Origin of the sequence: Streptomyces spirodelae (assembly GCF_017676385.1) — a bacterium.
GTDB lineage: Bacteria > Actinomycetota > Actinomycetes > Streptomycetales > Streptomycetaceae > Streptomyces > Streptomyces spirodelae.
Genome location: NZ_JAFFZN010000017.1, coordinates 57672 through 115342 on the forward strand (window position 1 = coordinate 57672; position 57671 = coordinate 115342).

General features: G+C 69.3%; 39 protein-coding genes and 5 pseudogenes (2 of these 44 cut by a window edge). 23 read left to right on the top strand and 21 right to left on the bottom strand.

The genetic code is table 11. From position 1 onward, the window contains the following. Positions 1 to 276 carry the 3' portion of a hypothetical protein gene (locus JW592_RS18945; protein ID WP_209266330.1) on the top strand. 36 nt of this gene lie to the left of the window's left edge, so the window shows 276 of its 312 coding nt (coding positions 37-312); its start codon lies off the left edge, out of view; the stop codon is at positions 274 to 276. Continuing rightward, on the top strand, positions 276 to 1991 hold the full coding sequence (locus tag JW592_RS18950) for a hypothetical protein (RefSeq protein WP_209266331.1): 1716 nt from the start codon (positions 276 to 278) through the stop codon (positions 1989 to 1991). Before JW592_RS18945 ends, JW592_RS18950 begins: the two co-directional genes overlap by 1 nt. A gap of 355 nt (positions 1992 to 2346) precedes the next feature. Here the strand turns inward: JW592_RS18950 and JW592_RS18955 are convergent, their stop codons facing one another. Then, entirely contained in the window at positions 2347 to 3300 is a 954-nt protein-coding gene (locus tag JW592_RS18955; RefSeq protein WP_209266332.1) for a TerC family protein, read from the bottom strand. Positions 3301 to 3930: 630 nt separating this feature from the next. On the opposite strand from JW592_RS18955, the gene JW592_RS18960 reads away from it, so the two are divergent. Next, positions 3931 to 4752 carry a DUF4397 domain-containing protein gene (locus JW592_RS18960; RefSeq protein ID WP_209266333.1) on the top strand — a complete coding sequence of 274 codons (822 nt, stop codon included), beginning with the start codon at positions 3931 to 3933 and terminating at the stop codon, positions 4750 to 4752. A gap of 218 nt (positions 4753 to 4970) precedes the next feature. Next, on the top strand, positions 4971 to 5411 hold the full coding sequence (locus JW592_RS18965; RefSeq protein ID WP_307805463.1) for a class F sortase: 441 nt from the start codon (positions 4971 to 4973) through the stop codon (positions 5409 to 5411). 277 nt (positions 5412 to 5688) lie between these two features. On the opposite strand, the gene JW592_RS18970 is transcribed toward JW592_RS18965, so the two are convergent. The 6 genes from JW592_RS18970 to JW592_RS18995 all read right to left on the bottom strand — a co-directional run bounded on the left by JW592_RS18970 (position 5689) and on the right by JW592_RS18995 (position 14198). Next, on the bottom strand, positions 5689 to 8373 hold the full coding sequence (locus JW592_RS18970; RefSeq protein ID WP_209266334.1) for a trypsin-like peptidase domain-containing protein: 2685 nt from the start codon (positions 8371 to 8373) through the stop codon (positions 5689 to 5691). Between the two features lie 74 nt (positions 8374 to 8447). After that, on the bottom strand, positions 8448 to 8786 hold the full coding sequence (locus JW592_RS18975; protein ID WP_209266335.1) for a trypco2 family protein: 339 nt from the start codon (positions 8784 to 8786) through the stop codon (positions 8448 to 8450). 278 nt (positions 8787 to 9064) lie between these two features. Continuing rightward, positions 9065 to 10372, bottom strand: a complete 1308-nt coding sequence (locus tag JW592_RS18980; protein ID WP_209266336.1) for an MFS transporter — start codon at positions 10370 to 10372, stop codon at positions 9065 to 9067. Between the two features lie 258 nt (positions 10373 to 10630). Continuing rightward, on the bottom strand, positions 10631 to 11845 hold the full coding sequence (locus JW592_RS33400) for a PucR family transcriptional regulator (protein ID WP_209266337.1): 1215 nt from the start codon (positions 11843 to 11845) through the stop codon (positions 10631 to 10633). A 110-nt stretch (positions 11846 to 11955) separates the two neighbouring features. Next, positions 11956 to 12948 carry an ornithine cyclodeaminase family protein gene (locus JW592_RS18990; protein ID WP_209266338.1) on the bottom strand — a complete coding sequence of 331 codons (993 nt, stop codon included), beginning with the start codon at positions 12946 to 12948 and terminating at the stop codon, positions 11956 to 11958. A gap of 299 nt (positions 12949 to 13247) precedes the next feature. Further along, entirely contained in the window at positions 13248 to 14198 is a 951-nt protein-coding gene (locus tag JW592_RS18995) for a GlxA family transcriptional regulator (protein ID WP_209266339.1), read from the bottom strand. A gap of 200 nt (positions 14199 to 14398) precedes the next feature. Here JW592_RS18995 and JW592_RS19000 point away from each other — a divergent pair, with 200 nt between their 5' ends. Continuing rightward, the gene (locus tag JW592_RS19000) at positions 14399 to 15130 is read left to right on the top strand and encodes a DJ-1/PfpI family protein (RefSeq protein ID WP_209266340.1); all 732 of its coding nucleotides are present in this window, start codon (positions 14399 to 14401) and stop codon (positions 15128 to 15130) included. A 286-nt stretch (positions 15131 to 15416) separates the two neighbouring features. Here the strand turns inward: JW592_RS19000 and JW592_RS19005 are convergent, their stop codons facing one another. Further along, the gene (locus JW592_RS19005) at positions 15417 to 16166 is read right to left on the bottom strand and encodes a CAP domain-containing protein (protein WP_209266341.1); all 750 of its coding nucleotides are present in this window, start codon (positions 16164 to 16166) and stop codon (positions 15417 to 15419) included. Positions 16167 to 16938: 772 nt separating this feature from the next. On the opposite strand from JW592_RS19005, the gene JW592_RS19010 reads away from it, so the two are divergent. Further along, the gene (locus JW592_RS19010) at positions 16939 to 17790 is read left to right on the top strand and encodes a DUF4132 domain-containing protein (protein WP_229376381.1); all 852 of its coding nucleotides are present in this window, start codon (positions 16939 to 16941) and stop codon (positions 17788 to 17790) included. Beyond that, positions 17780 to 21478, top strand: a complete 3699-nt coding sequence (locus JW592_RS19015; RefSeq protein ID WP_209266342.1) for a hypothetical protein — start codon at positions 17780 to 17782, stop codon at positions 21476 to 21478. The genes JW592_RS19010 and JW592_RS19015 overlap by 11 nt, the downstream gene beginning before the upstream one ends. A gap of 1514 nt (positions 21479 to 22992) precedes the next feature. Here the strand turns inward: JW592_RS19015 and JW592_RS19025 are convergent. From JW592_RS19025 to JW592_RS19035, 3 genes are all read right to left on the bottom strand, one after another. Further along, entirely contained in the window at positions 22993 to 24147 is a 1155-nt protein-coding gene (locus tag JW592_RS19025; protein WP_209266343.1) for a hypothetical protein, read from the bottom strand. 268 nt (positions 24148 to 24415) lie between these two features. Then, on the bottom strand, positions 24416 to 26893 hold the full coding sequence (locus JW592_RS19030; protein WP_209266344.1) for an ATP-dependent Clp protease ATP-binding subunit: 2478 nt from the start codon (positions 26891 to 26893) through the stop codon (positions 24416 to 24418). Between the two features lie 307 nt (positions 26894 to 27200). Next, on the bottom strand, positions 27201 to 29147 hold the full coding sequence (locus JW592_RS19035; protein ID WP_209266345.1) for an MFS transporter: 1947 nt from the start codon (positions 29145 to 29147) through the stop codon (positions 27201 to 27203). Positions 29148 to 30163: 1016 nt separating this feature from the next. Here JW592_RS19035 and JW592_RS33605 point away from each other — a divergent pair. From JW592_RS33605 to JW592_RS33610, 3 genes and pseudogenes are all read left to right on the top strand, one after another. Next, positions 30164 to 30316, top strand: a pseudogene (locus JW592_RS33605) (transposase); the annotation flags it as partial. A 473-nt stretch (positions 30317 to 30789) separates the two neighbouring features. After that, the gene (locus JW592_RS19045) at positions 30790 to 31440 is read left to right on the top strand and encodes a helix-turn-helix domain-containing protein (protein ID WP_209266347.1); all 651 of its coding nucleotides are present in this window, start codon (positions 30790 to 30792) and stop codon (positions 31438 to 31440) included. A 77-nt stretch (positions 31441 to 31517) separates the two neighbouring features. Further along, positions 31518 to 31760, top strand: a complete 243-nt coding sequence (locus tag JW592_RS33610; RefSeq protein WP_209266348.1) for a DUF6126 family protein — start codon at positions 31518 to 31520, stop codon at positions 31758 to 31760. A gap of 18 nt (positions 31761 to 31778) precedes the next feature. On the opposite strand, the pseudogene JW592_RS33615 reads toward JW592_RS33610, so the two are convergent. Further along, positions 31779 to 31982 (bottom strand): annotated as a pseudogene (locus JW592_RS33615) (ATP-binding protein); the annotation flags it as partial. Between the two features lie 106 nt (positions 31983 to 32088). Here JW592_RS33615 and JW592_RS32855 point away from each other — a divergent pair. Further along, a pseudogene (locus tag JW592_RS32855) lies at positions 32089 to 32296 on the top strand (transposase family protein); the annotation flags it as partial. A gap of 70 nt (positions 32297 to 32366) precedes the next feature. Here JW592_RS32855 and JW592_RS19055 read toward each other — a convergent pair. The 4 genes and pseudogenes from JW592_RS19055 to ychF all read right to left on the bottom strand — a co-directional run bounded on the left by JW592_RS19055 (position 32367) and on the right by ychF (position 39632). Further along, positions 32367 to 33787 (bottom strand): annotated as a pseudogene (locus JW592_RS19055) (NF041680 family putative transposase). A 1541-nt stretch (positions 33788 to 35328) separates the two neighbouring features. Next, positions 35329 to 37347, bottom strand: a complete 2019-nt coding sequence (locus tag JW592_RS19060) for a hypothetical protein (RefSeq protein ID WP_209266349.1) — start codon at positions 37345 to 37347, stop codon at positions 35329 to 35331. Positions 37348 to 37522: 175 nt separating this feature from the next. Then, positions 37523 to 37909: pseudogene (locus tag JW592_RS19065) on the bottom strand (transposase family protein); the annotation flags it as partial. Between the two features lie 634 nt (positions 37910 to 38543). Continuing rightward, positions 38544 to 39632: a redox-regulated ATPase YchF gene (ychF, locus tag JW592_RS19070; RefSeq protein ID WP_209266350.1), complete on the bottom strand. Its 1089-nt coding sequence runs from the start codon at positions 39630 to 39632 to the stop codon at positions 38544 to 38546. A gap of 301 nt (positions 39633 to 39933) precedes the next feature. On the opposite strand from ychF, the gene JW592_RS19075 reads away from it, so the two are divergent. Beyond that, positions 39934 to 40728 (top strand): DUF6542 domain-containing protein, encoded by a 795-nt coding sequence (locus JW592_RS19075; RefSeq protein WP_209266351.1) that lies wholly within the window; start codon positions 39934 to 39936, stop codon positions 40726 to 40728. A gap of 117 nt (positions 40729 to 40845) precedes the next feature. Here the strand turns inward: JW592_RS19075 and JW592_RS19080 are convergent, their stop codons facing one another. After that, the gene (locus JW592_RS19080; RefSeq protein ID WP_209266352.1) at positions 40846 to 41883 is read right to left on the bottom strand and encodes a 4-hydroxy-3-methylbut-2-enyl diphosphate reductase; all 1038 of its coding nucleotides are present in this window, start codon (positions 41881 to 41883) and stop codon (positions 40846 to 40848) included. Positions 41884 to 42065: 182 nt separating this feature from the next. On the opposite strand from JW592_RS19080, the gene JW592_RS19085 reads away from it, so the two are divergent. The 4 genes from JW592_RS19085 (at position 42066) to JW592_RS19100 (ending at position 45944) form a co-directional block, all read left to right on the top strand. Next, a complete protein-coding gene (locus JW592_RS19085; protein ID WP_209266353.1) occupies positions 42066 to 43574 on the top strand; it encodes an APC family permease in 1509 nt (502 codons plus the stop codon). A gap of 90 nt (positions 43575 to 43664) precedes the next feature. After that, the gene (gene xseA, locus JW592_RS19090; RefSeq protein WP_209266354.1) at positions 43665 to 44879 is read left to right on the top strand and encodes an exodeoxyribonuclease VII large subunit; all 1215 of its coding nucleotides are present in this window, start codon (positions 43665 to 43667) and stop codon (positions 44877 to 44879) included. A 10-nt stretch (positions 44880 to 44889) separates the two neighbouring features. Then, the gene (locus tag JW592_RS19095) at positions 44890 to 45216 is read left to right on the top strand and encodes an exodeoxyribonuclease VII small subunit (protein WP_209266355.1); all 327 of its coding nucleotides are present in this window, start codon (positions 44890 to 44892) and stop codon (positions 45214 to 45216) included. Positions 45217 to 45350: 134 nt separating this feature from the next. Then, on the top strand, positions 45351 to 45944 hold the full coding sequence (locus JW592_RS19100; RefSeq protein WP_209266356.1) for a malonic semialdehyde reductase: 594 nt from the start codon (positions 45351 to 45353) through the stop codon (positions 45942 to 45944). Positions 45945 to 46122: 178 nt separating this feature from the next. Here the strand turns inward: JW592_RS19100 and JW592_RS19105 are convergent, their stop codons facing one another. Next, complete coding sequence (locus tag JW592_RS19105; protein ID WP_307805464.1) at positions 46123 to 46698, bottom strand: DUF4245 domain-containing protein; 576 nt, start codon at positions 46696 to 46698, stop codon at positions 46123 to 46125. 191 nt (positions 46699 to 46889) lie between these two features. Between JW592_RS19105 and glpX the strand changes: the two genes are divergently transcribed. Then, positions 46890 to 47924: a class II fructose-bisphosphatase gene (glpX, locus tag JW592_RS19110; RefSeq protein ID WP_209266358.1), complete on the top strand. Its 1035-nt coding sequence runs from the start codon at positions 46890 to 46892 to the stop codon at positions 47922 to 47924. Between the two features lie 224 nt (positions 47925 to 48148). Here the strand turns inward: glpX and JW592_RS19115 are convergent, their stop codons facing one another. Both JW592_RS19115 and JW592_RS19120 read right to left on the bottom strand, forming a co-directional pair. After that, positions 48149 to 48523, bottom strand: a complete 375-nt coding sequence (locus tag JW592_RS19115; protein WP_209266359.1) for a WhiB family transcriptional regulator — start codon at positions 48521 to 48523, stop codon at positions 48149 to 48151. Between the two features lie 234 nt (positions 48524 to 48757). Further along, on the bottom strand, positions 48758 to 49537 hold the full coding sequence (locus JW592_RS19120; RefSeq protein WP_209266360.1) for a DUF1707 SHOCT-like domain-containing protein: 780 nt from the start codon (positions 49535 to 49537) through the stop codon (positions 48758 to 48760). 157 nt (positions 49538 to 49694) lie between these two features. Between JW592_RS19120 and JW592_RS19125 the strand changes: the two genes are divergently transcribed. The 6 genes from JW592_RS19125 to JW592_RS19150 all read left to right on the top strand — a co-directional run bounded on the left by JW592_RS19125 (position 49695) and on the right by JW592_RS19150 (position 57201). Continuing rightward, on the top strand, positions 49695 to 51395 hold the full coding sequence (locus JW592_RS19125; protein ID WP_209266361.1) for a fumarate hydratase: 1701 nt from the start codon (positions 49695 to 49697) through the stop codon (positions 51393 to 51395). Positions 51396 to 51490: 95 nt separating this feature from the next. Next, positions 51491 to 51733 carry a hypothetical protein gene (locus JW592_RS19130; RefSeq protein ID WP_209266362.1) on the top strand — a complete coding sequence of 81 codons (243 nt, stop codon included), beginning with the start codon at positions 51491 to 51493 and terminating at the stop codon, positions 51731 to 51733. A gap of 116 nt (positions 51734 to 51849) precedes the next feature. Beyond that, entirely contained in the window at positions 51850 to 53277 is a 1428-nt protein-coding gene (locus tag JW592_RS19135) for a class II fumarate hydratase (RefSeq protein WP_209266363.1), read from the top strand. 147 nt (positions 53278 to 53424) lie between these two features. Next, complete coding sequence (fomD, locus tag JW592_RS19140; RefSeq protein WP_209266364.1) at positions 53425 to 54153, top strand: cytidylyl-2-hydroxypropylphosphonate hydrolase; 729 nt, start codon at positions 53425 to 53427, stop codon at positions 54151 to 54153. A 104-nt stretch (positions 54154 to 54257) separates the two neighbouring features. Continuing rightward, positions 54258 to 54968: a class I SAM-dependent methyltransferase gene (locus JW592_RS19145; RefSeq protein ID WP_209266365.1), complete on the top strand. Its 711-nt coding sequence runs from the start codon at positions 54258 to 54260 to the stop codon at positions 54966 to 54968. A gap of 49 nt (positions 54969 to 55017) precedes the next feature. Continuing rightward, entirely contained in the window at positions 55018 to 57201 is a 2184-nt protein-coding gene (locus JW592_RS19150) for an ATP-binding SpoIIE family protein phosphatase (protein WP_209266366.1), read from the top strand. Between the two features lie 66 nt (positions 57202 to 57267). Here the strand turns inward: JW592_RS19150 and JW592_RS19155 are convergent, their stop codons facing one another. Further along, positions 57268 to 57671 carry the 3' portion of an alkyl hydroperoxide reductase gene (locus JW592_RS19155; protein WP_209266367.1) on the bottom strand. 127 nt of this gene lie beyond the right edge of the window, so 404 of the gene's 531 nt are visible here — the last part of the coding sequence; the start codon falls outside the window, past its right edge — the gene reads right to left on this strand; its stop codon occupies positions 57268 to 57270.

Here is a 57671-nt window from a genome sequence, read left to right on the forward strand (position 1 = left end):
GCGCGGGCGCGGGCGGAACGCCTGCGGCAGCACGCGGCGCAGGCCCGCAGCGTGGCGGGGTCGCTGGGTTCCACGCTGGATACGGGGGTGGCCAAGGCGACCGCCGACGGGGTGTGGCTGGGCCCGTACGCGGAGCGCGTCTCAGGGGAACTGCGCAAGCAGCAGCTCGCGCTGGAGGGCTTGGCGAACGGAGTGCGCGCCACTGCCCAGCGCTGGGACCACGAGGCCGAACTGCTCGACAAGGAGGCTGCGGCAGTTCCGACGGGAGGCAACTGATGGGTGATTTCCAGGGCTTCGACCTGGTCCGGGTACGGGAGCTCGCGGGGCATCTGGACTCGGTGGCGGGCTCCATCGTGCCGATGCACCGGCGGCTGTCCCAGATCCTGGAGGCAGCAGCCGCCGACATGGCGCCGCAGAAGGCGAGTACGAGCCCGGAACTGCAACCGCTGGTGGACCACCCCGGAGTGCCGGTGGCCACAGGCGGAATTCCGATCTCAAGGACGTACGGCATCCCGACGGGATACCTTCCGGGGCCCAGGACGCAGGGCGAGGCGCTCGCCGGCGGGCCGCTGCCGGGCTCCGTCGATCCGTTCCTGCGCCGGACCGCGGCCGACATCCTGGCCCGGTGCGACCGCCTGGAGCAGGTCCGGAAGGCAGCTCCCCCCTCCGTCGAGCTGGACGCCGGCGCCCTGCTGGCCGCCGACCCGGTCAACCTCAACGCCGTACCGAAGCCGAACGCGGGCGAGCAGGCGGTCTCCACGTGGTGGGCCGGGCTGGCGCCCGCGCAGCGCGAGCAGTATCTGTATCTCAAGCCCGAAGCGCTGCAGACGCTCAGGGGTCTGCCCACGGACGTGCTGCAGCGGGCCACACAGCTTGCCTACTTCAAGGTGGTGCCCTACAAGACCTCCAGCCACGAGAGTTCGGGCGGCGGCAAACTCTCGATCTTCTTCGCCGAGCTCGGTCAGGGTTTCGCCCTGCGTACCGAGCAGATGAACGACGGCACCTACCGCGTGACCATGATCTCCAACGCCCAGGAGGGGCTCAAGCTCGACGAGAAGCTGAAGCTCGGCGGCGCGATGAAGTTCGAAATCGGCGACACCTGGTCGTTCAAGAGCAAGGCGGAAGCCGAAAAGCTGCAAAAGGACCTCTCCGAGGCGTTCAGGCTGCATACGGCGCAATATCTGAGCCCAGCCGGCTGGCTCTGGGCCAAGGCACGGCTCCCGCAGGTGCTGGAGCGGATCGGTCAGCCGAAGATCAAGACGAGAACGGTGAACGCCGAGGCGAACGCGGCGGCCAACATCACAGGCGTGACCCCCGGGATCAAGTTCAGCAGCAACCTCTCGGCCATTACCAGCACCATGGACCCGCTGCGGCCCACAGAAACGTTGAGCAGGGAATTCACCGTGGAGCCCTCGCTCGCCAGGGGGAAAGTGCTGCAGATCGAGGGAAGCAAGGTCCTCGGCGGCGCGATCCAGGTGGTCCGGGACAAGAACAACCCCGACCCGAACACCAACATCACCACCGTCCGCCTCATCCAGACCGTGGAAGGAAAGCTCGGCGGATCGTTCAGTGGCGAACTCGGGGACAAGAAGGCAGGTCTCTCCGGCTCGTACCGGGAAGGAGGTAACGACACCCACGTGGTGACGGTCAACGTCCCGATCAGCACCACGCCCGAGGAGCAGACCGCTGCCCGGAAGTGGCTGAAGACCCCGATGACTTCGATGCTGAGCCGCCCCGCCGTCCCTTCCGACCCGCCGGCTCCCACCGGAGATCTCTTCTCGCGACTGGCACACACCCGTGGGCAGGTCAGCGCTGTCTCCTACAAAGGGCACGCCTCCGAGCTGAAGCTGGGCGGAAAACTCACGATCGAGGGCATCCCCATCGGCCTGGAAGGCACGGTGACAGGAAAGCACGACCGGATCACCGACCAGCGGTACCTCGGCGCCCCCGACCCCGTCACCGGAAGACGCACCTTCGTCCCCGTCAACTGACTCCTGTCGGAGAGCGGGCGCGAGTTGAGCTGATGTGTCGGCTCGATCGCGGTGAGCGTCCGGCTGAACGCAAGTCCGCCTGGCTTCGACCGCCCCCACCCCACCGACCTGCGCCGTGTCCCGGTGCGCCCAGCGCTCCGGCACCTGTCGTGACGTTCGGCGACTGGGGGCCGGGGTCGGCAACCCGGCGATGAGGGCTCGGCGGCCGACCCGGATATCTCTCGCGCCACCTTCTTTCAGCGCTGTCGCCGTGTTTCCCGGTGATCACCTCCCTGGACTGGCGACGCCGAAGAAGCTCACTGGACGAGCAGTGATGAGGAAGTCGACGCCTCACCACCGACCGTGCACGAACTCGTCAGCCCACCGTGCTGTCGGTTTCCCGACCTCGAGTGGCAAGGAGAGACCAGACGATGGAAACGGCGATGGTGGCGGCGATGACACCGAGAGTGAGCGGGATGGGTAGTTTACCGACGGGCGTCTCGGACAGGATGAGCTTGACGCCGGCGAAGGCGAGCAGGACCGCGAGTCCGTAATGCAGGTAGGCGAAGCGGCGCAAAAGCCCGGCGAGACAGAAGTACAGGCTCCGCAGGCCCAGGACGGCGAATGCGTTGGCGGTCCATACCAGAAACGTGTCGGTGGTGATGGCCAATACTGCGGCGACGGAGTCCACGGCAAAGACCAGGTCCGTGGCCTCGATCGCGACCAGGGCCACGAACAGCAATGTCGCCACTCTGCGGCCGTTGACGCGCACGAAGAACGCACCGCCGTGGAAACGGGGGTCGGTCGGAATGATCTTCTTGACCAGGCGAACGACCGGGTTGCGGTCCGGGTGGACCTCCTGGTCCTTGGAGACTGCCATCTTCCAGCCCGTCCAGATCAGGAAAGCACCGAACAGATAAGCGGTCCAGAAGAAGATCTGGAGCAGTTCCGCGCCGACGAAAATGAACACCAGTCGGGCCGCCAGCGCCCCGAGGACCCCCCAGAACAGCACCTTGTGCTGATAAGCGTCCGGCACCGCGAAGAATGAGAACACCAGTGCGAACACAAAGACGTTGTCGATCGACAGGGCCTTCTCGATCAGGTAGCCGGCGTAGTAGGTGGAAGCGGTCTCGCCACCCTGCCACACCCAGAGGATCAGGCCGAAACCCAGGCCGATGGCGATCCAAAGAGCACTCCACAGCACGGCCTCCCGGAATCCGATGACGTGCTCTTCTCGGTGGGCGATCAGATCGACGACGAGCATCACGCCGATGACGCCGGTGACGACGGCCCACCCCCACAGCGGGACAGCGAACGACAGCTCATTCACGGTTGGTCGGCTTCCTCTCACGGACACCGGGGCGTAGAAGGAAAAGGGACGGGTTCGGGGCGCAGGGAGTACGGGCAGTCCGCGCCGGACCGCGGGTGCGATTCACCCGGGCGCTCGCCTCCCAGGGGCCTCGGCTCGGCGAGAAGCCGAGTCTTCCTGGCCGGCTGCCCGACTCATCCCGGCACCGCCACAGCCTCCGCCGTCCACTTTTCCCGCACCCTCACATCCCTGGCCGGCGCACAGTCCGTCACCTCCCTCAATGAAGCATCCGACCAGGCCGGACACCAACGGCCTGGGGGTAACTCATGCTGTTTCCAGCAGCCACTCACTCGAACGGCTCATTGTTTTGCAATGACAGCGGTGCTCCGTACAGGGCCGGTATTCCGCGATTCCCGGGTGCCTCGATACGGCGGAACGCCTCTGCTGCGTTGGTGCGACGCCGGGCAGGGCTCGAACGTTGGAGTGACGGCTTCGGGCGCCGATGTCGATGCTCGGCAAGCGCGCCGGCCCGATTCCGAGGTCAGGCAAAACCTCTCAGCGGGCCGGTACCTCCCTTGACAGCGCAGGTCCCCATCGCGGTCCCCGTCGTAGCGGTCGCCCAGTCACATATCTGCGAGGAAGGACATCGCTATGGTCAGGAGAATTCTCCGCATCACCAGTGCACTCACCGTCTCGGGTGCTCTCGGACTGGCGTTCACCCCCACAGGAGCAGCTGCGGCAGACGGAGGCACCGCGACAGTCACCGTGTTCCACGGCATACCTGACACGCCCGTGGATGTCTGGGCGAACGGCAAGGAGTTGATCTCCGACTTCCAGCCGGGTTCACTCACCGACCCACAGCAACTGCCCGCAGGTTCCTACGACATCAAGGTCTACCCGGCGGGCACGTCCCCTTCCTCCGGGAGCCCGGTGGTCGCCAAGCAGGTTGACGTGGCCGCCGGGGCCAACGCCACAGTGGTCGCGAACCTCACAGAAGGTGGTCAGCCTGCGCTGAACGCCTACAAGAACGATGTGTCACCTGCCCCCGGCGGCAAGTCCAGGCTGACCGTGCGCCACGTCGCAGCGGCTCCCGCCGTGGACGTCCGCGCCGACGGCCAGGCCGTCTTCAAAGACCTGAAGAACCCCCGAGAAGCCTCTGCTGAGGTGCCGGCGGGAACTGTCAACGCCGACGTCACCCTCGCCGGCACCGACAAGGTGGTCATCGGCCCCGCGAAACTCGACCTCGCCGATGGCGCCTCAACCGTCGTCTACGCCTGGGGCAGCGCCAAGGACAACAACCTCGCGCTGAAGACCCAGACACTCTCCACCGGCGGCAAGGCTCCGGGGCCGCCCGCGGCAGGCGTATCCGGCGCGGCGGCCTCCAACGACGACACGGCGCTGTACGCGCTGGCAGCCGGCGCCGCGTTCGTGGTCCTCGTCGCCGGCGCGCAACTGGCGCACCGGCGGCGGTGACCCCTCGACGAAGGCCGGTGCGGCCGAGCCACGGTCGCACCGGCCACCCCCGCACATGGTGGGCCCTGCTGGTGGCTGCGCTGCTCACCTCGGTCACAGCGCTGCTCCTGACCAGCCTCTCACCCGACGCGCCGACAGATTTCGGCCCCGCTCTCGGGAAGCGCCCTCCAAGAGGAACCCCTCAGGCGGAGCCTGGCAGCCGCAAAGCGGGTGTGCCTGTGCGCCTTGCCCTGCCGGCCCAGGGCGTACGAGCCGACATCGTGCCGGTCGGCACCACCCGTACCCACGATCTCGCCGTACCCTCAGACCCCGACGACGTCGGCTGGTATCGCTTCGGTGCCCGACCGGGAGCCTCATCCGGCGCCGCGGTCCTCGTCGGTCACGTCGACTCCCGCTCAGGAGCCCTGGGGGCGCTGGCCTCGCTCAGCTCCGCCCAGCGAGGGGACAGGGTCACCGTGAGCGGAGCAAACGGCGGACAGGTCCACTATCGCATAGTGGGGCGCCGTTCCGTGGCCAAGGCAGCCTTTCCCTCCCACCTGTTCCGTACCTCAGGACCTCCAGCTCTGGTCCTGATCACCTGCGCTGCCCCCTTCGACCCCGACCACGGCGGGTACCAACGCCTTCTGATCGTCACCGCGGTCCCAGCCGGGCGAGGGTGAGCGCTACCCCGCGTGTCGCCTGCCAGCAGCCGTGACCACGGTGACCTTGCTGCGCGGCCACGATCTGACCCACGCCTTCGACCACGCGTCCCGCACCTACGACGGGCTCACGGCCCTGCACCCGGTTCCCGCGCTGTCTTCCGGTCCGGTTCTGCGCCGAGGGGGCGTCATCACCGGTGGCGACGTCGATGAACAAGGCGTGGCCCGGTCGCGTCGAGGCCGGCGAAGATGGCAGTCGCCGGGCTCGACGCGCTGCTCCGGCCGCCGTGCAGCTGGGTCATCGAAGTCCCGCCAGCGGGTCCCTGGCCCCCAGGCGCCCGCAGCGGTTCTGGATCTCGAGCCCTCTCGCAAACGCCACCCACCCCTCTCTGTCCTTGCCCAGGTGGTCTTCGAGCATGATGCCCCGGTCGATCAGGACGCGGGCCAGGCTGGATGCGTAGGCCCGGTTGGCCCGTGCCAGGCGGAGATAGCCGTCGACAGCTGCTCGGCTCGCGACTTCGGCCTCGCTGTAACGCTCAAGTCTTCGCAGGACGACGGACAGGCGGAAGTGGGCCTGGGCGAGGTAGGACTCGTCGGCCGACCGGTTGGTGCGCACGCACTGTTGTTCCACGGCAACCGCCTCTTCCGCGACGGTCAGGGCCTCGTCGTAGCGGTCCGCCTCACAGAGCAACTGCCCCCAGTTGTACAGGGCCGTACCCAGGCCGCGTTCGGCCTCGGCGTTGTCGTGTGCCCGTATCAGGCGTCGCTCCAGGACGACGGCCTGCTCGATGACCGTGAGCGCCTCTTCCCTCCGGCCCACGTCGCTGAGGCGGACGGCCAGTTCGTTGAGTGCCAGGGCGTAGGCGGTCGCGTTGCCCGCGGGGTCCGTTGCGGCCGGTTCGCGGTAGGCGGCGGCGAGGCGGTAGTGGAGAAGCAGATCGAGCGGAGCGAGCGGCTTCGGCGGCGGGTAGGGAAACGCCGCTGTCGCGGCTCTGAGGAAACGCAGACTCGGGGGTGCACTCTTGAGGGCTGCCTCCAGAGCACCCAGGACGGGCGCCGCTTCGTCGGAGGCGAACCTGCTGCCCGATCCGAGCGTGCCGATGGCGCGGGACAGAACGAGGACGGCGCGCAGACGTTGGTCGTCGGTGGCGTCGGGCCACAGTGCCGCCAGCGTGCCGTCGTCGGGGTCGGCAAGGTGGGAGACGGCGTGGTGCTCGGCTACTCGGTCGGGGTGCAGCGAGCCCCAGTAGTGGCCCGGTGGCGGCGGATACAGCGTCCGTAGCCACTCGGCGACGTCCGTATCCCGGGTGGGTGGCAGGCCGGGCACGTTCCGGGTCAGTGTGAGGGCTTCGGTGCGGGTGGCGGCCCCGAACAGCACCGCCCCGGCCACCGCGCGCCGCAGCGTGGTGGCACGCAGATCGTCGAGCCGGAACATCGGCGAGGCGGCTATGCCTTCCCAGTACCGCGCCTCGTGGTCGAGGAGAAGTTCCTCCACCGGTTGGTCGGGGCTCCTGCCCACGGGAGCGGGGCCGCTTTCCAGCAGGGCTACGAGGGCGGCCATCTGCGTTTCCAGAACGGAGGGGGAGCGGGCAAGGCCGTGCGACGGCACCTTGGGCGGCCTGACGGTCTCGGCCAGCGCCCGCCAGTCCGTCTGCGGCAACCCGGCGACGTGCCCAAGGAGCTTGGCCAGGTCTCGCGCGGCAGCGGTGAAGGCCGCTGCGTGCGCGGTGGGGCCGGCCTTCGACGGCAGCAGGGGCTTGAGCGCCAGAGTGGGGGCCGTACGCAGGATGGCCCGGGTGTCGGGCCCGGCACCCAGTGGCTGGGTCTTCCACTCGCCCTCGGCTCTGGAGATCAGCAGCAGACGGACTCGGTGGCGGGTTGTGCGTTGGTGCTCGATCAAGCGGCGGATCAGGTGGGGCAGCGTCTCGGCGTAGTCGACGACGAGGAAAAAGGGCGAGGGGGTATCCAGTACGCTCCAGTTTGGCCCGGGGCCGTCGGGGCAGTCCGGAAGGTCCACGCGCAGTTGGGCGGCGAGCCAGCCCTCCTGACGCAAGTTCGTGATCAGTTGGCGGGCGAGGCGGGTCTTGCCCTGGCCTCCTGGGCCGGTGAGCACGCGCACCGCGAAGGCGTCCGGGTCGGTCCGGCACCAGTCGAGGAGCGCACGGAGTTCCTTTTCCCGGCCGTGAAAACGGACGGCTTCGGCATCGGCGCGCAGCACCATGGCCGGCGAGCACAGGTCGCGGGCGCAGGCGGCGGGTGCGAGGAGGTGATCGGGTTCGACGGGTTCGAGCAGCGGGGGCCAGCCGGTGTGCCGGGCGACAAGCTCGCAGAAGACCGGATCGCCGAGCAGGTCACGGGTCCTCGTGGCCGTCAGTCTGCTGCCCACCTGTGCTCGTCGGTCCTGGGCAACCACGCCGACCAGCAGGTCACCACACAGCAGGGCGGCACCCGAGAATCCGGACCATCCGCTCACCCCCGCCCCGCGAGGCGGTGTGAAAGCCGGGAGGGGTTGGGCGCTCAGCACCTCATAGCGCTGGGCGAGACGACCGCTGCCGGGGTGGATGTCGCCGCTGAGCTGTTCGTCCAGGCGGCGGCCTGCATCCTTCTGCATTCGCGGGTAACCGCAGATGGTCACGGGATGGGGGCGGACGCCGATGAGTTGACCCCAGCGTTGTGCCGGGCGCGTACGCAGGTCCCCCATGGATTCGGGGGGCCGCCATGGGCTGGTGGCCGCTATCTCGAGGAGGGAGGCATCGATGGTGGCGTCTCGGCGGTGCCACACCGGGGTTGCCGGTACACGCTCACCGCCCGCCTCCGGGCGGCGCACCGTCACCGAGCCGCCGCTTGGCCCGGCTTCTTCCCCGAAGACGTGTCCTGTGGTGAGCACGAGCCGCGGTGCGACCAGGTAGCCGGTGGCCAACGACGTGGTGTCGGGCCGCAACGGGGTACGGACCCGGACCTGTACTACACGGTCAAACTCCACGTGGCCCCCGTGACCGTTGCTCGGGCACGTGCCCGCCCGACACGCACCGCACCTGTCGGACTGTCAAGCGCGCGCTACGCGTCGTCCTCGTCGCTGTCATCGTCGCTGACGTCGATGGCGCCGCCGTCGGACAGATGCGGTGTCATCGGCACCGTCAGGGTATGGGTGGCGGTACGTGTACTCTCGCGCTTGCCTCCCATGCCGACCACGCTGAACCGCAGGCCGCCGTCGGCGCCACTGGTCCGCGCGAGCTCCAGGCCGAGTTCGAGGGTGATCTCGCCCAGGGTGAAGCGCAGTCCGCCGTCCCCGTTCATGTCGATCCGCTGCTGGGCCTCAGCAATCTGATCCCGCAGCAGCGTGATCGCGTCCGCCAGATCCAGCGCTTGCCCCGCCGCACTCCCGTCACCCGTCATTCCTCGACGCCCCTCCCACCGGTGTTCCGCAGTCTTCCACTTACCCGAACTGCCCCACCGGCCACACCTCTTGGGCGTCAGCGGCACGGCAGGGGCGCGCTCGCTCAGGGGTGCAGCGGGGTAGGGATGTCGCGGCGTGGTCGTCGGAACAGAGTCCGAGGTGACCGCCCGGAAGAAGCGGCGATACCGGGATGCCGCCGGCCGGGGTCGGGACATTCGTCGGCGTGCCGCGCAGCGGCGGAGCTGGACGGCACGCCGTTCGAGACTGCCCGGGGGTCCTAGTCGAGGGCTACGCCCTTGGTCTCGGGGGCCCATGCGAGGGAGGCGACCGTTCCGACGAGCGGGAAGACCGCGGCGATCAGCATGGTTCCGCCGACTCCGACATGCTGCAGGGACAGGGGGAGCAGGTAGGTCGCCAAAGCCGCGCTGATGCGGCTGACGGCCGCAGAAAAGCCGACGCCTGTGCTGCGCACCCGCGTCTCGAAAATCTCACTGGGGTAGACGAATTGGATATCGCTCGCCGCGGTGGCGACCAGCGTGAACAGACCGAACGCGACGACGAGGACGGGCAGCGGCGCGTGCGGCCACACCCCGATGAGTACGAGCCCGACCGTCATGAACGCGAAAGTCGAGATCACGAAACTGCGGCGGGTGAGTTTGTGCAGCAGCCACAGGCCCAGCACCGCACCGATCAGCTGCAGCGCGTTGACCCACAGATCGGCTGCGTGGCCGTCCGCGATGCCGAGCCCTTCGGCGATCGGGACGACGAAGGTGAATATGGCGAAGAAGGGTGCGACCTGACAGAACCAGAAGAGCCCGGAGTACACCGTCCTCCGCCAGGTACGGGCGGTGAACAGCGTGGAGAGGCGGGTTGTGCCCGCTTCGATGGCGGCGGGGTCCGGCAAAGACACGTCGTCACCGAAGTGTCTGGCGACGATGGCCGCCGCTTCGTCGTGGCGGCCCTTGGCCTGCAGCCATCGCGGGGACTCCGGCAGCCGGGTGCGCAGCAACAGGACCACCAGTGCAGGAAGCGCACTGCTGGCAAGTAGCAGCCGCCAGTTGTCACCCTGGTACAGGCTGCCGACCACGAACGCGGCGACGAAACCGACGATCCAGGCCAGCTCGATGGACCCCAGCAAAGGGCCCCGGTGTCGGCGGGTGGAGAATTCCGCGAGCAGGGCCGCCCCCACGGCGTACTCGACGCCGATGGCCAGGCCGAGGAGGACACGGACGGCGACCAGGTCCCACATTCCGACCACGAACAATTGGGCCAGCGACAGAGCGGCAAAGGCGATCAGGTTCCACAAGAAGACCTTCTTGCGGCCGTAGCGGTCGGCGACGCGCCCGAAGCACAGACCTGCGACGAAGATGCCCGTCAGGGCGCTGGCAGCGATCAGGCCCTGCCCCAGTGCGCCCAGGTGCAACTCGTCGGCCGCCGGGCCGATCGCATGACCGATGATGCCCAGGATGTAGCCGTCCAGGGCGGCACCACCCAGCGTGCACACCGCGGCCAGGAGGTGCACCTTTCTGAAGGGAACCTCGTCGATGCCGATGCCGGGGGGACTGGCGGCTCTGGTATCAGCCATGGTTACTCACCTGCGTCTCGTAGTCGTGCCCGGTCGTCCCACGACGTGAGGCACTGTCCACGCCGCAGATCACGTCATCGCCGGGCTGCTCGTAGTTTCCGCGCGGGCAAGGTGCGGGACATCCGAGCGGGTGCGGAGAAAACCGAGCCGAGTTCCTCCCCCGGGCGGAAGCGCTCACCGCGCGTATGCGGAGGCTGAACGGGAGGGAGTCCGGTCCCCGCGCGGCGCTCCGGCTCGCAGGCTGCGGTGGCAGGACCCCTACGGCTGCAGGAACGGCCGGAGGGAACTCTGCCGCAGGGCACGGCGGAGCAGCGCCGTGTGCAACACGGTGCGGGTCGGACCGTGGGTGAGGTCGACTCCGCTCTTCTCCGAGATCTGAGAGATGCGGTAGTAGAGCGTGGAGCGGTGGATGAAGAGCTCGTTCGCCGTGCTCGGGGTGTCGCCGGAGTGGCGCAGGTAGGCCAGCAGAGTCCGCTGAGTCCCGCCGCTGGTGTCACTCTCGACGAGCGCCATGAGCCGGTCGAAAGCGGCGGGCGCCGGCCTGTCCATGTGCTCGACGAACATGTCCACGAGGAACCCGAGCTCGTCCCACTGGACGGCGAGGTCGGCTGTGAGGAGGGCATCGGCGCAGAACGCCGCGATACCGGCCTGGGTGTACAGGTCCCGCAGGTCCTCGACTCGGCCGACCGAGCTGAGCCCCGCGGCGCCGAGGCCGTCGACGGTGCGGAGCTCGCCGGCCAGGGCATGCGGGAATTCCGCCGGGTCCCGGTACTCGGCGTCGGGCCGGCTGATGCCGACCAGCAGAGCGGGCTGCCCGGCGATATCGAGGCGGCAGACTTCCTCGATCAAGAACACGCGGCGCAGCCGCCACACGCCCGTCTCGACGCTCTCGGCGTCGAAGCGGGTATCGGTGACGCCGATGTCGCACGGCGGCCCGGTGATCACGGTGAACGCATCAAGGGAGGACAGGTTGTACCGGGTGTGCAGGGCTGCGAGGGCCGTCTCGGGTCTGTTCCGCTCGATCACGTCCGTGTACAGCGTCGCCATCGAGCCCTGCCGACGCTGGACGTGGGCCCGCCGTTCGAAGAGCACCTCGGCGAGTTCCTCGCACGTGGACCGCACCGCCTCGTCGTTGACTGCCCGGCCGGACGTGAAAAGCCACAGGAATCCGAAGAGCTCGTCGTCCCTGCGCACCGGGTAACACAGCCGTTCGGCAAGCCCGAACTGTTCGTTGGCCGGGATACGGACCGGCCCGGTGGCTTCCGTCAGGCCGAAGGAGACCAGATAGCCCTGCACGTCACGGCGGGCTCGGCGGTGCTGAAGGACATACGTGCGGTAATCGTCCTCGTCACCGAAATAGCGGCTGACGGCGATCAGGTTGCCGTGCGGATCATCGAGAGCCACGGACTTGCGCAGCGTTTGCGCGAGGTCGTCCACGAAATGCTGGACGGTGTCGACGAGGGAGCTGGGCACTTTGTGCACTGTACGCGTACGCATCACCGACTACCACGACCCGCCGACAGGCCGAGAGCCCCGGCGCCAGGCGGCAGCGGGGCCCTCGCCAGCTGTTGACTGGTGGCCGGTCACAAGGGCAGCAGAGTGCCGACGCCCCTGTCGATCGCTCGCTCGTGAATCAGCTTGCCCATGGCGATGTCGCAGACGGCCATGCCGATGTTGCTGTTGACGACGATCTCGTCGGCACTGGTGCGGCCGGGCCTGACGCCGGCCAGGACCTGTCCCGTCTCAGCGGCGATGTCGGGCAGTCCGCCCGGGAAGTACCCCATCTCGGCAAAGAGTTCGTGTTCGTCGGCGGAGTCCACGATATAGGTGCCGCGCGCGCATGTGGCAGGGTCCCAGAAAGTGTTGAGGTCGCATGGGAGGATGGTCTGTCCGGCACTGACCCACTCGTCCTTCGCGATGCTCTGAGGCTCCCGGAGGATGACGGTGGCGGAGCTGAGGATTTCGTTCTCCTTCACGACCGCCTCGACCGATGTGCCTTTGACGAGCTTGACTTCGACCTGAGGCTGCAGCTCGGCTATGAGACGGTCGGCAGCCTCTTCGCGGGTGTCGTACACAGTTATCGACTCAAGGTCTGTGAGCAAGGTGTCGGCGTAGCGGACGTGCTCGCGCCCCTGGATGCCACAGCCGAACATTCCGAAGGTCCTGGCCCCGGGGTGGAGGGCCTGTGCCGCCAGCACGGTCACAGCGGGAGTGCGGTGAGCGGTCAGCCATGCGCTGTCGAACAGGGAGATGGGTACCCCTGATTCCACATCGTTCATCACCTGCAGGCCGGTGGTCTGCGGTAGAGCGAATTTCTCCGGATTGTTCGGATAGCACTCGATCCACTTCATCCCCACTGCGCCGAGGCCGGGCAGGTACGCCGGCATGGCGTGGAAGAACACCTCGGGGTAGGGGTGCACCCCGACCTTGGCGGGCATCTCGTAACGCGCACGGCCGTGCTCCACGAGGGCCCTACGAACGGTTTCGAGCACGTCTTCCCGTGAGATCCCCAGGCTGATCACCTCTTCCGCGGAGAGGTAGCGGAACTCCTTGCCGAGCTGTGGAGAAGTGGACATGCGCTGACTCCTTCAGGTGATGGAGGGGACTCCCTGATCAGCAATCCTGAAAGGCTGTCCCACCCCACGCATCCGACAGCCGACGCAAGGAGCCGCTGCCTTTCCGCCCACGGTTCGAATTTCCACCACGGTCACCGTAGGCATCTGTGGTGATGGCCGCCGCCTGAGAGCGCGGGGGCTCCGGTGGTCAGCGCGGCGCGGCGCGACGGGTGCGCAGACATCAGCACTCCTGGAGATCTTGACAGTCCTGTGGGGAGGGCAGCCCACCTTGCCCGGCCGGCACAAGACGCGGGATCCGCCTACGCGGGAGTTGTGCCGAAACGCGCTCGATACGCCGCCGGAGGCGCCCCGAGCAGGCGCACGAACACCCGGCGCATCGTCTCGTCAGTGCCGAACCCGCAGGTGCGGGCGATGGTGTCCACGCCGGCGTCGCAGGACTCGAGCATGGCCTGCGCTGCCTCCATGCGGACGCTTTCCACGTACTGCCCGGGGGTGCTGCCGACCTCGCGGCGGAAGAGCCGGTTGAGGTGGCGCTCGCTGACGGCGAGCCGCTCGGCCATGGCGGCGAGGGTGTGGTTCCCTCCGGGATCGGCCACCACGGCATCCAGCACCCGCCGCAGCCCGGCATTGCGGGGCGGGGTCACCGCGCTCCGCACGCTGAACTGCGACTGGCCGCCTGGGCGTTGCAGGAAGACGACGAGGTATTTGGCCGCGGTACGCGCTACCTCAGGGCCGTGGTCCTCCTCTACCAGCGCCAGCGCCAGGTCGATGCCCGCGGTGACCCCGGCCGAGGTGATGACGGGGCCGTCGCGTACGTAGATGGCGTCGGGCTCCACCCGCACCTGCGGGAAGCGCCTCGCGAGCATCGCGCACTCGGCCCAGTGCGTCGTGGCCCGCCTCCCGTCGAGCAGCCCGGCCTCCGCCAGCAGATACGCGCCGGTGCAGGCCGACGTCGTACGCCGCGCGCCCGCGCCGAGGCGGCGTACGTGTGCGATCAGCTCCTGCGGATGCCCGTGGCCGTTCACCGTCGGATAGCCCGGCACCATCACCGTGTCCACGGTCTCGGGGACGTCCTCTACCGCCAGTTCGACCCCCAGCGGAATCCCCGTGTCGCTCACCACCGCACGCCCGCCGAGCGAGGCGAGCCGGACCCGGTAGCCGCTCCCGTGCAGCACCTGCACCGGACCGGCCACGTCGAGCAGCACCACGCCGTCGCCTACGACCACGACCACATCGCCCTCGGTCTCCACGCTCCCCAGTCTTGACGCCCGGCCGACATGTCCTCAAGGACCAGCAGCCCACACATCCGGACATCCCCTTCCATCCGGCTCCGGCCCGAGGGGAGAGTCGTCTGGCCCGCGTTCCACAGCTCGGAACCAGCGCAACTCGTGACGCCGGCCAACTCGCTCCGTCACGCCTCCGACCCCGACCGATCCAAGGAGCACACACCATGCAGCGCCGAAACGTTCTCCGTACGGGCGCCGCGGCCACGGCCGCGACCGCGCTGAGCCTCGGCACCTCCAGCGGCGCCTCTGCCTCCGCCCCCGCCGCCGAGCAGAAGCGCAAGCGCACGCGCGAACTACGCGTGCACACAGTGCTGTTCGACGCAGTCGAGGAGCAGGACTTCGCAGGCCCCATCGAGGTGTTGGGCATCGTCGCGGATGCCGACAAACGCCGGATCAAGCAGAGCTTCGTCAGCGCCGAGGGCCCCCGAACCGTACGGACGTCGTCCGGCATGCACATCGACATACGCGACCCCTGGGCCCCGGAGGACGCAGACGTCCTGCTCGTGCCGGGCGGGGGCTACGGTAAGGGGTCCGGGGTCGACGACGAGATCAAGCGCGGCGTACTACCACGCGCACTGGCCGAGGCCGAGCGGCCCGGGCTGATCATGGGCGGGATATGCACCGGCGTCATGGTCATGTCGGCGGCGAAGATCACCCGCGGCCGACCGTGCACGACGCACTTCGCGGCTCGCAAGGATCTCGCCAAGCAGGGCGGGAAGCTCACGTATGGGCGCGTGGTGGACGACGGCGACCTGATCACCTGTGGCGGTGTCACCTCGGGTCTCGATCTGGGCCTCTGGCTCGCCGAGCGCATCTACGGCCCGGAAACCGCGCTGCTCGCCGAGATGGTCCTTGAGTACGAACGCCGGGGCACCGTGTGGCGCGCGGAGGGCTGACCGCAGCGACGGGGCCTGTATCAGGCTGGAGCTCGGTGGCCACCTGGCCCTCGTCGCCGGCCTCAAGGCCGACGGCTCCTGACTGGGGACTCAAGCTCTCCTGGCTCTCGCGCAGCTGCGGATCGGAACACCGTACGCCCGGCTCGCGACTGGTTCCCGGATCGGGACAAGTCTCGGCCGGCTCACCGGCCCCGGCCCGGGTCACGGCCCCGGTCCTGTGCTGACTGATCACCGGTGCATCCTCCTTGATCGGGAGTTGCACAGCACGATTCACGGTCCCGACGGGTCAGCGGGCGGTGGCGAAGTCCTGGGTCCAGTAGTGGCCGGGCTGGGCGTGGCTGACGCCGATCTCCTTGAAGTCGCAGTTCAGGATGTTGGCCCTGTGGCCGGAGCTGTTCATCCAGCCCTCCATGACGCTCTCGGGCGAGCTGTAGCCGTAGGCCACGTTCTCGCCGTAGGTGCTCCAGGAGTACCCCGCCCGCTCGATGCGCTCGTCGGGGGAGGATCCGTCGGACCCGGTGTGCGACATGTTGCTGTGCTCCGCCATGTCCTCGCTGTGGGCCTCAGCGGCCTTGGTCAGCCTGGCGTCGACCGTCACCGGCTTGCAGCCGGCCTTGGCGCGCTCCTTGTTGACCAGCTCGACGATCTGGCCCTGGAGACCGGAGGACCCTGACGCCGGGGTGGCGGGAGTCGACGTGGGGGCCTTGGAGGACGGCGCGCTCGACTTGGTGGTGGCCTTGGCCGGAGCGGTACGCGTAGGGGCCGCGGAGGAGGCGGGGGCGGACTTGGTGATACGCGGCGAGGCAGTGGCCCGTGCGGTGGGCTCGGACCGGTCGCCGCGGTGCTTCCCCCGGTGGTCACCCCGGTCCGCGTCGGTGTGCGGGCTGGTCCGCTCGCCGCTACGCGCCTCGGAGCCCGTGCTGTCCTGCCCGTCCAGACAGGCCATGGCAACGGAAGGCACACTCACGGCAGCGACGGCCATGGCCGCGACGGCTATCTTCCGGCGGCGCGTCTTCTTGCTGCGGTGCTTGCTCATACGTGACCTCACTCGGTGATCGCAGACACGCCCTCCTGCCGGCGCGCCTTGCGGGCCGTCATCCTTAGGGCCACCGAAGGCGCGGGGCAACACGTGTTCGGTCCCGAGGAGCTTCGTCGTGACACACGTGGCTTGCGCTTCCCGGCGAAGCGTGTTGGATCCGCCTTCACGCGTTCATCACGGCACTGCTACACCGTCAGAACGCCTGGCAGCGACGCGAGTGGCTGCCACGCCGCTGCGGGGCGGACGTCATCGCAGGCCCGAGCAGATATATCCACCAAAGTGGAAAAGTTCTCTTGCGCCGCCCAAGAGATATCGACCTTCGTGTGCCTTTTGAGCCCTGGATCGATGTGACAGATCTCATGGCATGGCAGGGCGCATCTGCCGTGCATGTCCCCCGGGCCGAGGGCGGCGCTCCGTGCGGTGGCCGGGCAGGACCCCGCACGCGGTACCGGAGTGATTGCACGCTGAGCGGTCGGACTCGGTCCAGAGCACCGGCGGCCGACCGAGCCAGGTCATGCGCCAGACCGTTGACCAACCGCATCGGCCGACGCGGCGGGCCGAGGTGCGCACGACTTCCGCGGACCCTCCGAGCCAAGCGCGCAGCCCGCCTCACGAACGTGTCCGGGTTCATCGCGCTGACCCGCTTGGGAAAGGAGGCGGTCTGGGACACCGCAGCACAGCGCGGGCCCGCCTGGCGCGACGCCGCATGCCCAGGCTGACTGTCATGCGCCCAACTGGGTTGTCACAGAGGGCTGACACGATGCGGAGCATGTCAACCTCGCCCGTGTGGCTTCCCGCCGTCCCTGACCACGAACTGGCCCTGGACGGAACCACTCTCAGATGCCGTAAGTCCGACGGCCGCGTGCTGCGGTCAGTCCCCAGAGCCGTGCGCAGCAGCTCGACGGGCGAGAAGCTGTCCGAGTTGCGCGAGCGGCTGGTGCGGCACGAGGGGGAATGCCGGTCCACCGTGGAGTCCTGGCTGTTGGCCGGCGTTCCGGTACCCGCCGCCTTGCTGGCCCGCGTGTGGCCGGACCCGAGCTGGCGGTCCGTCCTCGAGCACCTCGTAGTGGTCGTCGACGGGCGGACGGGCTTGCTGACGGAGGTGACCGGGGAGGGTCGTACCCGCTTGGTGGACCAGGACGGTACTCCGCACACCCCGCCGGTGGGCCCGGTGTCCCTGCCGCATCCGGTCCTGCTGTCCGACGTCGGAAAGTGGCGGGAGGTGCTCGCCGGCCAGGACGCCGTGCAGGGCATCCCGCAGCTCGCCCGCGCGATCCACCACCGGCCGGACGATGTCGACCCCGAAGCCACCAGCCTCGACGACTACGCCGGGGGTGAGTTCGAGGAGTTGCGTCACGCCACCGTCCGCGCCGCACGGTACGGCTTCGTCATACGCGGCGGTTTCGCGTCGCTGCGGACCACCGACGGTGGCGTCGGTCTGCAGGCCCGCTACTGGCTGGGGGCCGACGATCCCGGCCTGCCCATCGAGACCGGACGGCTCTTGTGGGTCGATCCATCCGAACGGCCCGTCGCGCTCGGCGAGGTCGGTCCGGTGGCCTGGTCCGAAGGCGTACGCATGGCAGAACTGATCCGTGCAGGAGGGACGACCGATGACCAGTGACCGCGTCGCACTGGACACGGGCCTGGCGCCCGCTGGTACCTCGGGCGGTGAGCCGGTCACCGCGCGCCGCTACACCCACCCGCTGCTCGGCACCCGCCCCGTGGTCCGACTGAGCGGGCAGACTGCCGCGCCCGGCGAGGACCGGGTGCTGGCAGCCGCCGGGTTCTCCGCACCCGAGATTGGTGCACCGGTGTCGGCGGTTACCGCCAGGGAACCCGGCTACCCGGCGTGGGCTCTGCTGCACGACCCTGCGCACGCCGACGCCGCCCTGGCGGCGGCGCCCGAGATGGCGCGCGCCGAGCGGCTGGCCGGACCCAAGCCTGGACCCGCGCTCGACCGGTACGGACAGATCGCCGCGACGCTGCCGGACTCCCACCTTCCCGCCTACTGGGAACAGGTCGGCCGGGCCTTCATCGCCGCCGGCCGCCACCGGCAGGCTGCGATGATGTTCGGCCGGGCACGCCAGGCCGACCAGTACCTGCCGTCCGTCGATCCCGTCAGGCAGCGCGCGGTGTTCTTGGAGTTCGCCCTCGCCGGGGCCCTGTCGGTCAAGGACATCAAGACCTACGTCGCAAACCTCGGCAAGCGCCGGGGCGATCCCGTCGCGGCCTACCAGGAGCTGCGGGAACTGGCGGTCCGCCGCACGCTCGGCGGCCTGCCGCCCTGGCCCGAGATGCTCAAGCAGCTCACCAAACTGGCCAAGGCCGCCGGCCTCGACGTGGCGGCCGAGCACGGGTCCCTGCTGGAAACCCTCGTGGAAGCCCCGGCGCTCTGGCGGGCCGCGGACGGCTTCTGGACCTCACAGCGCAAGACCTGGCTGGCCGCCGTCGCCGCCTCGGACACGGTCAAGAGACGGCTGGTGTGGCACCTGCTCGACCTCCCGTACTCGGACATGGACGCCTGGTGGGTCGCCCTCCTCGACGAGGCGGACGCCTTCGACCAACTCGGCGAGGACACCGGCCGGTGGCTGACCGCAATGCTCCGCCGCTACCGCGGACCTGACCGACGCCCACCCAAGGCCCCCGGGGCGCTGCTGGACCTGCTGCCGCGCCTGGCCGCGCGGATCGGCCCGGAAGAGGGCCCACTGCGCCTCGGCAACGGCACCGCGAAGGAGTACCGCATCGACGCGGCGGTCATCGGCGGGTGCCTGGCAGCGGGCATCCCGCTGCCGGACCCGGATCCGAAGCTGCTGCTGGGGCGCTGGTGGGAGCACGACCGCGGCGATCTGGAAGCGCTGACGGCCGATGACCGATTCGCCGACCCGCTGGTCCATTCCCTCCTCGCGGACACGTGGTCCGACGAACGCTGGAAGAGGGCATGGACGATCGAGCCACTGCGGCCCTTCCTGCGCAGGATCATCGACGACCGACTGAACTGCGCCACTTCCGGCACCCTCCAAAGCGCTCTCGACGCGTTCGACTGGCTCTACGGAACACTGTCCCGGCGGGCGGTGGCCGAACTGCCCGGCCTCCTCGACCGGCTCGCCGGCCTCGACTTCGTGGCCCCGCTGACCAAGACGCTCCGCGCGGGCATCCTCGACGAGCTGGGCTGGGACGCCCTGGACAAGGCCGCCGGCGAACTGACGGGCGAGGACAACTGGTGCCGGGCCAGCTGGCCGATCCTGACGGTGCACGACCGCCGCAAGGCCATCGCGATCGGCCCCGGCGGCCGGATCGCGGAGCACCGGCTGGTGGTGCCGCAGGGCGCCAGCCAGTTCAGCTACGACGTGCGGGCGTTCTTCTCAGAAGGAGAGTTCCAGGTCTTTCACGCCGTCAACCGGGACCAGAGCGTGTACTGGTCCGGCGCGCCGGGCGAGATCCATACGAAGGACGAAACCTCGTGGAAGTGGCGGTTCGGCGAGAAGACGCGCTCCGGCTACACCTTCCTGGGCCCCGGCGCCCGGCGGTTCATGGGCCACCGGCTGCTGACCGTGGGCGATCGCCGCGTTGACCCCGAGGGCCACATGTTCCACGACGGCCGGACGTACTGGTGGTACACCGGCGTGGACAAGGAATCCCGGGTGGTTCGCCCCATCGACCTGTCCACCGAGGAACTCGGCGAGCCCGGCCTGCCCGCGTTCCTCGACCCGTCGCTGCTGGGTCAGGACGAGGGCTGGCTGATCGAGCACGCATCGCTGGCCCCGGTCACTCCCGGCACCGGCGCCTCGCCTCTGGGCACCGACGGCATACACCTGGGCTTCAGGGTCGCCTACGACCGCAAGACGGGACGGATCCGATACCACCGCATCGACGGCGTCCACGGCACCGCTCTCCCGACAACCGGGTCCCTGCCGCACGCTCGCTGGTCGGCCAAGCCCCCCGTCCCCTGGGGGCTCCTCGACGTTCCCTGCTCGGACCGACGACTGCTGCTGGACGGCGGCTACGACGTCACCGCACGCGATCCGGAAACCGGTGCGTCGCACTGGCGCGTCTACATGATGGACCAGGACTGGATCGTCAACCACGCGTCCCCGATGGCCGCGGGCACACGGCGCATGCCGCCGAAGGCATTCTGGCACTTCCTGACCCCCCGTGACCTCCCCGGCTCGCGGGCGCTGCGGGAGATCTCCGAGGACACCGTGCGGGCACTGCTGGCGGCGACGTCCACCTCCGCGCCGGCGCTGCGCAAAGCCCTCGGTTCCCTGCTGCCCCAGGTCGGCCATCAGTTACTCCTGGACGGCCTCATGGGGTTCTTCCAGGAGACCAACCGCCGGATACAGCACCGGGACCGGCTCCTGAAAGTGCTCGGCCAGCAGGCCGCCCGGCTGCTGGAGGTCGCCGAAGGGGACGTGGACGGCGCGCTGGACGGGCTGGTCAGCTTCTACTCCGAGGGAACTGGCGGGACGGTACGGCAGATCGAGCTGGCCTCGGCGTTCTTCGCCGGCTCGATCGACAGCGAGTCGGCCATGTCCCACTGGGCGGTCCACGGGAGTCATTATGACTGGACGGAGCTCGTCGGCCGCATCGGCGGCCTCGGCATCCGGGCGGCCAGCGCCGTCACCCCCGCCGAGCATCGCGCCGCGGTGATCGGGCTGCTGCGGTTCTGGGCCTCCTCGCCTCTGAACGATCCGGGACTGCACCGCGGTCTGTTGGACCCAGGGGAGAACGGAGACGAGGAGCCCCCGGTGGCCCGGTCCACCGCGCAGGGCACACTGCTGCCGCTGGACATCGCCATGCACTTCGGCGATTGGGCCCGCTCGCAAGCAGGCAGGAACTACAGGATCAAGGCGTTTCTGCAACGGGGCGACATGCCCCGGCCGGAAGGATTCGTCGACATCCGGCCGGTGGCCCGAGGCTGGGCCACCAGCAAGCGGCTGCGGCTACTGGCCGACGAGTTGGAGCGACGCGAACCGGTGCCGTTCGACCCCGACGCGGCAGCCCGCCTCGCCGAGACCGCCGGTCTCGACCACGCGGAGGCAGCGTTGTGGCTGACCGGCCTGCCCGGAGTCGACGCCGGCGGTGCCCGCACGTTCCGCACCGACACCCGTCTGTCGCCCGACGTCCGCGCCGCCTTGGGGTTGAAGGTGACTGAGACTGCCGACGCATGCGACAGGCTGTGGCGGGTGCCCGCCGAATCCCGCCTGGAACTGTACGACGCGGCGATGCCCAACGACCCGGGACAGCTCTGGAACCAGCACATGATGGTCGAGCGGTTGGCAGAGGCATTCCGAGGGCGACCGTCCGGCTGACGGTTCCGGTTTGCTCAGGGGGCGGGAGGCGATCAGGTGCAGCACGACCGGCGACGGAGCCGTCTTCCCGACATCGCCTCCCGCACGTTGGGATGACGTCGTGACCGCACCCGTTCCCCACCCGGAACGCACACGAGCGGAGGTGTTCCGCCGGACGAGGCCCGGCGTCGTCCGAGTCGGAGATCCGGCGGGCGGGGGGGGGGCGGGCCCCCCGCAGTCCGTCTCGGCGGGGTCCACGCCCTGGCGGGCCTGGCCGACGACGCACCCACCCCTGGCAAGGCCACGACCTCGACTGCACTGGCGTCGTCTTCGACGGCGCCGACTTCTCCGGCGCGGTGTTCTCCGGCGGCACCGTCGACTTCTCCGCAAGGCGGGTTGTTTTCTTCGGAAGCGAAAGCGAAGAGTCCGCAGAGCGGATAGCCTACCGGGGGATTCCGCCCCAAAAGGCGCGTCCCGGAGGGGCAATACGAAGCGCACCATCCCGAGCGACAAGCGACGCCACACATCTGCCGCTGAACTGATGCCAGTGGCAGGTGCCGACGCTGACCGGCTGGAGCAGCATTACGGCGGCTCTACCGACCTGCTCTTCTCTGAACCGCCCAAGCTCAGCGTCGAGGACCAGGCGACCCGGGCCCGGCTGGGCGAGCTCCTCGACGGCGGAATGCTCACCATGCTCCAGACAGCGTCATTCCACGGAGGACGCAAGACGGCGGATTCCGGGAACGGAGGCCCTGCACTTACTCTGACGCCCTGACAGTTTCAACCAGCGCAAATCCAGCGACCGTACGGATAGCGACGGATGATGACAGGCGACGACGTATCAGTTTTACCAGCGACCATCCAGCGACGAGAATCCGGGCGGGGCGGCCCTGAAAACGGGGCCACCCCGCCTGACCTGCTGGTTTGACTAGCCGCAGACGATCAGTTTTCGATGCGCGCTACACATTGAAGCGGAACGTCGACGACTCGGCAGCCACCTGCGAAAACGCGTCGCCGCGGCACAGCAACCAGCGCACAACCAGCAACCGTCGACGGTGCTGCCCGAAGCCCTTCAGGCCGCCGATCGCTTGCTCTCGGATACATCGCAGCTCCCCCGAGGGGCAGCGTGACTCGTGAAGGCGGGTAACGCTCCGCCCCTGAACGCCGACCGCTTCCGAGGGACGCCGGACAGCCGCCGGCCGGAATGCGCACTACCGAAGTGTTCCGCTGGTGTGCAGATAGGCGAGGGTCATGGTGACGATCTGAGCAGTCAGATCGGTGGCGTCGAAGTGCGGGTCGCGGCCCATGAAGCGATGGGTCAGCGACTCCACCGTCGCCAGGACGAAGCGGGGGTGAGCCCGCCTCCCGTCAGGTGGGCCCGCCCGTGCGAGCGGAGCCACCCTGACGGCCGACCGAGCCAACCGGTCCACCGATCTACCGGCTCAGCGCCCCCGCCGGCACCGCCCCCGGGGCCGCCGATGTGCAGGCGTCCGTGCATTACACGTCGTGGCTCGTCGGCTCGAGCAGCTCGAAGGTCACCTTGCCGCTTCCTTCTGTCCTCTCTCCTCGGGCAGCGACTGCTCGTCCCACCGATAGGTGTACGCGGCTTCCCGCACAGCCTCATTGCTTTCCCAGCCGGCGCCAACGGCCTCCCCGACTGTGGCCAGGGAGCTGGTCAGCCAGACGAGTTGCCACTGATCACCCGGCGAGACCGGATGCTGGAGCGCATCGGCAAGGAGAGAGGAGGGGATCAGAAGCATGGATCCGATCCAGGTCAGTAGCAGCAAGGTCGCGTACAGGGCGAGGACGCCGATTCCTACCGTCGCGACGGTGACCACGTTGAACATGATCACTTGCTCACGCGCTTGGGGCCGGGGGCTCCGCTCCCATAGTTGGGCGCCGACAATGAGCGTGCAAGCTGTGGTGAGGATGGAGGCCACGGTGATCAAGCTGAGACGCAAGGGTCCCAGGGCGTCCCCGAGGCGCCAGATATCGCTGGTGACCAGCGCCAGTGCAGCCGTTCCGAGAGCGGTGACAGAGGCCCGGGTGAGGTGCATGCTCAACCGCCAAGGCCGGTTGGCACGCAGCATGCCGCTCAGGAGCCGGATATTGCCGGCGACCACTCGCGCCACCATGCGAACCGCGACATCGTCCGCATCGACCTTGTGGCCGAGCTCCCGCACGCGGCCCAGCACCGTGGCGGGAAGCCGTGAACGCGCCACCGCGCCGTGCTGGTCCACCTCCAAGGCGGCGACGTCTCCGACGAGGGCCGCCGCGAGACGGATGACGGTCTCGGCGAGCCGCCGCCGGATCGCCACCGCACCGAGGGCGGGCATCGAGACAACGGCGACCGAGTGGCTGACACTGGCATGGGCGACCACGGGGCGGCGTGCGGTTTCGAGTGGGGCATCCGTCACCAGGACCGTAAGGTCCCAGCCCTCCTGTAGCAGTCGCTGCCGTCCGATTGAGATCATCTCGGTCACGTCTGTCGGCAGGGCGGTGAGGCGTTCCGAAACGCATCGGAACGTCCATCGCACGTGGGGCACCCGGGCAGCCATCCGGTGAGAGAACTCCTCCTCCCTGCCGCGGACGAGTTCCGAGGCCATCCCGGGCGACGCCACCACTCCCACGAGGATCTCGGCCACGTCGTGGTTTGTGTCATCGTCCAGCGGATGTTCGACGGTCGGCATCCGCCCAGCACACCTGCCGTCGTGATAGGAGTCCAGCGAACGCACGGCTGGACGGCTCTGATCACCGGTTCGTGCCTCGTTCGCCATCCCGGCCTTGGGCCACTCGCCGTAGTGAAGGACATCGCTCCGGGTTTCGCTTCAGCAGCGCGACCTGAGCAAATGTTGCATCACAGGGCATATGCCACGATGATGCGGGAGCACCACCTGAGCCCAGACGTATGGGGTCGAGGCCAAGGACCGGAAACAATCGGCATGGGCGCTGACAGCCTCAGTCACTCGCCGTACCCGAGCCTTCAGAGCTTTTGACGGAGCAGGTCAGTTCACCATCTCGGACATCGCACACCACCGTGTCCCCGGAGCCTGCCGTGCCATCGAGCAGCATGTTCGAGAGCTGGTTGTCCAGCTCGGACTGGAGCGTGCGGCGCAGGGGCCGAGCGCCGAACTCCGGCTGGTGGCCACGGTTGGCCAGCCACTCCTTGGCAGTCTCGGTGATCTCCAAGCCGACGCCCTGTGCGTGCAGCCGGCGGCGGCTGCGTTCCAGCAGCAGATCGACGATCCGGATCAGATCGTCCCTTGCCAACGCGTGGAAGACGACGACATCGTCGATCCTGTTGAGGAACTCGGGCCGGAAGTGCGCCCGCAGTTCGGCCATCAATTCGTCTCGGATGTCGTCCACCGATCCCTGGTGGTCCAGGATGCGGTCGGAGGCGATGTTGCTGGTCATGATGACCACCGTGTTGCGGAAGTCGACCCTGCGGCCCTGTGCGTCCGTCAGGCGGCCGTCGTCGAGGACCTGGAGCAACAGGTTGAAGACGTCCGGGTGTGCCTTTTCCACCTCGTCGAAGAGCAGGACGCTGTAGGGCTTGCGGCGTACTGCCTCGGTGAGCTGCCCGGCCTCCTCGTAGCCGACGTATCCGGGCGGGGAGCCGACGAGCCGGGAGACGGTGTGCTTCTCCTGGAACTCGCTCATGTCGAAGCGGACCATCCGGTCCTCCTCACCGAAGAGCAGCTCCGCGAGTGCCTTGGCCAGCTCGGTCTTGCCGACCCCGGTAGGGCCGAGGAAGAGGAAGCTGCCGGTGGGACGTTCCGGGTCGCCCATGCCCGCACGTCCGCGGCGTACGGCCTGGGCGACGGCGGTGACTGCCTCGTCCTGGCCGATCACACGCTTGTGCAGGGCCTCCTCCAGCTTCATGAGCCGTTCCCGCTCGGTCTCGGTCAGTTGCGAGACAGGAATGCCGGTGCGCACGGAGAGGACCTCGGCGATGTCCTCGGCGGTGACATCGGCGACCTCCGCCCGCTCGTGGCCGTCGTGCTCGGCCAGCCGGCGTTCCGTCTCCTGAACGCGCTGCTTGAGCTCCGCCGCGCGCTCGAAGTCCTCCGTGCTGACGGCCTCGTCCTTCTCCCGGTTCAACTTGGTCAGCTGGTCCTGGAGCTCGGTCACCTCACTGTCGCCGCCGACGCCGCGCAGCGCCACCCGCGCTCCCGCCTGGTCGATGAGATCGATGGCCTTGTCGGGCAGAAACCGGTCGGTGACGTACCTGTCCGAGAGGGCGGCTGCCGCGTCGATGGCCTCATCCGTGATGCGCACCTGATGGTGTGCCTCGTAGGAGTCCCGCAGCCCGCGCAGGATCTCAACCGTCTCCTCCACGGTGGGCTCGCGCACCATGACAGGCTGAAAGCGCCGCTCCAAGGCCGCGTCCTTCTCGATGTTCTTGCGGTACTCGTCGATGGTCGTGGCACCGACAAGACTGAGATCGCCGCGCGCCAGAGCCGGTTTCAGGATGTTGCCGGCGTCCATGGCTCCCTCGGCACCGCCTCCGGCTCCGACAACGGTGTGCACTTCGTCGATGAACAGGATGACGTTGTTCTCCGTCGCGGTGACCTCGTCGACCACCTTCTTCAACCGTTCCTCGAACTCACCGCGGTACTTCGACCCCGCCACCAGCCCAGCCATGTCGAGAGCGACCACACGTCGCCCCTTCAACACTTTGGGTACGTCGTCGGCCGCGACCCGTTGCGCCAGGCCCTCCACGATGGCCGTCTTGCCCACGCCGGGATCCCCGGTCAGCACGGGATTGTTCTTCGAGCGACGGGAAAGAATCTCGACCGTCTGTTCGATCTCCTCGGCCCGCCCCACCACCGGATCGAGCCGCCCGCTACGGGCCTCCTCCGTGAGATCACGGCCGTATTCGTCCAGGGTGGGCGTATCGCTGTGGCCTCCGTTGGGCCCCCGCTGCCCCTCCAGTCCCTCCCGCAGGGCTCTGGGCGAAGCCCCTTCCGCGCGCAGCGTCTGTCCGGCTGGAGAGTGTGGGTCCTCCAGGAGCGCGGCCAGGATGTGCTCGGGTCCGATGTAGGAGGAGCCGACCCCCTGGGAACGTGAGTGTGCCTCCAACAGCGCTCTCTTGGCGGCCGGTGTAAGGGAAGGCTCACCCGTGCCGGTGCCCGACGGCAGCTCCGATTCACCCTCCCGTGCCAGTTTGTCCGTATCGACACCGGCCTGCTGGAGCAGATGCCGGGCCGACGGCACCTGCGTGGCGGCCCACAACAGATGCTCGGCATCCAGGTCGGAGCCGTCCTCGGCCGCCCGGGTGGCGGCAGCACCCAGCAGCTCGTGCGCGGAATCACTGAGCAGGCGGCCGATCGGCACCCGCTGGACGGCCGGGGGAGAGGCCGCCGGGCTCATACCGAAGAAGCGGCTGAAGAGCTCGGAGAACGGGTCGCCGGACCCGAACGGCGAAGTCGTCATATCGATCATCCGATCCGGCACGGGTACACACGACCGCTTGCCACCCATGCCATAGCGATTGCCGGTGCCCCCTCAGTCTTCGTCCCGTCGGGTCATCCCGCGACCTGAGAGGCCCGCGAGGGGGCCTGCAAGCCACAATCCCCCTTCGCAAGGCTCACCGAGCAGCGAGGCACCTGCCGCTCCCCGTCCCGCCGAAGTGTGCTGCGCTCGCATTCGTCCGCGTGCGCTTCCGCGCGGTGGCCGGCCCGCCCCGACACCAGTAGATGTGAGGCCCGCCGCACCTACGGACCACCGGTTTGTGTTGTGTTCAGCGTTGGTCGTCCTCGTGGCGTCGATCGCGCCGGGCATTGCGCCGGAACCCCTTGTTCTCCCCCTGACGGCGCGGCGGGCCGTAGGCATGGTGGGGTCTGTTCTCGGCACGTGATTCCCTGACGGCTTCCTTCAGTGCACTGCGAAACCGTCCTGGGCCCCAAGAACGTCCGCCGACGTTTTCCCTCAGCTCATCGCGCGAGAGCGAGCCCTCCTCCTCCAAAGCCTGTGCCACCTCTTCGATCTCCTCGTCCATGGATTGTTCGGCCATGGCCCGAGTCCGGCTCTTCGGCTCTGTGGTACCGACCATCCCGGGCGAGTAGAACGAGTCACCGGTACCGGGGCGGTACCTTCGCAGCCCCGATCGCTCATGCTCACGTCGGCGTGCTGTACGCGCGACGATCCGCTGCTCCCTTTCGCGCTTCCTGGCGCGGACCTCGGGAGGCCGGGAGCGTTCGCGCTCGGCCTGGGGCGAGGGGGCGTTCTGCCAGTCCGCGTCAGCTTCCTCTGCCGTGAGCGGGGTGGCGATGTCCTCCAGCGACTTCTGCTCGGCCCGGACGCCGAAGAAGATTTCGGCGATGCCGCCCAGCACCATGGCCGCCGCCCCGATGATGAACCCGAGGGCCACCAAGTCCGCGTTCCCGCTGCCGATGAACTGACCGAACAGCAACGGTCCGGTGATCCCACCGACGGCGGTACCCGCGGCATAGAACAAGGATATGGACAGCGCGCGGGTCTCCATGGGAAACACCTCGCTGACCGTCAGATAGGCGGAACTGGCACCGGCCGAGGCCACGAAGAAGGTCACCGATATCAGCAGGAAGAACCACCATGCTGTCAGAAGGCCGTTCATCAGCAGAACAGCCAGGGCGACTCCGACCGCCGCGGAGCCGAGATAGGTGGCGGTGACCATCGGCTTGCGCCCGACCGTGTCGAACAGGCGACCGAGGAGGAGAGGGCCGAGGAAATTGGCGACGGCGAAGATTGCCATGAAGTACGGCACCGCCCCGGAAGAGATGCCGAAGTAGGTACTGAGGATCGTGCCCAGATCGAAGACGACCGCGTTGTACAGGAACGCCTGCCCCACGAAGAGAGCCAGCCCCAGGATCGCGCGGCGCGGGTACCTCTGCATGGCGGTTCTGGCGATTTCAGTGAACGGAATGACCTTGCGCTGCCGGATGGTGATGGATTCCCCCGGCTCTGGAAGTTCTCCGGAAACCTCCTGCCGGACCTCGGATTCGATCCGGTCGACGATGCGCTCAGCCTCTTGCTCGCGGCCGTGTATGAACAGCCATCGAGGGCTTTCCGGAACGGTGCGGCGGACCAGCATGATTGCCAGTCCCAGGACGCCACCGATACCGAAGGCCAGTCGCCAGCCCAGATCGGTCGCAATTGCCGGGCTGAGCAGTCCCAGTGCGGCAAGGCTTCCGATCGCTGCCCCGGCCCAGTAACTGCCGTTGATGGCCAGGTCCACGCGGCCCCGGTTACGCGCGGGAATCAGCTCGTCGATGGCCGAGTTGATCGCCGCGTACTCGCCGCCGATTCCCATACCGGTAACGAACCTGGCAAGGAAGAAGTACCAGGGCTCGAAGGAGAACGCAGTGGCGACCGTGGCGAGTACGTAGACACCCAGGGTGACCATGAAGAGTCTTTTTCGCCCGAAGTGGTCGGTGAGCCGGCCGAAGAGCAGGGCACCAAGGCAGGCCCCCGCCACGTAGATTCCCGCGGCGGTGCCTACGTCCGCGGTACTCAGGGAGATGCCGCTGCCCGACTGGGTCATCCGGGAGGCCACCGCACCGACGATGGTGACTTCCAACCCGTCAAGGACCCACACGGTGCCGAGCCCCAGAACGATGCGCCAGTGGAAGCGCGACCACGGCAGCCTGTCGAGCCGGGCGGGCACACGCGTGGTGACAGTGCCTGTGCTCGCAGAAGGAGTGCTCATTGATTTCCTCACGGTAGGGGTGAACACCCGAGGAATCTGCAATGAGCGGAGATGCATAGTGTATTCTCTGCCCGTGCTGCTCTGCCGATTCCTCGGACATCGCTTTCGCTTCACCAGTGAAGGCGCCACGATGTATTGGGAGTGCGAGCGCGGCTGCGGGGCCGGGGACTCCAAGCAGTACCTCACAGCGGAAGATGCCGAGCGTTACACACGGGCATTCGACCGTGAAGACCGGGAAGATCTGGGCCGCCGAGCTCCTCTGGTGGGACTGCTCCCGCTACGCCTGCTGCGGGCGCTCTTCCGACGCGGACGCTCGTCCTGATCCATGACGGCGCCGCCGCCGAACCCGAGGCCGAAGCCTCCACGCGCTCCTGGGTGGGCACCTACCCTTTCGCTTCAGAAATGACGGCGTGAAGTACAAGCGAGGAGCCGCTCCGAACCAAATGGATTCAGCCTCGGGACGAACCTCTCAGAGCATTAGATCCCAGGAGCTCAACGCCTGCCACTTCTGGATCAACCCTCCCGCACCCGGCGTGTTCCCCACTGACGCTTCTCGGCTGTGCAGGTGCGTAGGCATGAGCTTCACGGAACGCACGACCAGACACGGCGCCGACGCCTGATCTCGCGCCATGCGTGGGCAACCGTAGTAGAACCGGAAGCTCTCCGGGAGGAGCGGTTTGCGACTGGGACGCTGTTCGCCGACGCCGCCGCCTCGATCGGCTCAGTCGCGGTGAACGGGGCACCGGTGTGGGAAACAGTGCTGACCAAGGGCGTCTGTTGTTGGCCACTTGCAATCCCCCACGGGCGGCCAGTTGGCGGGGATCTAGGCCGTTTCTGATGGCTCTTGGTGGTGGACCAGTGCGGTGCTTGGCAGGTGTCCTGCCTGGTGCGACGGCATGAGCTGAGTGATGCGCAGTGGCTGAAGATCGAGCCGTTATTGTCGGCCAACGACAGGCCAGGTGGGCAGTGGACCGGTCACCGAAGCGTGATCAACGGAGTGCTGTTCCGGGCCCGCAGGAGTACTGTTCCGGGCCCGCACGGGTGTGCCTTGGCCTGACCTGCCCGAGCGGTATGGCCCCTGGCAGAAGGTCTGTGAGCGGCACCGCCGCTGGTCGGCGGACGGGACGGGGCAGCGGATCCTGGCCAGGCTGCAGCTCGAGGCCGACGCAGCCGCTCCCGACGGCACGGTTGGGCGGTGCCCGTCAGCCGTCCTTGGCGATCAGTAAGTCACGCAGGTCGGATAGCGTCCGGGTCGTACCGCCGGTGGCAACGACCAAAAAGTCCACCCATCCGCCGTCTCGTCACCGGCAGGCATCCGCGCCGCGGACGCGGGCGTGGCCAAAGGCTGCTGGAAGCACATAATGATGCCGGCCAGCCGCCGCGCGACCTGGCTGTGCCGGGAAGCATGGTTCTGGCTGTTGGAGCAGACCGCTGGTCCGCCAGCACCCTTCCGGGTCTCGTGAGGCATCGAGCAGACGCCGGGGAGCGGTCTTCCCCGCCTCATGCCGGGGAGTGTCTTCATCACAGGTCAGGACGGAGTACTGAGAAGACCGGTTCATGGGCGGGGGAAGACTCTTGCCGGAATTTTTGCCTGAGAGGCAAAAATTTTGCCCGCTGGGAAAAGTTGTGCCTTAATCGGGGCATGCGTCCGAACCCTCCCCATGATGAGGCAGCCGGGCCGGAGGCGGGAGACCTCCCCGCGTTCGCACCCCGGATGCGCCTGCTGAGGCGGCGCAGCGGGCTGAGCCTGGAGGCGTCGGCACGCAGGGCCGGTCTCTCCCCCGCCCACCTCTCCCGGCTGGAGACCGGGAAGCGACAGCCGTCGCTGCCGCTCCTCCTCACTCTCGCCCGGGTCTACGGCACGACTGTCGGTGAGCTCCTGGGCGAGACGGCCACGGCTGCCCACTCGGTGGTCCGGGGTGCCGAGATGGATTCCGTCGATGCCGGAGGGTGGCGCTACTGGCAGGCGGGCCGGTCCGGGCGCGCCATGCAGGCGCTCCGCGTCCATGTGCCGCGCGGCACGCAGCGCGATCTCGTCCGCGTCCATCCCGGCGAGGAGTGGATCCACGTACAGCGCGGGGAGCTGCGGCTGACTCTCGGGCAGGTCACCGAGAGGCTGGACCCGGGGGACTCGGCGCACTTCGACTCCCTCACCCCGCACCGCCTGGAAGCCGTCTCGGCCAAGGGCGTGGACCTGCTCTTCGTCCACACACTCCTCCGGTCCCCTACCGCCGACCTCTGTGTGAACGGCCTGCCCGGCCACGCCGCACACGGCAGCCCCCCACAATGCTGAGCCCCCGCCCGCCCCGCACGTCTCCCGGGCCCCGCGTCTGCGCCCCTGGCCGCATCGAGCAGAAAGGCATTCCGACCATGACCGCAGCACCGCCCGCCCAGCCGCAGCCCCCGGCGTCGGACGCTTCCGTTTCCGGTCAGGCGTCCCCCGGTTCCGTCCCTGCGCCCGCGCAGCGCAGACGCAGGGACGAACCGGGCGAGGAGCGCGGTAACGGGCGCTTTCCGCGCGGACTGGCCCTGCGGCTGTTCGTGTACGTGGTGGCGGGCCATCTGATGGCCGGTTTTCTGTTCCTGCTCTTCGAGCTGGGCGGCAGTCGATAAGTGCGGGCGCCGGCGCTCTCACACAAGTGGCGGTTCGGCCTGACTCGCCGACAGCGGTAGCGCGGCCCAGATCCTCTTGCCCTCCGGCGTGGAGTGGGTGCCTCAGTGCTGGGCGAGCTGGGCGATCAGGAACAGCCCGCGGCCTCCCTCGTCCACCGCGGTCGCCCGGCGAAGATGGGGCGCAGTGCTGCTGTCGGAGACCTCACGGGTCAAGAAGCGGTCGATGCCGCTGAGTATGCGCTGCTAGACGGGCGCTTCAGCGGGTGCGCGGGTACTGGCGAAGCGGCCCGCGTCGCGCACCGCCTTAGCGCTTGGGACGACGGGGTGCCCGCACCGCAAGCGGTTCGGACGGGCACTGCTGCCAGGCGAGGAAGCCGACAATGCAGAGCATCGCCGGGTCCGGGTCCGAGTCGAGCACGCCTTTGCACGCATGAAGCACTACAAGATCCTCGGGGACTGCCGGCAACGCGGACACGGACTCCACTACGCGGTCCAAGTCCGCCGCTCACATGCACAACCTCGCCCTCGCGGCATGAGTAGACCGAGCACGAAACCGGCCGTGACCTGCTCAGTCACAGCCTTCTGCAACATGCCTTAGCTTGATCTTCAACCTGTGCGGCGGGGCCGTGGGGTCGCTGACTTCTTCGTTCGTCGTTTCGCTGGCTGTGTTTTGTGGGGTGTGTGCACGTCGTGGCGGGATGTCGGCCGAGTGCTCTTTCGGCCTGGTGGTCGTCCGGGCCCAGATCGGGAGGGTTTCGGTGCCTGGGCCGGGCAGGCCGCCTTGGGGCGGATGTGCCGAAAGTCGCGGCGGACGCGGGCGGGGGTGAGCCTGTCCGGCGGACTGGGTTTCTCCCATGGCCGACGCAGGTCGGCTGCCAGCGGCCGGGCAAGCCGCAGTTGCGTGTAAGCAGCGATGATCAGCCAGGTCCATCGGTCCGCCGCCTCGGGAGTGCGGATCTTCGGGCAGGTCCAGCCCAGGGTCTGCTTGAACAGGCGGAAGGTGTGCTCGATGTCGAAACGCCGCAGGTATGCATGCCAGAGACGGTCGGTGTCGGCTTCGGTGGCGTCGGTGCCCGACCACCACAGCCAGACCGGCTTCGGGGTGGCTCCGCTGGGCAGGTGGTCGATGTCCAGGCGGATCGCCGTCCCTTCGACGAGGGGAAGGGTGCCGTCGGCTGCGGCCCAGGAGGAACGGTGGGTCAGCTTGGGGTGCAGCCGGTCCCAGGAGCGTGCGGTGGCGGTGCCGTAAAGGCGTGTGTCGGTGACGGTCTCGGTATCCGGGGTGCCCGAGTGTCGGGCTGGCCGAAGACGAACTCGCCTCCGTGCCGGGGTGGTCGGCCCATGGTGTGCGGCTGCCGGGGCGGGACAGCCCTGGGCAGGACGCGGTCCGAACGCATCCGGGCCAACAGCTGCACCGGCAGATCCCGCAGGAGGAAAGCCAGGCGGGGCGCGTCGTATCCGGCATCCGCGATGATGAGAATGTCCGGCTCACCCACCTGCCACTGACCGGCGCTGATCAGTCGCTGGATCAGTTCAGGCAACTGCCGGGCGGTGACCGTCGCGGTGTCGTCGCCCGGAGCAAGCCGCAGGGCGTCCAGTGGCGCGGTCCACGAGCTGCGGCCGGGCTCGAGTGCGCAGACGATGGAGTACGGCCAGCCGGGAACGGGGATGTGCTGGTCCTTGCCCCGGCCACAGGTGTGGCACAGAACCCGTTGCGGTGAAGTGTGAGCGTCAGGCCGCAGCCAGCAAGTGATGTCGATGGCCAGGACAAGCCGGCCGTCAGCAGCCCGCGGCAGTGGCACCGAGGCCAGAACCCGCCGCATCCGGTCGGCATCGACCCGGCCACGGGCGACAGCAGCGTAAAGCCCACCATGACCGCGCCGGTGTTCGCCCACCATCGACAACTCGGCCAGCGACCTGACCGGCCCGTTGCCGCACAAGACAGCGTCGGCCAGCTCGAACAGCGCATCCGAACGAGTGGTGAGGCAGGAGTAGAACTCGGCCCCGAAGCATGAGAGTTCCGCCATCGGTTCTCGCCGGGCGTCGTGTGATGAAGCAGACTCATCCCCACGGCCTTCGTACTGGACAGGTGTGTTCCTTGGTCGGAGCACATGTTCAGACGAAGGCCACTTCCACGTCCGCCGGACACCGAACCGAGTGATCAAGTTCGAGACGCCACCCGACGCCGGACGTTAAAGATCAAGCTAGAAGAATCGAGACTCACGCGGGCCGTGCGCCGTGTGCCGCCGCGCGCACGCGCCCGGGGCGGGGGCGGGCTCGTCACGCCGCGGAACACGGCTACGGGGCCGACAGCGGCCCCGGGACACCGCTTCGGGCAGGGCGCGGAAATCGCGGTCGACGGGGCCCATGACCACAGATCCGGGGACGACCATCCCACCCATAGCTGACGTCCCGTCACAATCAACCAGCGCACATCCAGCGACCGTATAGACAACGACGGATGACGACAGATGACGACGTATCAGTTTCATCAGCGACCAACCAGCGACCGGAATCCCAGCGGGGTGAGCCCGAAAACAGGCCCACACCACCTGACCTGCTGGTTTGACTAATCACGGACTATCAGTTATTGGTGCGCACTACACATTGAACCGGAACGTCGATGACATCGCAGTCACCTGCGGAAACGCGCCGCTGCGAAACAGCAACCAGCGCACAACCAGCAACCGTCGACGGCACTGCCCGAAGCCCGGTGGGCCCCCGATCACTTGAGTTTGGATCGGATCACATCGCAGCCCCACCGGGGCACAGCGTGGCTTGCGTGGTGTCGCGGCAGCGGCGCCACATCGAAAGTCGCTCCTGCGGCCCGGTCACTGTGACAGCGGCGAACGCCCTGTCAGCGCCCCCTGGCAGCGTGAACTCGGGCAAGAAGCCCGGAGGCAAGCTCTACATACCGCCGTATCAGGCGGGTAATCGTGGTTCCAGCCGGGCCGATCCCCGCGCGTGCGGGGGCAACTTGAAACCCATGCGCAGCACAGGTCAATCCCCGCACGTGGTCGCGCGCTGCAAGGACATTGCGGGGGGCGATGCGACCCAGCCAACACTTGGTAGGCCGACCTTCTCTCATCACGAGGATAGCCCAACGGGCCTGCGGTCTTGTTGCGTAACCATCCCGCCTCATCTCCGGACAGGGTGAAGTGGTCCACCACCCCGTCCAGTCCCAGATCCCGCCCCACTCCACAGCCCCTTCCGTCACCCCCGTACCCGGCACCCGGCACCCGGGCTGGACGGTAGAGGCGCCGCTGTACACCGGGCGCGGAAATCCGGGAACCGCCCCGGCACGGCGGCCGGACCTGGTAAAGGGCCCGGACGGGGGCCGTCACTCTCCCCGTCCGGGCGCCTGGAGCGTACGGGGCTGCGGCTCTACCGGGGGCAGCCGCAGGTGGCAGCCGTCATCACCCGTGTCCGCCCTGACGGTCACAGCTTTGCCTCCCTCAGTCGGCGGCCAGCGTGGAGGTGAGTGTGAGGTCGTTTGCCGACCGGCGGATTTCGTTCGGCCCACGAGCTTCCCGCGCCATGCGTTACCTGCATACACGCGCGGCCCGCCTCACTCCTTGGCGGCGTTGAGGATGTCCCGTACCCGCGTGACCTCCCACGGGGCTTCCTCCACGGGCCAGCTTGCGCTCAGTTCCTCAAGCCTGGAGCGATGGTCCTCGATGACCTCTTCCCACATCAGCCCCCATGCCGCAGCGGCTTGAACCTCTACTTCGGGGCAGCGCGTCGCCCGGAGCAGCGCGTCCACGGAGTTGGTCCCCGGAGACTCGTCCAGCAGTTCCAGTGCCCTGACGCGGTCGTTCAACGGCACGTTCTCGTCGCAGGCGATATTCCCAAGCGCGTCGACGAGCCGTAGGTCGGCCTCCTCCGCATCCTTGAACACCGCTTCCACCGCATCAAGAACCCGCCGGCGAACGTGATCGCTCGCGGCGGCCTCCAGGACCTCGGCCAGCAGGGACGGCTCTTCCGCCGCCACGACGTCCAGCGCCGACAGTGCGGTGAGGTGCTTGGCCTCGGGCCCGTACTCGCGGCTGAGCTCGGCCGGTGACGGAGGCTGCCGCAGCATTTCCCGGATGCGGTCCAGGACGAGTGCCCTCTCCGGTTCACGCGCTGCCTCGCCGCCCCGCTCCATGGCGCCGTCGGGACTCCACCAGTGGTCCAGGGCGATGCCCACGGCCGCCTCGTCGTCACTTTCAAGCAGCATGCGAAGCGCCCGATGGTACGACTCGTCCACCGTAGGAGCCCTCAGCCTCTTGTGGGCGCGATACAGGTCCGGGTCCGCCAGCCGGTGTCCTTCCCAGTGGACGCTGTGCGGCTTGCCGAAAATCAGCTCAATGGGGTCCTGGCCCCAGGGAGGCCGGTCGCCCCAGCTCTCGGCGACCTCCTCCAGAACGGCACGGTGCCGATCCAGGCCTCCTGTCCTGACCAGGTAATAGCACGCGTGGGCCTGCACCTTCGGCTCACCCTCGCGGAACGCCCGCAGGAGAATGTCGTCCGCGTCCGCGCCGAGGCTGTCGGCCAGGACGCGGATCGCCGTCTCCTTCGTGTTCGTGATGTAGAAGCCGACGGACGGGTCGAGGATCAGGTCGCCCAGCGCGGCGACGAGCCTCTCGTCTTTCACCTCGGCCTCGTCGAGCACGCCGTAGGCCATCCAGACAGCCTTCTCGCGCACCGCGTCCGAGTCCGTGCGCGCGAGAACGTCCAGCAGAAGGCCGGCGTCGCCGGGCTCGGCATGTTGCGCCCCGATCATGTTCAGGGCGCTCACCTCGGCGGGAGACATCGGCCGCCGGAGCACCTCCCGGGCGCGGGCCAGCACCTCGGGCAGGTAGGCCTCGGCACGTTCCCCGTCCTCTAGGACATGACGCAGCCCATTCGAGGAGGCGTAATGGTCGAGCGCGATGCCCACGGCGACCGGGTCCTCGCTGCGCAGCAGGGTGGCGAATGCTTGCAGGCACCCCTCGTCGCTGAGCGGGAATATCAGCTCGTCATGGGCCTTCCGGAGCACCGGATCGTCCACCTCGGTGTCTTTCCAGTAGGTGCTGTGGAAGCCCTCGACCGCTTCACGAACGTGCTTGGCCTCCCAACCCGCGTCTTGCGGCCAGGACTTTGCCAGCCGCCGGACGCGATCGCGGTGCACGCGGAGCCGCACGGGCGTTGCGAGACAACCCGCCGCATACACCTGGAGTTTCAGCTCGGACGACTCACTGAGACGGACGAGGAGGTCCTCGACCTCCGGGAGATCGAGATCGTCCAGGGCGTGCATGGCCTTCCTGCGATCCCGCACATCGAGGCCCTCGTCCAGCACCATGGCGGTGATCAGCTCCAGCAGCCGCCGGTTCGGCTCCTCACCTTCTGCGAGGGCAGTGCCGGCCGCGAGAAGCGCATCCTCCCGCACCCCGGCGTCCGTGGCGCCTTCGAGGACATCCGCGATCAAGTCCGCGTCCTCCTCCTCGGCGAGATGCCACAGCATGGTGAGAGCGCTCGCGTGGCTGTCGCCGGACGGAGGTTGCCCGAGGAGGCGTCGGGCGGCGAAGCGCACCTCGTTGTCCAGCGGCCAGTAGGGGTTGTCCACACCCCATCTGGTGTCCGCCTGTGCCGACTGGTAATCGTCCAGAGCACCCTGGACGACGTCGATGTTGTCGCTCTCCAGCCGGGCGCTGAACTCACCGAGGCGGGAATTCCCGTCGTTGATCACGCCACCTCCTTCATCATCATCTCTTCAGCCTGGCAGAGCCGTCCGGCAGGGGCCCGGCCAGGTCGGAGCGTTTGACGGTCTCGCGGGAGGCCGCGCACGGCAGTGGGGTGGAGTCGATCAGCCGTAGGTCGTCGTGCCAGGTGGGCACCTGCCGGGCGAGCATCTCGATGGTGTGGCTGATCAGCGGTCCGGCGGCGTTGAGGCGTTTGTTGTAGGCGGATTGCCGTGGCAGATAGCGGAAGAGGTGAGCGAGCCTGGCGTGGGCGAAGCGGATCCAGTGCCGGGCCGAGGGGAAGCCCAGCAGGACCTGGGCGACCGCCAGGCACAGCAGTTCGCTGTCGGTGAGTTTCGGGGGTCGCCCGATCCGGCGACGAGGGGCCACATGGTCGTCGATGAACACGTAGAGTGCCGCCAGAAGGGCGTCCAGGTTCGAAGTCACACTCAGACCAACGGGCGCCCTTCGCCATGGTCGCGGCCAGCACAAACATCGGACTCATTCATCTAGCCGGCCGCCGACCAGAGCGGTCAGAGCGGCTGGGACGAGGTCCCAGCGCCACCGGATCGAAGTCCAGCCGCATGCCCTTGGTCGCGCTCCAGCCAGGACTCGTAGCCAGCGGCTTCGCCATCCGGATTGGCGCCCGGCGTCACGCGATCCCGTACGTTGCCTCAATCACGGCAATTGCGCCGCCCCCGCGGGGGTCCGAGCGTTTCCCATCTGCCGTGTGCCCTGCCGGGGGCGCGAACCTGCGGCTACGGGAGTTGAGAACCACGCGGGGCACGAACGCCGTGTGCCGCCGCGCGCACCCGGCCGGGGCGGGGCGGGCACAACCAACCGCGAAACACAGCTACGGGGCCGACAGGGGCCCGGGACGGGCAGCGCGCGGAAACCGCGGTCGACAGGGGCTCATGACGGCGGATTCCGGGGACGACCGCCCGCCCATAACTGACGCCCTGTCAAATTTTACCAGCGCACATCCAGCGACCGGAATCCCAACAGGGTGGACCCGAAATCGGGTCCACCCTGTCTGACCTGCGAGTTTGACTAATCGCGGACGATCAGTTATGGATGCGCACTACACATTGAAGCGGAACTCCACCACGTCGCCGTCCTGCATGACGTAGTCCTTGCCCTCCATGCGGGCCTTGCCCTTGGCGCGGGCTTCGGCTACCGAGCCGGTTTCCAGGAGGTCCTCGTAGGAGATGACCTCGGCCTTGATGAAGCCCTTCTGGAAGTCGGTGTGGATGACGCCGGCGGCCTCGGGCGCGGTGGCGCCCTGCTTGATGGTCCAGGCGCGGGCTTCCTTGGGGCCTGCCGTGAGGTAGGTCTGCAGGCCGAGGGTGCGGAAGCCGACGTGGGCGAGGGTGGCCAGGCCGGGCTCTTCCTGGCCGACCGTCTGCAGGAGTTCCAGCGCCTCGTCCTCGTCCAGCTCGGCGAGGTCGGCCTCCAGCTTGGCGTTGAGGAAGACCGCCTCGGCGGGGGCCACCAGGGCGCGCTGCTCGTCCTTGAAGGACTCGTCCGTCAGTTCGTCCTCGTCCACGTTGAAGACGTAGATGAACGGCTTGGTGGTCAGCAGGTGCAGCTCGTGCAGCGGCTCGGCGCGCTCGGTGCCCTGCGCGATGCCCGCGGAGAAGAGGGTGCGGCCCTCCTCCAGGATGTCCTTGGCCTCCTGGACGGCCTTGACCTGCGGCTGCTTGTCCTTCTTGACCCGTGCTTCCTTCTCCAGCCGGGGCAGGACCTTCTCGATCGTCTGCAGGTCGGCCAGGATCAGCTCGGTGTTGATCGTTTCGATGTCGTCCTTGGGCGAGATCTTTCCGTCCACGTGCACGACGTTGTCGTCCTTGAACGCGCGGATGACCTGGCAGATGGCGTCGGACTCACGGATGTTCGCCAGGAACTTGTTGCCCAGGCCCTCGCCCTCGCTGGCGCCGCGCACGATGCCGGCGATGTCGACGAAGTCGACGGTGGCGGGAAGGACGCGCTGGGAGTTGAAGAGCTCGGCCAGCTTTCCGAGCCGGGGATCGGGAACGCCCACGACGCCGACGTTGGGCTCGATGGTGGCGAACGGGTAGTTGGCCGCCAGCACCTCGTTCTTGGTCAGGGCGTTGAAAAGGGTCGACTTGCCGACGTTCGGCAGGCCGGCGATTCCGATCGTGAGCGACACGTTGCGACTACTTCCCGTTGCCCCCGGCGGGGGTTCTCCCTGGTGGGGTCTCTTCGCGGACAGACGGCCCGGAGGCCGACCACCCAGTCTACGGGCGCACCCGGACGGGTTTCCCTGACGGGTTTGCCGGACGGGTTCGCCGGACGGGTGTCCTGGTGCGGCCCGGTTTCCCCACTGTCCCCGTACCTTCGCGCCCACGGCTGCCCCGTGCCCCCGAACGGACCGTGCCCGATCGGTGGCATTGGCGTGATCCGCGTGTTCATGACGGCGAGTGCGGGCCCGTAGCACCTACCGTGGCCAGGTGGAGCAACGCAGCGCGCGCACGACCCAGCACGACCCGTACGAGCGGTACGGGGCCGCTCCCCCGGGCAGCGGCTCCGACGGTGGCGGGGCCGCCACCCGGCACAGCCCGCGGCTCCCGCACCCGGCCCCTCCCGCGCCGACAGCCCCGGCGCCAGCGGCCTCGACGTCAGCGGCCCCGGCACCCGGTGGCCGGGCGCAGGCGCAGGGCTCGGCCCGGACGCAGGCGCCGGCTTCGGCGCGGCCCGCAGCGGGCGCGGGCGCGGGCGCGGGAGCCGCACCGCGCGGGGCAGCTCCCCGGCAGGCGGCCGGTGGGCCGGCCGCGGGCCGGAACCGCCCGGTCCGGGTCGGACCGACCCAGCGGGCGCCGCGGCTCACTGGCCTCGGCGTCGGGGTGTTCGCCTCAGTGCTGATGGTGTTGATGGGCGGTCTGGTGTCGCTGATGCCCGGTGGGGCGCCTGCGTTCTACGGCATCGGCTTCCTGCTGGTGGCCATGGCCGCCGCGGTCTGGGTGCGGCCCACGGAGCTGTACGCCGCGCCGGTCGCCCTTCCCCTCGCGTACACGATCGGGCTGTTCTTCGCCGGAGGCAGCGGTGACGGCTTCGGCGGAGTGCTCCAGAACGTCTTCACCGGCCTCGCCCTGCACGCGGTGTGGCTGTACGCGGGCACGCTGGCCGCCGTGCTGATCACCCTCATCCGCAAGGCGGCGCTCAGCCTGGAGCGCCGCCGCAACCGGCAGCGCACCGAGAACGGCGGACGCGGGGACGGACGCGAGGGCGGACGCCAGGGCGGGTGAGCGATCTTCCGGTCCGAGCCGGGACCGGCAGACACCGGGACCGGCCGGCGCCGGGACCGGCCAGCACCCGAACCCGCCAGGCGTCGGCACCCCGAACGTGCCGGAGACCCGCAGGGTTCAGGCGCGCATGCGCTGCTCCGCCTCGGCGCGCAGGTCGCGCCGCAGCTCCTTCGGGAGTGAGAACTGCATGTGCTCGTCGACCGGCTTGACGATCTCCACCTCGTCCCAGCCGCGCTGGGCCAGCCACTCCAGGACGCCGTCGACCAGGACCTCGGGGACGGAGGCGCCGGAGGACAGGCCGATCGTCTCGACTCCCTCCAGCCATGCCTCGTCGATCTCCTCCGCGTTGTCGACCAGGTGGCCGTCCTTGGCGCCGTGCGTCAGAGCCGTCTCGACCAGGCGGACGGAGTTGGAGGAGTTCTTGGAGCCGACCACCAGCACCAGATCGGCGTCGGCGGCGACCTGCTTGATGGCGGTCTGCCGGTTCTGGGTGGCGTAGCAGATGTCGTCGCTGGGCGGCGAGAGGAGGTTGGGGTAGCGGCCCTTGAGCGCGTCGACCGTCTCCATCGTCTCGTCCACCGAAAGGGTGGTCTGGGAGAGCCACACCACCTTCTCCGGGTCGCGGACCTCGACATTCTCCACGTCCCCGGGGCCGTCGACCAGGGTGATGTGGTCGGGCGCCTCGCCGCTGGTGCCGATGACCTCCTCGTGGCCCTCGTGGCCGATCAGGAGGATGTCGTAGTCCTCCTTGGCGTACCGGACGGCCTCCTTGTGCACCTTGGTGACCAGGGGGCAGGTGGCGTCGATGGTGGCCAGTTTTCCGCGCTCGGCCTCCTGGTGGACGGTGGGGGCAACGCCGTGCGCGGAGAAGATGACGATTTCGCCCTCGGGCACCTCGTCCGTCTCCTCGACGAAGATGGCGCCCTTTTTCTCCAGAGTCTGCACCACGTACTTGTTGTGCACGATCTCGTGCCGTACGTAGATCGGAGCGCCGTACTGCTCCAGCGCCTTCTCCACGGCGATCACCGCGCGGTCCACGCCCGCGCAGTAGCCGCGGGGGGCCGCGAGCAGGACGCGGCGGCGGCCCGGAGCGGTGGATTGCGGTGCGGTGGCTTCCGGTGCGTCGTCGGGCCTGCGGTCGGGCGAACCAGTCATGGGTCCATCGTAAGGGCCTTGCTCGTGTCGTCCTGGGGAGCACCGGGGCAACAGGAGCACCCCCCGGGCCCGGGGGGAGCGAAGCGCGGCGGGCGTGTTGCGCCGGGCGCGTGCGGCGCGGCGCGAGGCGGAGGCGCGCGTTGCCCGCTGTCCGCCGTGCCGGTCTGCGGCAAGCTGGCCCCATGTCTGCAGCTCGCTCGCACACAGCTCGCTCGCACACAGCCGAGATTCTCGGGGACAGTCCGGGCGGTGCCCTGCGGCGCAGTCTGACCCTGCGCGACCTGATCGTCTACGGGCTGCTGTTCATCGCACCGATGGCGCCTGTGGGCATCTACGGTGCGCTCGACGCGCGCAGCCACGGCGTGGTGCCGCTGGTGTACGTGGTCGCGACGGTGGCCATGTCGTTCACGGCCTACTCGTACGCCCGGATGATCCGTACGGCGCCGCAGGCGGGCTCCGTGTACGCGTACGCGCGCGTGAGCCTCGGAAACGGGGCGGGCTTCCTGGCCGGCTGGATGATGATGCTCGACTATCTGCTCATCCCGGCTGTCGCCTACCTCTTCTCCGGGATCGCCATGGCGCAGCTCGTGCCCGAGGTGGATCAGTGGGTCTGGACGGCGCTCGCGGTCGTGGTCACGACAGCGCTCAATCTGTCGGGTGTCCGCCGTGCGGCAGTGGTGGGTTTTCTGGTGCTGGCCATGGAGATCCTGGTGCTGCTGGTCTTCGTCGCCGCCGCACTGGTCGTACTGGTACAGGACGGGCCGCAGCGCGGCTGGCTCTCCCCGCTCACCGGGGACCGTGCTTTCTCGCTGACGGCGCTGCTGGGCGCGGTTTCGGTGGCGGTGCTGTCGTTCCTGGGCTTCGATGCCATCGCCAACTTCGCCGAGGAGGCGGTGGGCGGCAGGGGTGCCGGAGCGGGCGGCGAGGGCGCCGTGGGGAACGGCGGGGGTGCCAAGCGGGACAGTGCCACCCTGGTCGCCCGGGCTGTGGTGTGGTGTCTGCTGGTGACCGGTGTGCTCTTCGTCGTCCAGACGTACCTGGCCGCGCTGCTGTCCCAGGACTCCTCGCGCGAGCTTGCCGAGGACCCCGCCTCGCAGGGTGCCGCCTTCTACACGGCGGCCAAGACCGCGGTCGGCGGCTGGCTCCAGACGACGGTGGCCGTCAGCAAGGCGATCGGTGCGGCGTTCGCGGCGCTGGCCGGGCAGGCGGCGGCTGCCCGGCTGCTGTACGCCATGGCGCGGGACCGGCGGCTGCCGCGCGTGCTGGGCAGCGTCAGCTCGCGTACCGGCGTACCGGGGAGGGCGCTGCTGCTGAGCGCGGTGCTGACCCTGTGTGCGGCGGTGTGGGCGGCCCGCGCCGCCGAAGGGCTCGACCGGCTGGTCTCGATCGTGGACATCGGCGCCCTGTTCGGCTTCGGCATGCTCCACCTGTCGGTCATGGGCTACCACGGGCTGGGGCTGCGCGGGGGCAGGCGGCCGGGGCGGGGCGCGGTGGCCGAGAGCGGCGCCGGCCGGCGCGGGATGAGCCCGCTGTGGGACTGGGCCGTGCCGCTGGTCGGCCTGGGAATCATCGTCGCGGTCCTCGTCACCGCGAACCGCGAGGCGCACTGGGTGGGGCTGGTGTGGCTGGTGATCGCTCTGGTGACACTGGGTGTACTGCGCCGCCGGGACAGCCGCGAGGCGTCGGGCTGAGCGCCCCGGCGGAGACGCGGCTGAGCACCCCGTCAAGGGCGCTCCCTCCCGGACCCGGTGACTGTCGGTGCCAGGGCCTAGCCTTCTCGCATGGCTCTCACCACGTCCGCCGAATCCCCGATCCCCGTCAGCGAGGTCTCCCGGCTGATCCGCGGCTGGATCGACCGGCTGGGCGCCGTCTGGGTCGAGGGGCAGATCATCCAGCTCTCGCCCCGGCCGGGCGCCGGAATGGTCTTTCTGACGCTGCGCGACCCCTCCCGCGAGGTCTCGCTGAGCGTGACCTGCTTCCGGCAGGTGTACGAGCAGGTCAAGGACGTCATCAGCGAGGGCACGCGGGTGGTCGTGCATGCGAAGCCGGAGTGGTACGAGAAGACGGGGCGGCTCTCGCTGCGTGCAGCGGAGATCCGCCCGGTGGGGGTGGGTGAGCTGCTGGCGCGGCTCGAGCGGCTGCGCAAGGCGCTGGCGGCCGAGGGCCTCTTCGCGTCCGAGCGCAAGAAGCGGCTGCCCTTCCTGCCGCAGAAGATAGGGCTGATCACCGGCCGGGCCTCGGACGCCGAGCGGGATGTGCTGCACACCGCGCGGGAGCGCTGGCCGGCGGTCCGCTTCGAGGTGCGCAACACGGCGGTGCAGGGCGCCTACGCCGTCTCGCAGATCATCGAGGCGCTGGGCGAGCTGGACGCCCGCGAGGACGTGGACGTGATCATCGTGACCCGGGGCGGCGGCGGGATGGAGGACCTGCTGCCGTTCTCGGACGAGCGCCTGGTGCGTGCCGTGGCGGCGGCGCGCACCCCGGTGGTCTCCGCGATCGGGCACGAGGCGGACTCGCCGCTGCTGGATCTGGTGGCCGACCTCCGCTCCCGTACGCCCACCCACGCGGCGAAGGACACCGTGCCGGATGTCGGTGAGGAGCACGAGCGGGTGCGGGCGCTGCGGGAGCGCGCCTGGCGGGTGATCAACGGCCTGCTGGAGCGCGAGGAACGTGGCCTGGCCGAGGTGATGAGCCGCCCGGCGATGGCCGACCCGCATGGGATGGTGGAGGACCGCGAGGAGGAGATCGCCGCGCTGCTCGACCGCTCCCGGCGCGTGCTCGACCACCGGCTGGCCCGCGCGGAGGACGAGCTGACGCACACCCGGGCCCGGGTCGTCGCGCTGTCACCGGCCGCGACCTTGCAGCGGGGCTACGCGGTGCTCCAGCGGGAGGACGGAGCCGTCGTCCGGGACGCCGCCGAGGTCGCGGAGGGCGACCGGCTGCGCGCCCGGGTGGCGCAGGGAGAGTTCGACGTGGCTGTCGGACCCCACGCTTAGGCTGGCGGGTATGACGACGGAAACGGAAGGCCAGGCGGCCGGGGGCGGCCAGGCGGAGGTCACGGCCGAGGCCACGGCGGGCGGCTCGGCGGGCACCTCCCAGGCTCAGCTGGCGACGGCGGACGCGCTCAGCTACGAGCAGGCGCGCGCCGAGCTGGTGGAGGTCGTCCAGCGGCTGGAGTCCGGCGGCTCGACGCTGGAGGAGTCGCTGGCACTGTGGGAGCGCGGCGAGGAGCTCGCTGGCATCTGCCGCGCCTGGCTGGAGGGGGCAAGGGCCCGGCTGGACGCGGTGCTGGAGGAGGAAGAAGAGGAAGAGGCGGAGGAGAGAGAGGCGTAGCGGCGATCCGGCGGGGGCCGGGGGCCGGGCCGGGTCCGGAGCGGTCAGAGAGGGGCTTTGTTCAAGCTTGAACTAGTGCTGGTTACACTTGCCCGTGCATCTGAACGTCGCACGAAAAGGCAAGGCACTCCCCCATGGCTCTCGCCCTCGACCCCGCAGCCCAGGATCTCCTCTTCCGTGAGGCCCGCACCGCCAACACGTTCACGGACGAGCCGGTCACCGAGGAGCAGGTCCAGGCGATCTACGACCTGGTGAAGTACGGCCCCACGGCGTTCAACCAGTCGCCGCTGCGCCTGACGCTGCTGCGCTCCCCCGAGGCCCGCGAGCGGCTGCTGACGCACATGGCGGAGGGCAACGTGCCCAAGACCCGCACGGCACCGCTGACCGCGGTCCTCTCCTACGACCTGGACTTCCACGAGCGGCTGCCCGAGCTGTTCCCGCACGCCCCGAACATCAAGGACGCGTTCTTCGCCGAGGAGAGCGCCCGCGAGGGCGCCGGCGCGCTCAACGCCACGCTCCAGGCCGGGTACTTCATCCTGGGCATACGCGCGGCCGGGCTCGCCGCGGGGCCGATGACCGGCTTCGACCCGGAGGGCGTCAACAAGGAGTTCTTCGGCGACGGCCGCCAGCGGGTGCTGCTCGTCGTCAACATCGGCAAGCCGGGCCCCGACGCGTTCGCCCCGCGCTCGCCCCGGCTCAACTACGACGACGTGGTCACCGTCCTCTGAGGCCGGCCCCTTCGGGCGGCGCTGCCGTCGAGCCCCACCGGGATGCCGTCGCCCCCTGACCGCCCCCCGCGCGTGTCCCCCCTCGCGCGGGGGGCTTCCCTTTTGCCGGTGAGGCGCGGGTGAGTTGTGGCTGCGGGAGGGGGGCGTCTTCCGTGTGATCGGCCGGAAGTGGCCCCGGTCAGGGCTTCGCGGAGTCGCGTGGCTTCGGCTTCGTCGACTCGGCGCGGAGCGCTTCGGCCAGCTCCCCCAGCTGCCGGAAGTTCGCCGTTCCCGTCACGACCGTCACCGACTTGCCGTCCTTGGCGGTGCGCACCAGCGCGTCGTACTTCTCGCCGGTGTAGCGGGTCCACTCCTCACCCTTGACGCGCTGCTTCTTCGCCGTCTTCTCGGCACCCTGGGTGACGTCGTCGATGAAGCGCGAGGGCCGCTTCTCGTCGCTCTGCTCGACGGCGGCGTACTCGTTGTCCGGCGTGATGAATCCCAGGTGCCAGACGGAGCCCTTGGGGCTGTCGGCCGCGTAGCGGACGGAGGTGGCACGCCACTCCTTGGAAAGCCCCTCGGGCGCGGCCACCGGGTACGGTGCCGCGCGCCGTGCCGACGCCAGCTCCACGCGGTAGCCGACCGTCTTGACCGGGTCCTTCTTGTCGTCGTGCGGAACGAACAGGTAGATCACCCAGGCGGCGAGGAGGATCACCGCCAGCGAGATCACCATGTCGCGCACAGCCTGCGCGCCGCGCTTCTTGTCTGCTGCCACGCCCCCATCGTCCCTTATGCCGCTCGGCGCCCCGCGTGAGGGGGCGGGGCCGGGGTACGCACTGCTCATCCGTGGGCACCCCTGCTCAGTCTGAGGCGTACAGGTAAAATCTTGCTCACCCTCGCCGAATCGGCACAGCTCACGTCGCCGCAGTGGCCGTCAAGAGTCGCCGTACAGAAAGGTGTGTTCCGATGACCGAACACAACCACCTGCCCTCCCAGCTCGAAGTCAGCCCGGAGGCCCCGGACCGCAACCTGGCACTGGAGCTGGTCCGGGTCACCGAGGCGGGGGCCATGGCATCGGGCCGGTGGGTCGGCAAGGGCGACAAGAACGGCGCGGACGGGGCTGCCGTCAAGGCGATGCGCACCCTCGTCTCGACGGTCTCCATGAACGGTGTCGTGGTGATCGGCGAGGGCGAGAAGGACGAGGCCCCGATGCTCTACAACGGCGAGCGCGTCGGTGACGGAACGGGCGCCGAGTGCGATGTCGCCGTCGACCCGGTCGACGGCACGACGCTCACCGCCAAGGGCATGGGCAACGCCGTCTCGGTGCTGGCGGTCGCCGAGCGGGGCTCGATGTTCGACCCGAGCGCGGTCTTCTACATGGACAAGCTCGTGACCGGCCCCGAAGCGGCGGAGTTCGTGGACATCACGGCGCCGCCCGCGGTGAACATCCGGCGGATCGCCAAGGCCAAGGGCTGCGGCGTGGAGGACGTCACCGTCGTGGTGCTCGACCGGCCACGCCACGAGGGGCTGGTGAAGGAGATCCGCGAGGCCGGCGCCCGGATCAAGTTCATCTCGGACGGCGATGTCGCGGGCGCCGTGATGACCGTACGCGAGGAGACCGGCGTCGACCTGCTGCTGGGCGTGGGCGGCACCCCCGAGGGCATCATCGCCGCCTGCGCAATCAAGTGCCTCGGCGGGACGATACAGGGCAAGTTGTGGCCCAAGGACGACGAGGAGCGGCAGCGCGCCCTCGACGCGGGTCACGACCTGGACCAGGTGCTGTTCACCGACGACCTGGTCGGCGGCGAGAACGTGTTCTTCGTCGCGACCGGCATCACCGACGGCGATCTGCTGCGGGGTGTCCACTACCGCGGCGAGCGGGCGTTCACGCAGTCGCTGGTGATGCGGTCGAAGTCGGGCACCATCCGGCAGATCGAGTCCGTGCACCGGCTCTCGAAGCTCCGCGCGTACAGCGCGGTCGACTTCGACCGCGCCCGCTGACGGCTGCGCCGCGCTGGGGCCGCCGCCGTCGGTGGCCCCCATATGTCCGCTTGCTCCGCATGGGGGGGCTGCGCTTGCCGGCCCCCCGCCTCTGGCGCGGACCTCCCAAGCGCAGAGGGGTGCCCCGTCAGGGGCGCGGGGAACTGCGCGAGCGACCACAACACACCCGCAGTCCGCAAACAACGGACAGGGGCAGCCCCTCCCCGGAACAGCGGCGAGGCGGCTTACGCGATGCGGGGCACCTCCGTCGTCGGCTGCCCCGCAGACGCGGAAGACGCGGTCTTACGGCGGCGGGTCAGGACCACGCGCCGCTCGGCCGCGGTGAGGCCGCCCCAGACGCCGTACGGCTCGGGCATCACCAAGGCGTGCTCGCGGCACTCGACCAGCACGGGGCAGCGCGCGCACACGCGCTTGGCGGCCTGCTCGCGGGAGAGCCGCGCTGCCGTGGGCTCCTTGGAGGGTGCGAAGAAGAGGCCCGCCTCGTCGCGGCGGCAGACGGCGTCCGCGTGCCAGGGCCCCGCTTGGTCATCTCGCTCAGGCGTTCGCTGTACGGGGATGGTGGCGGCGGCCTGCAGGGACTGATGCGGCGTGTGCAGCACGGTCTGCTCCTGACGCGACGACGGAGGTTTGTTTCCCCTTCACCCGTCTTGCAGCGCACGGCAGTTCCCGGTCCCCCACGGGCCACTGGGGCGCCGCTCCGCGAACTCTCGCCGTACGAAAGACGATGCCCGAGCCCTACCCGCTGTACGCGCCGGTATGCATTGCGTGTCGTCCGATACGCGCCCAGGCGTACGCTCCCCGGCGCGCAGTGAACGCCGCGTGCGCCCGCCCTCTCACGGCTCCTTGCGGAACCGGTCGCGCAGGTTCTGAATGACGCGTCCACGCTTCGGTTTGGCGTCCACACCCCCGAAAATGGCGGCTCCCTCGACCAGCACCGTCGGCGCGGTCGGGTCCGGGGAGTCGCTGACCTGAACGTCGAACCCGCCGAAGATCCCGGCGCCCTTCTGCTGCAGAGTGACGTTCTCCGGGACCCGGATCTCGATTCCCCCGAAGATCGCAGTGGCGTTGATCTGCACGTGCGGGTGCTCGAACAGCGCCTCGGTCAGATCGATCTCGATGCCGCCGAAGCAGGCGAACGCGTTGATCTTGCGAGGCACCCGCCAGCGCCCCTTGCGTCCGGTGCCGCTGAAGATGGCGACCAGGTTCTCCTTGGGCCCGTATGCGGGATGGGCGGGGCCGGAGGTGTGCGAGGCGGCGAAGGTCGCGAACGCGGTGCCGTAGGAGCGCTGACCGCTCGCACCGGCGCTCCCGCCCTGCTCCGCCTCTGCCGGGACCGAACGGCCCGCCGGGAGGTCGCGCACCAGCGGCTGCAGCTCACCCATCGTCTTGGCCGCGTAGACGGCTTCGACGCGCTCGCTGTGCTCCTGCGCGTCCAGCCTGCCCTCGGCGAGCGCTTCGCGGAGGATGTCGGCGACCCGGTCCCGGTCGGCGTCCGAGGCGCGCACCTCCGGCTCCGCCACCGGAGCGGGCGCGGGCGCGGCCGCCGGCTGGGGGGCCGACTCGGCGGACGGCTGCTTCTGGAGCGAGGCGCGCTGCGAAGAGTCTTCAGTCACACAGGCAGCGTACCCAAACGCGATAGATCGCGACTACCCCCGCAGCGGTCCCTTGCCGACGGGTTCTACGCTGTGAGACGCGCTCCCATCGTCGAGAGCCGGGCTCTTGTCGTCGAGCATCGTCGAGAGCCGCGAGTGTGAGAGGAAGAGTCCCCGTATGTCTGCCAGCTCCCAACCGGCCAGCCCGGAGTTCTCCTACACGGACCTGCTCCCCACCGGTGAGGACCCCACGCCGTACCGCCTGATCACCAGCGAGGGCGTGAGCACCTTCGAGGCGGACGGACGCACCTTCCTCAAGGTCGAGCCGGAGGCGCTGCGCAAGCTGGCGGCCGAGGCGATCCACGACATCCAGCACTATCTGCGACCGGAGCACCTGGCGCAGCTGCGCCGCATCCTGGACGACCCCGAGGCCAGCGCCAACGACCGCTTCGTGGCGCTGGACCTGCTCAAGAACGCCAACATCGCGGCGGCCGGCGTGCTGCCCATGTGCCAGGACACCGGTACGGCGATCGTGATGGGCAAGCGCGGCCAGCAGGTGCTGACGGCGGGCGGCGACGAGGAGGCGCTCTCGCGCGGTATCCACGACGCCTATACGCAGCTCAACCTGCGCTATTCGCAGATGGCTCCGCTCACCATGTGGGAGGAGAAGAACACCGGCACCAATCTGCCCGCGCAGATCGAGCTGTACGCGACGGACGGCGACGCCTACAAGTTCCTGTTCATGGCCAAGGGCGGCGGCAGTGCCAACAAGTCCTTCCTCTACCAGGAGACGAAGGCGGTGCTGAACGAGACCTCCATGATGAAGTTCCTGGAGGAGAAGATCCGTTCGCTGGGCACGGCCGCCTGCCCTCCGTACCACCTGGCGATCGTCGTCGGCGGGACCAGTGCCGAGTACGCGCTCAAGACCGCCAAGTACGCCTCGGCGCACTACCTGGACGAGCTCCCGGAGTCCGGCTCGCCCTCCGGGCACGGCTTCCGGGACAAGGAACTGGAGGAGAAGGTCTTCGAGCTGACGCAGCGGATCGGCATCGGCGCCCAGTTCGGCGGCAAGTACTTCTGCCACGACGTACGCGTGGTGCGGCTGCCGAGGCACGGGGCCTCCTGCCCGGTCGCCATCGCGGTGTCCTGCTCGGCCGACCGCCAGGCCAAGGCGAAGATCACCGCCGAGGGCGTCTTCCTGGAGCAGCTGGAGACCGACCCGGCACGCTTCCTGCCGGAGACGACGGAGTCCGAGCTGACCGAGGGCGCGGGCGCCGACCTTGACGCCGTCAGGATCGACCTGTCCCGCCCGATGGACGAGATCCTGGCCGAGCTGACCAAGCACCCGGTCAAGACGCGGCTGTCACTGACCGGCACACTGGTCGTCGCCCGCGACATCGCCCACGCGAAGATCAAGGAACGGCTGGACGCGGGCGAGGAGATGCCGCAGTACCTCAAGGACCACCCCGTCTACTACGCGGGCCCGGCCAAGACGCCCGAAGGCTACGCCTCCGGCTCCTTCGGTCCCACCACGGCGGGCCGGATGGACGCCTACGTCGAACAGTTCCAGGCGGCCGGCGGCTCCAAGGTGATGCTCGCCAAGGGCAACCGCAGCAAGCAGGTCACCGACGCGTGCGCGGCGCACGGCGGCTTCTATCTCGGCTCCATCGGCGGCCCGGCGGCCCGGCTGGCCCAGGACTGCATCAAGAAGGTGGAGGTCCTGGAGTACGAGGAGCTGGGCATGGAGGCGGTCTGGAAGATCGAGGTGGAGGACTTCCCCGCGTTCATCGTCGTCGACGACAAGGGCAACGACTTCTTCGCCGACCCGGCGCCGGAGCAGCCGTTCGTGACGTCGATCCCGGTGCGCGCCGGGTCCTGAGGCGCCAAGCGCTTGTCCCGCGCGCCGCTCGCCGAACCGAACTGATCTCCGCCGGACTCTCCGGCTCCCCTTCGGCCGACCTGTGGAGGAACCTCATGGGCGCACTGACCTTGGACCCGAACAGCAAGACGTGGCTGGCGGAGTACTACCGCTGTCAAACTCGGGCGCGGGACCTGTTGAAGGTGTGCGCAGCTCGGGATATCCCCCTCGCGGCGGAAGACAGGGCACGCATCACCAGCTGCGACGACAGCGAACAACTCGACGAGTGGTTCGACAACGCGATGCAAGCCAACACCGCTGACGAGGTCTTCGCCGAGCCGTCCGCCGCCCCGCAGTAGCCGGGCCCCTACCCACAAGGTCGGCCGAGGGCCCCCGCCCTCGGCGGACCGGCGGCGTGCTGTCGGGAATGTGTGCGGTCGTACGGGATGCTGAACCGTATGGAGGTGTACGCACAATGACCGACAGCACCGGTGAGAACGAGGCCGGCTACCGGACCGAGTACGACTCGATGGGTGAGGTCCGGGTGCCCGCGCAGGCCAAGTGGCGGGCGCAGACGCAGCGTGCCGTGGAGAACTTCCCCCTCAGCGGGCAGCGGCTGGAGCGGGCGCACATCGAGGCGCTGGCCCGGATCAAGGCGGCGGCGGCCGTGGTGAACGCCCGGCTGGGAGTGCTCGACCAGGAGCGGGCCGACGCAGTGCGGGCCGCGGCGGAGGAGGTCGCGGAGGGGCGGTGGGACGGGCACTTCCCCGTCGATGTGTTCCAGACCGGCTCGGGCACCTCGTCCAACATGAACATGAACGAGGTGCTGGCGACGCTGGCCACCGAGCGGCTGGCGGCTGCCGGTGCCGAAGCCCCGTCCGTCCACCCGAACGACCATGTCAACGCCAGCCAGTCGTCCAACGACGTCTTCCCTTCCTCCATCCACATCGCCGCGACCGCTGCCGTGACCGCCGATCTGATCCCGGCGCTGGAACATCTCGTGCGGGCGCTGGAGGGCAAGGCGAGCGAGTTCGCCGGCGTGGTGAAGAGCGGGCGCACCCATCTCATGGACGCCACTCCCGTGACGCTGGGCCAGGAGTTCGGGGGCTACGCCGCTCAGATGCGGTACGGCGTCGAGCGGCTGCGCGCCGCGCTGCCCCGGCTCGCCGAACTGCCGCTGGGCGGTACGGCGGTGGGCACCGGCATCAATACGCCGCCCGGCTTCGCCCCTGCCGTCATCGAGGAGGTGGCCCGCTCCACGGGGCTGCCGCTGACCGAGGCGCGGGACCACTTCGAGGCGCAGGGTGCCAGGGACGCGCTGGTGGAGACCTCCGGGCAGCTGCGCACCGTCGCGGTGGGGCTCACCAAGATCTGCAACGACCTGCGCTGGATGGCCTCCGGGCCCCGCACCGGGCTGGCGGAGATCGCGCTGCCCGACCTCCAGCCGGGCTCCTCGATCATGCCGGGCAAGGTCAACCCCGTCGTTCCGGAGGCGGTGCTGATGGTCGCCGCTCAGGTCACCGGGAACGACGCGACGGTCGCGGCGGCGGGCGCCGCGGGCAATTTCGAGCTGAACGTGATGCTGCCCGTGATCGCCAAGAACCTGCTGGAGTCGGTGCGGCTGCTGGCCAACGCGGCCCGGCTGCTGGCCGACCGGACCGTCGACGGCATCACAGCGAACGCCGAGCGGGCGCGCCAGTTCGCGGAGTCCTCCCCCTCTGTCGTCACTCCGCTCAACAAGTACATCGGATACGAGAACGCGGCGGCCGTCGCCAAGAGGGCGATGGCCGAACAGCTCACCATCCGTGAGGCCGTACTGGCGAGCGGTCATGTCGAGCGTGGCGAGCTGACGCTGGAGCAGCTCGACGAGGCGCTGGACGTGCTGCGGATGACACACCCCTGATTCCAGGGGGCCGAGGGCCTCCTCGGCGGGCCGGGAAAACTCCCCCCGGCCCGCCGACGGCACATCGTCGGCTCGCCGTCGGACGCCGTCGGCACGCTGCGGCACAGCTCACGGCGGTCCTGGGCGCGTGGCACCTAAGATCCCGTCATGACAGCGGAACAGGCGACGTCGTCACAGCAGCGCTGGCCCACCGGCACCCAGATCCTGTGGCGCTACCGCGCCAACGGCTCGGGGCACCCGCACATCTGTCGCCCCGTCACCGTCGTCAGTGACACGGCCGAGCTGCTGGCGGCCTGGATGGCGCCCAGCACACCGTGCGTCAAGCCCGAACTGGCCGACGGCACTCCTCTGCACCGGGAGCCGCTGGCGACCCGCTACACCAGACCGCGCACGGTCGCCTTCACCCACTGGTCCGGTATGGGCGTGCTGAAGCTGGCCCGGGAGGGCGAGCCGTGGTCGGTCTGGCTGTTCTGGGACCCCGGCTGGCAGTTCAGGAACTTCTATGTGAACCTCGAAGAGCCGCTGCTGCGCTGGCCGGGCGGGGTGGACTCCGAAGATCACTTCCTGGACATCGAGGTGCGCCCGGACGGCAGCTGGCGGTGGCTGGACGAGGACGAGTTCGCCCAGGCGCAGCGCGTGGGGCTGCTGGACGCGGTGCAGGCGGACCGGATTCGCACGGCGGGCCTGCGGGCCGTGGAGGCGGTGCGGGCGTGGGCCTCGCCGTTCGCGGACGGCTGGGAGCGGTGGCGGCCCGACCCGGCCTGGCCGGTGCCCGGGCTGCCGGACGACTGGGACCGGCCACCGTTCGGAACGTCCGGTGCGGTGGACGGGACGCCGTTCAACGTGTGTCCGCACCGACCTCCCGATGCCCCTTGATACGCCCCCATACTGCAAACGTAGGATCAACATCCGTAAACATACGCTGCACAACTCCCCTCACCCCCCGGGGACTTGACCGGCAGCCAGGAAGGAGCCCAGCCGTGAGCAGCTCTGCGGGTTTTGGGGCTAGCGGGAGGTCCGGGGCAGGTGTCGGGGCATATGACGGATTCGACCGTACGAGCATCGACAGATCGGGCCAGGCCGAGGCGTTCGACGCCATCGGGGACCGCTACGACGAGGCATTCCCCCACAAGGAAGGCCAGATCGCCGGCGCCGCCTGGCTGGCCGACCAGCTGCCGCCCGGCTCCCGGGTGCTGGACGTGGGCTGTGGGACCGGACTGCCGACCGCCCGTCAGCTCACCGACGCCGGGCACAAGGTCGTCGGCGTCGACCTGTCGTCCTCGATGCTGAAACTGTGCCGCGACAACGTACCGGAGAGCGAGTGCCGCAAACTGGATGTGGCAGATCTGGAGTCGTCGGGCCTGGGCCCGTTCGACGGCGCCGTGGCCTTCTTCTCGCTGCTGATGCTGCCCCGGCCGGAGATCCCGTTCGCGCTGCGGGCCCTGCGCAGCCGGCTGCGCGCCGAAGGCCCACTGGTGCTGGGCATGGTGGAGGCGGACGTGAACGATTTCGCAATCCCGTTCCTGGGCAACACGATCCGGGTATCCGGCTATCTGCGGGACGAATTGCGCGGGGTGGTCCAGGACGCGGGATTCGATGTCGTAGGAGAGGACGCGCGCGCGTACGCTCCTGCGAGCACGGACGTACCTCCCGAGATTCAGCTCTTCTTGCAGTGCCGACGACGCCCATAGACCGCGAGCACCCAGCGCAGGGCGTGCGCCGACGCGCAGCCCCGGATGGATGGAAACCGAACGCGTGACGGAGCACGAGAAACCTGCGGCGAGCAGCACCACCGACCCGGCGCACCCCACACCGTCGGGGAACGCCCGCACCGGCCCCGGCGGCGACGAGAGACAGCCGGCCCCACGTGGCCGCGACGCCGCCACGCCGCGGCCGCGGCAGCATCCCCCGCAGCCCGGCGAGCGGGCCCCGCGCGCCGAGTCGGGGCTGCCCGGCGAGTCCGGTGTACGCGCGGAGACGGGTGTGCCCGCGGAGACGGGTGTGACCCCAGAGGCCAGTGTGGCCGCCGAGTCCGGTGTGCCCGCCGAGCCACCGCTGGTCGGCGACCCCACCAGCGAGCGCTCCGAGCGCGAGCGCCGGGGCGGCGACCGGCTGCGGTTCGTCGGCGCGGCGACGCGGCGCATCGCCCGCGGTGTCGACCTGGACGAGACGGTGCTCGGCCTGTGCCGCGCCAGTGTGCCCGCGTACTCCGACGCGATCCTGGTCTATCTGCGCGATCCGCTGCCGGTCGGCGACGAGCGGCCCACCGGGCCCTTCGTCCTGCGGCTGCGCCGCAGCGACCGGATTCCCGAGGACCCGCTGGCAGCCCAGGCCCTGCAGGCGGCGACGGCGACGGCACCCGGCGTACTGACGGCGGAGGCCACCGGGCATCCGACGGAGGCCGCCGAGTACCCCGGACACAGCGCAGCGGAGGCCGCGGGCCTCTCACTGGGGATGGCAGCGGGCATGGCGGCCGGCGCGACGAGCACGACAGCGGCCAAGCTCACCGAGGTGCGCCCGGGCGGCCCGCTGGCCGAAGTGCTGCGCGGGGTACGGCCGGTCTTCGCGGACTCGGCTGCGGCCAGCGCCGCGCTGCCCGAACTCCTCGGCCCCGAACGCGAGGTGCCCACCGGGCACCGTGCCATCCTCGCACCGCTGCGCGGACGCCGCCGGGTGATCGGCGCCGCCGTCTTCCTGCGCCGCCCGGACCGGCCCGCCTTCGAGCCGGACGATCTGCTCATCGCGGCCCAGCTGGCCACCCATACGGCACTCGGCGTGGACAAGGCGGTGCTCTACGGGCGCGAGGCATACATCGCCGACGAGCTCCAGCGCACCATGCTGCCCGACGAGCTTCCGCAGCCCACCGGCGTCACCCTCGCCAGCCGCTATCTGCCCGCCGCCGAGACGGCCCGGGTCGGCGGCGACTGGTACGACGCCATTCCGCTGCCCGGCTCCCGAGTGGCGCTCGTGGTCGGCGATGTGATGGGCCACTCGATGACCTCGGCGGCGATCATGGGGCAGCTGCGGACGACCGCGCAGACCCTGGCCGGTCTCGACCTGCCGCCCCAGGAGGTGCTGCACCACCTGGACGAGCAGGCGCAGCGGCTCGGCAGCGACCGGATGGCCACCTGCCTGTACGCCGTCTACGACCCGGTTGCGCACCGTATCGTCGTCGCCAACGCGGGCCACCCGCCGCCCGTCATGCTGCACCGCAGCGGGCGCGCCGAGGTCCTGCGGATACCGGCGGGCGCGCCGATCGGGGTGGGCGGCGTCGACTTCGAGGCCGTCGAACTGGACGCGCCCGCCGGTGCCACGCTGCTGCTGTACACCGACGGGCTGGTCGAGTCGCGGCAGCGCGACGTGTGGACCGGCATCGAGCACCTGCGCGAGAAGCTGGCCGCGACCGCGCGGCTCACCCGGCCGGGCGCCTCGGCCCCGCTGGAGCCGCTGTGCGACGAGGTGCTGGACATTCTCGGCCCCGGGGACCGGGACGACGACATCGCCCTGCTGGCCGCCCGGTTCGACGGGATCGCACCCAGCGATGTCGCGTACTGGTTCCTGGACCCGCGCGCCCAGACCGCGCGGCAGGCACGGCGCCTGGCGCGCAGAGCGCTGGCCCGCTGGGGGCTCGACGAGTTGTCGGACTCGGTGGAACTGCTGGTGAGCGAGATCGTGACGAACGCCGTGCGGTACGCCGAACGTCCCATCACGTTGCGGCTGTTGCGCACCGATACGCTGCGCTGTGAGGTCGGGGACGATGTGCCGCAGTTGCCGCGGCTGCGGCAGGCGCGCGCCACCGATGAGGGTGGGCGCGGGCTGTATCTCGTCAACCGGCTGGCACGCCGGTGGGGCGCGACGCGGCTCTCCACCGGGAAAGTCGTCTGGTTCGAACTCCCCATCCCGGAGCCGGAACAGGACTTGTGACCCTGCGCCACCCTTCCCGGCTGCGCCGGGAAGGGTGGTGAGCTTGGGAGGTCTGCGGGTGGGGGCTCAGCTCAGCTGGGCCTCGGCGTCCAGGGTGGTGGCGACGGCCTGGACCACGGAAGCGATCTTGAATGCTTCCTGGATCGTCTCGCGGTCGACGCCGGCCTTGCGCAGCACCTGCTCGTGCGAGTCGAGGCACTGTCCGCAGCCGTTGACGGCGGAGACGGCGAGCGACCACAGCTCGAAGTCCGTCTTCTCGACACCGGGGTTGCCGATGACGTTCATCCGCAGCCCGGCGCGGAGCGTGCCGTACTCCGGGTCCGACAGCAGGTGCCGGGTGCGGTAGAAGACGTTGTTCATCGCCATGACGGCGGCAGCCGACTTCGCGGCGGTGTACGCCTCGTCGGTCAGGTTCTCCTTGGCCTCCGGCTCCAGCGCGCGCAGCACGATCCCGGAGCGGGAGGCGATGG

Coding starts and splice junctions, on each gene's coding strand:
- JW592_RS19045 (WP_209266347.1), top strand. CDS start 30,790: ATGCGTCCGAACCCTCCCCATGATGAGGCAGCCGGGCCGGAGGCGGGA.
- JW592_RS19010 (WP_229376381.1), top strand. CDS start 16,939: ATGTCAACCTCGCCCGTGTGGCTTCCCGCCGTCCCTGACCACGAACTG.
- JW592_RS19035 (WP_209266345.1), bottom strand. CDS start 29,147: ATGAGCACTCCTTCTGCGAGCACAGGCACTGTCACCACGCGTGTGCCC.
- glpX (WP_209266358.1), top strand. CDS start 46,890: ATGACCGAACACAACCACCTGCCCTCCCAGCTCGAAGTCAGCCCGGAG.
- JW592_RS19005 (WP_209266341.1), bottom strand. CDS start 16,166: ATGAGCAAGCACCGCAGCAAGAAGACGCGCCGCCGGAAGATAGCCGTC.
- JW592_RS19095 (WP_209266355.1), top strand. CDS start 44,890: ATGACGACGGAAACGGAAGGCCAGGCGGCCGGGGGCGGCCAGGCGGAG.
- JW592_RS33610 (WP_209266348.1), top strand. CDS start 31,518: ATGACCGCAGCACCGCCCGCCCAGCCGCAGCCCCCGGCGTCGGACGCT.
- JW592_RS19025 (WP_209266343.1), bottom strand. CDS start 24,147: ATGCCGACCGTCGAACATCCGCTGGACGATGACACAAACCACGACGTG.
- fomD (WP_209266364.1), top strand. CDS start 53,425: ATGACAGCGGAACAGGCGACGTCGTCACAGCAGCGCTGGCCCACCGGC.
- JW592_RS19000 (WP_209266340.1), top strand. CDS start 14,399: ATGCAGCGCCGAAACGTTCTCCGTACGGGCGCCGCGGCCACGGCCGCG.
- JW592_RS19030 (WP_209266344.1), bottom strand. CDS start 26,893: ATGACGACTTCGCCGTTCGGGTCCGGCGACCCGTTCTCCGAGCTCTTC.
- JW592_RS19085 (WP_209266353.1), top strand. CDS start 42,066: ATGTCTGCAGCTCGCTCGCACACAGCTCGCTCGCACACAGCCGAGATT.
- JW592_RS18980 (WP_209266336.1), bottom strand. CDS start 10,372: ATGGCTGATACCAGAGCCGCCAGTCCCCCCGGCATCGGCATCGACGAG.
- JW592_RS18960 (WP_209266333.1), top strand. CDS start 3,931: ATGGTCAGGAGAATTCTCCGCATCACCAGTGCACTCACCGTCTCGGGT.
- JW592_RS19130 (WP_209266362.1), top strand. CDS start 51,491: ATGGGCGCACTGACCTTGGACCCGAACAGCAAGACGTGGCTGGCGGAG.
- JW592_RS18975 (WP_209266335.1), bottom strand. CDS start 8,786: ATGACGGGTGACGGGAGTGCGGCGGGGCAAGCGCTGGATCTGGCGGAC.
- JW592_RS19100 (WP_209266356.1), top strand. CDS start 45,351: ATGGCTCTCGCCCTCGACCCCGCAGCCCAGGATCTCCTCTTCCGTGAG.
- JW592_RS18990 (WP_209266338.1), bottom strand. CDS start 12,948: ATGTCCACTTCTCCACAGCTCGGCAAGGAGTTCCGCTACCTCTCCGCG.
- JW592_RS18950 (WP_209266331.1), top strand. CDS start 276: ATGGGTGATTTCCAGGGCTTCGACCTGGTCCGGGTACGGGAGCTCGCG.
- JW592_RS19125 (WP_209266361.1), top strand. CDS start 49,695: ATGTCTGCCAGCTCCCAACCGGCCAGCCCGGAGTTCTCCTACACGGAC.
- JW592_RS19080 (WP_209266352.1), bottom strand. CDS start 41,883: ATGACTGGTTCGCCCGACCGCAGGCCCGACGACGCACCGGAAGCCACC.
- JW592_RS19015 (WP_209266342.1), top strand. CDS start 17,780: ATGACCAGTGACCGCGTCGCACTGGACACGGGCCTGGCGCCCGCTGGT.
- xseA (WP_209266354.1), top strand. CDS start 43,665: ATGGCTCTCACCACGTCCGCCGAATCCCCGATCCCCGTCAGCGAGGTC.
- JW592_RS19150 (WP_209266366.1), top strand. CDS start 55,018: ATGGAAACCGAACGCGTGACGGAGCACGAGAAACCTGCGGCGAGCAGC.
- JW592_RS19135 (WP_209266363.1), top strand. CDS start 51,850: ATGACCGACAGCACCGGTGAGAACGAGGCCGGCTACCGGACCGAGTAC.